The 56,173-nt window shown below is 38.5% G+C and carries 65 protein-coding genes and 1 riboswitch (2 of these 66 running past the window's edge); of the genes, 55 read left to right on the plus strand and 10 right to left on the minus strand.

Going from position 1 to position 56,173, the window contains the following annotated elements:
• From rnz to msrA, 3 genes are all read left to right on the plus strand, one after another.
• Positions 1-348, plus strand: partial view of a ribonuclease Z gene (gene rnz / locus NQZ71_RS08855; protein WP_317011737.1) — the final stretch only. The gene continues 576 nt to the left of window position 1, outside the view; only the last 348 of its 924 coding nucleotides appear in the window; its start codon lies off the left edge, out of view; its stop codon occupies positions 346-348.
• A 23-nt stretch (positions 349-371) separates the two neighbouring features.
• Complete coding sequence (locus tag NQZ71_RS08860; RefSeq protein ID WP_317011680.1) at positions 372-1,163, plus strand: SDR family NAD(P)-dependent oxidoreductase; 792 nt, start codon at positions 372-374, stop codon at positions 1,161-1,163.
• A 218-nt stretch (positions 1,164-1,381) separates the two neighbouring features.
• Positions 1,382-1,897: a peptide-methionine (S)-S-oxide reductase MsrA gene (gene msrA / locus NQZ71_RS08865; RefSeq protein ID WP_275005832.1), complete on the plus strand. Its 516-nt coding sequence runs from the start codon at positions 1,382-1,384 to the stop codon at positions 1,895-1,897.
• 445 nt (positions 1,898-2,342) lie between these two features.
• Here msrA and NQZ71_RS08870 read toward each other — a convergent pair whose 3' ends face one another.
• Entirely contained in the window at positions 2,343-3,251 is a 909-nt protein-coding gene (locus tag NQZ71_RS08870; RefSeq protein ID WP_144452723.1) for an alpha/beta hydrolase, read from the minus strand.
• A gap of 364 nt (positions 3,252-3,615) precedes the next feature.
• Between NQZ71_RS08870 and NQZ71_RS08875 the strand changes: the two genes are divergently transcribed.
• On the plus strand, positions 3,616-4,065 hold the full coding sequence (locus tag NQZ71_RS08875; protein ID WP_144452725.1) for an OsmC family protein: 450 nt from the start codon (positions 3,616-3,618) through the stop codon (positions 4,063-4,065).
• 18 nt (positions 4,066-4,083) lie between these two features.
• Positions 4,084-4,332 (plus strand): YqkE family protein, encoded by a 249-nt coding sequence (locus NQZ71_RS08880; protein ID WP_144452727.1) that lies wholly within the window; start codon positions 4,084-4,086, stop codon positions 4,330-4,332.
• Between the two features lie 31 nt (positions 4,333-4,363).
• Here NQZ71_RS08880 and NQZ71_RS08885 read toward each other — a convergent pair whose 3' ends face one another.
• Both NQZ71_RS08885 and mciZ read right to left on the minus strand, forming a co-directional pair.
• Entirely contained in the window at positions 4,364-5,275 is a 912-nt protein-coding gene (locus tag NQZ71_RS08885; protein ID WP_317011681.1) for an aldo/keto reductase, read from the minus strand.
• A gap of 75 nt (positions 5,276-5,350) precedes the next feature.
• Complete coding sequence (gene mciZ / locus NQZ71_RS08890; protein WP_144452731.1) at positions 5,351-5,503, minus strand: Z-ring formation inhibitor MciZ; 153 nt, start codon at positions 5,501-5,503, stop codon at positions 5,351-5,353.
• Positions 5,504-5,598: 95 nt separating this feature from the next.
• On the opposite strand from mciZ, the gene NQZ71_RS08895 reads away from it, so the two are divergent.
• From NQZ71_RS08895 to NQZ71_RS08945, 11 genes are all read left to right on the plus strand, one after another.
• Positions 5,599-6,141 carry an NUDIX hydrolase gene (locus NQZ71_RS08895; protein ID WP_144452733.1) on the plus strand — a complete coding sequence of 181 codons (543 nt, stop codon included), beginning with the start codon at positions 5,599-5,601 and terminating at the stop codon, positions 6,139-6,141.
• Positions 6,142-6,151: 10 nt separating this feature from the next.
• Complete coding sequence (locus NQZ71_RS08900) at positions 6,152-7,327, plus strand: TIGR00375 family protein (protein ID WP_275005823.1); 1,176 nt, start codon at positions 6,152-6,154, stop codon at positions 7,325-7,327.
• Positions 7,328-7,567: 240 nt separating this feature from the next.
• On the plus strand, positions 7,568-8,233 hold the full coding sequence (gene spoIIM / locus NQZ71_RS08905; RefSeq protein ID WP_144452737.1) for a stage II sporulation protein M: 666 nt from the start codon (positions 7,568-7,570) through the stop codon (positions 8,231-8,233).
• A gap of 127 nt (positions 8,234-8,360) precedes the next feature.
• Positions 8,361-8,810: a ferric iron uptake transcriptional regulator gene (gene fur / locus NQZ71_RS08910; RefSeq protein WP_127737555.1), complete on the plus strand. Its 450-nt coding sequence runs from the start codon at positions 8,361-8,363 to the stop codon at positions 8,808-8,810.
• A 132-nt stretch (positions 8,811-8,942) separates the two neighbouring features.
• Positions 8,943-9,170 (plus strand): YqzK family protein, encoded by a 228-nt coding sequence (locus tag NQZ71_RS08915; protein WP_144452739.1) that lies wholly within the window; start codon positions 8,943-8,945, stop codon positions 9,168-9,170.
• Positions 9,171-9,176: 6 nt separating this feature from the next.
• Positions 9,177-10,067 (plus strand): site-specific tyrosine recombinase XerD, encoded by an 891-nt coding sequence (gene xerD, locus NQZ71_RS08920; RefSeq protein WP_317011683.1) that lies wholly within the window; start codon positions 9,177-9,179, stop codon positions 10,065-10,067.
• Positions 10,068-10,233: 166 nt separating this feature from the next.
• Complete coding sequence (gene deoB / locus NQZ71_RS08925) at positions 10,234-11,418, plus strand: phosphopentomutase (RefSeq protein ID WP_317011684.1); 1,185 nt, start codon at positions 10,234-10,236, stop codon at positions 11,416-11,418.
• A gap of 12 nt (positions 11,419-11,430) precedes the next feature.
• Positions 11,431-12,252 (plus strand): purine-nucleoside phosphorylase, encoded by an 822-nt coding sequence (locus NQZ71_RS08930; RefSeq protein ID WP_144452745.1) that lies wholly within the window; start codon positions 11,431-11,433, stop codon positions 12,250-12,252.
• A 26-nt stretch (positions 12,253-12,278) separates the two neighbouring features.
• Entirely contained in the window at positions 12,279-13,583 is a 1,305-nt protein-coding gene (locus tag NQZ71_RS08935; RefSeq protein WP_317011738.1) for a pyrimidine-nucleoside phosphorylase, read from the plus strand.
• A gap of 110 nt (positions 13,584-13,693) precedes the next feature.
• Entirely contained in the window at positions 13,694-14,038 is a 345-nt protein-coding gene (locus NQZ71_RS08940; RefSeq protein WP_317011739.1) for a DUF6176 family protein, read from the plus strand.
• Between the two features lie 124 nt (positions 14,039-14,162).
• Positions 14,163-15,578, plus strand: a complete 1,416-nt coding sequence (locus NQZ71_RS08945; protein ID WP_317011685.1) for an amidohydrolase — start codon at positions 14,163-14,165, stop codon at positions 15,576-15,578.
• Positions 15,579-15,623: 45 nt separating this feature from the next.
• Here NQZ71_RS08945 and map read toward each other — a convergent pair whose 3' ends face one another.
• Positions 15,624-16,370, minus strand: a complete 747-nt coding sequence (map, locus tag NQZ71_RS08950) for a type I methionyl aminopeptidase (protein WP_144452749.1) — start codon at positions 16,368-16,370, stop codon at positions 15,624-15,626.
• Between the two features lie 225 nt (positions 16,371-16,595).
• On the opposite strand from map, the gene NQZ71_RS08955 reads away from it, so the two are divergent.
• The 9 genes from NQZ71_RS08955 to lysA all read left to right on the plus strand — a co-directional run bounded on the left by NQZ71_RS08955 (position 16,596) and on the right by lysA (position 24,185).
• Complete coding sequence (locus NQZ71_RS08955) at positions 16,596-17,759, plus strand: D-alanyl-D-alanine carboxypeptidase family protein (protein WP_260054798.1); 1,164 nt, start codon at positions 16,596-16,598, stop codon at positions 17,757-17,759.
• A 117-nt stretch (positions 17,760-17,876) separates the two neighbouring features.
• A complete protein-coding gene (gene spoIIAA / locus NQZ71_RS08960) occupies positions 17,877-18,227 on the plus strand; it encodes an anti-sigma F factor antagonist (RefSeq protein WP_127737562.1) in 351 nt (116 codons plus the stop codon).
• Positions 18,228-18,668 (plus strand): anti-sigma F factor, encoded by a 441-nt coding sequence (gene spoIIAB / locus NQZ71_RS08965; RefSeq protein ID WP_144452753.1) that lies wholly within the window; start codon positions 18,228-18,230, stop codon positions 18,666-18,668.
• A 12-nt stretch (positions 18,669-18,680) separates the two neighbouring features.
• Positions 18,681-19,436, plus strand: a complete 756-nt coding sequence (gene sigF / locus NQZ71_RS08970) for an RNA polymerase sporulation sigma factor SigF (RefSeq protein WP_127737564.1) — start codon at positions 18,681-18,683, stop codon at positions 19,434-19,436.
• A gap of 117 nt (positions 19,437-19,553) precedes the next feature.
• The gene (locus NQZ71_RS08975) at positions 19,554-20,174 is read left to right on the plus strand and encodes a stage V sporulation protein AA (RefSeq protein ID WP_144452755.1); all 621 of its coding nucleotides are present in this window, start codon (positions 19,554-19,556) and stop codon (positions 20,172-20,174) included.
• Positions 20,164-20,583 carry a stage V sporulation protein AB gene (locus NQZ71_RS08980; RefSeq protein ID WP_127737566.1) on the plus strand — a complete coding sequence of 140 codons (420 nt, stop codon included), beginning with the start codon at positions 20,164-20,166 and terminating at the stop codon, positions 20,581-20,583. The genes NQZ71_RS08975 and NQZ71_RS08980 overlap by 11 nt, the downstream gene beginning before the upstream one ends.
• A gap of 35 nt (positions 20,584-20,618) precedes the next feature.
• Positions 20,619-21,191, plus strand: coding sequence for a stage V sporulation protein SpoVABEA (locus tag NQZ71_RS08985; protein ID WP_144452757.1), 573 nt, complete (start codon positions 20,619-20,621; stop codon positions 21,189-21,191).
• A gap of 40 nt (positions 21,192-21,231) precedes the next feature.
• The gene (locus tag NQZ71_RS08990) at positions 21,232-22,683 is read left to right on the plus strand and encodes a spore germination protein (RefSeq protein ID WP_275006759.1); all 1,452 of its coding nucleotides are present in this window, start codon (positions 21,232-21,234) and stop codon (positions 22,681-22,683) included.
• A 176-nt stretch (positions 22,684-22,859) separates the two neighbouring features.
• Positions 22,860-24,185 carry a diaminopimelate decarboxylase gene (gene lysA / locus NQZ71_RS08995; protein ID WP_144452759.1) on the plus strand — a complete coding sequence of 442 codons (1,326 nt, stop codon included), beginning with the start codon at positions 22,860-22,862 and terminating at the stop codon, positions 24,183-24,185.
• A gap of 39 nt (positions 24,186-24,224) precedes the next feature.
• On the opposite strand, the gene NQZ71_RS09000 is transcribed toward lysA, so the two are convergent.
• Positions 24,225-25,091 carry a DUF1002 domain-containing protein gene (locus NQZ71_RS09000; protein ID WP_317011687.1) on the minus strand — a complete coding sequence of 289 codons (867 nt, stop codon included), beginning with the start codon at positions 25,089-25,091 and terminating at the stop codon, positions 24,225-24,227.
• A gap of 447 nt (positions 25,092-25,538) precedes the next feature.
• Between NQZ71_RS09000 and NQZ71_RS09005 the strand changes: the two genes are divergently transcribed.
• On the plus strand, positions 25,539-25,907 hold the full coding sequence (locus NQZ71_RS09005; RefSeq protein ID WP_127737571.1) for a GNAT family N-acetyltransferase: 369 nt from the start codon (positions 25,539-25,541) through the stop codon (positions 25,905-25,907).
• 49 nt (positions 25,908-25,956) lie between these two features.
• Here the strand turns inward: NQZ71_RS09005 and NQZ71_RS09010 are convergent, their stop codons facing one another.
• Positions 25,957-26,478 (minus strand): DUF309 domain-containing protein, encoded by a 522-nt coding sequence (locus NQZ71_RS09010; protein WP_317011688.1) that lies wholly within the window; start codon positions 26,476-26,478, stop codon positions 25,957-25,959.
• Positions 26,479-26,670: 192 nt separating this feature from the next.
• On the opposite strand from NQZ71_RS09010, the gene NQZ71_RS09015 reads away from it, so the two are divergent.
• The 13 genes from NQZ71_RS09015 to NQZ71_RS09075 all read left to right on the plus strand — a co-directional run bounded on the left by NQZ71_RS09015 (position 26,671) and on the right by NQZ71_RS09075 (position 39,271).
• Positions 26,671-27,432, plus strand: a complete 762-nt coding sequence (locus tag NQZ71_RS09015) for a segregation/condensation protein A (RefSeq protein WP_311201006.1) — start codon at positions 26,671-26,673, stop codon at positions 27,430-27,432.
• On the plus strand, positions 27,432-28,010 hold the full coding sequence (gene scpB, locus NQZ71_RS09020) for an SMC-Scp complex subunit ScpB (protein WP_182103042.1): 579 nt from the start codon (positions 27,432-27,434) through the stop codon (positions 28,008-28,010). The genes NQZ71_RS09015 and scpB overlap by 1 nt, the downstream gene beginning before the upstream one ends.
• Positions 28,011-28,163: 153 nt before the next feature.
• Positions 28,164-29,057, plus strand: a complete 894-nt coding sequence (locus NQZ71_RS09025; protein ID WP_260054802.1) for a superoxide dismutase — start codon at positions 28,164-28,166, stop codon at positions 29,055-29,057.
• A 153-nt stretch (positions 29,058-29,210) separates the two neighbouring features.
• Positions 29,211-30,353: a D-alanyl-D-alanine carboxypeptidase family protein gene (locus NQZ71_RS09030; RefSeq protein ID WP_317011689.1), complete on the plus strand. Its 1,143-nt coding sequence runs from the start codon at positions 29,211-29,213 to the stop codon at positions 30,351-30,353.
• Complete coding sequence (locus NQZ71_RS09035; RefSeq protein WP_144452770.1) at positions 30,346-30,933, plus strand: nucleoside recognition domain-containing protein; 588 nt, start codon at positions 30,346-30,348, stop codon at positions 30,931-30,933. Before NQZ71_RS09030 ends, NQZ71_RS09035 begins: the two co-directional genes overlap by 8 nt.
• 7 nt (positions 30,934-30,940) lie before the next feature.
• The gene (locus tag NQZ71_RS09040) at positions 30,941-31,474 is read left to right on the plus strand and encodes a spore maturation protein (protein WP_127737919.1); all 534 of its coding nucleotides are present in this window, start codon (positions 30,941-30,943) and stop codon (positions 31,472-31,474) included.
• A gap of 171 nt (positions 31,475-31,645) precedes the next feature.
• Positions 31,646-32,371 carry a 23S rRNA pseudouridine(2605) synthase RluB gene (gene rluB, locus NQZ71_RS09045; protein ID WP_275005799.1) on the plus strand — a complete coding sequence of 242 codons (726 nt, stop codon included), beginning with the start codon at positions 31,646-31,648 and terminating at the stop codon, positions 32,369-32,371.
• Positions 32,372-32,601: 230 nt separating this feature from the next.
• Positions 32,602-33,318: a response regulator transcription factor gene (locus NQZ71_RS09050; protein WP_144452773.1), complete on the plus strand. Its 717-nt coding sequence runs from the start codon at positions 32,602-32,604 to the stop codon at positions 33,316-33,318.
• Positions 33,315-35,081: an ATP-binding protein gene (locus NQZ71_RS09055; RefSeq protein WP_144452775.1), complete on the plus strand. Its 1,767-nt coding sequence runs from the start codon at positions 33,315-33,317 to the stop codon at positions 35,079-35,081. Before NQZ71_RS09050 ends, NQZ71_RS09055 begins: the two co-directional genes overlap by 4 nt.
• Before the next feature lie 206 nt (positions 35,082-35,287).
• Positions 35,288-35,836, plus strand: a complete 549-nt coding sequence (sigX, locus tag NQZ71_RS09060) for an RNA polymerase sigma factor SigX (RefSeq protein WP_127737581.1) — start codon at positions 35,288-35,290, stop codon at positions 35,834-35,836.
• Positions 35,811-37,007, plus strand: a complete 1,197-nt coding sequence (locus NQZ71_RS09065) for a hypothetical protein (RefSeq protein ID WP_260054805.1) — start codon at positions 35,811-35,813, stop codon at positions 37,005-37,007. Before sigX ends, NQZ71_RS09065 begins: the two co-directional genes overlap by 26 nt.
• 329 nt (positions 37,008-37,336) lie before the next feature.
• Positions 37,337-38,230 (plus strand): M23 family metallopeptidase, encoded by an 894-nt coding sequence (locus tag NQZ71_RS09070; protein WP_275005792.1) that lies wholly within the window; start codon positions 37,337-37,339, stop codon positions 38,228-38,230.
• A gap of 152 nt (positions 38,231-38,382) precedes the next feature.
• Positions 38,383-38,515: riboswitch (FMN riboswitch) on the plus strand.
• Between the two features lie 165 nt (positions 38,516-38,680).
• On the plus strand, positions 38,681-39,271 hold the full coding sequence (locus NQZ71_RS09075) for an ECF transporter S component (protein WP_144452780.1): 591 nt from the start codon (positions 38,681-38,683) through the stop codon (positions 39,269-39,271).
• A gap of 43 nt (positions 39,272-39,314) precedes the next feature.
• Here NQZ71_RS09075 and NQZ71_RS09080 read toward each other — a convergent pair whose 3' ends face one another.
• Positions 39,315-39,563: a ferredoxin gene (locus NQZ71_RS09080; protein WP_127737585.1), complete on the minus strand. Its 249-nt coding sequence runs from the start codon at positions 39,561-39,563 to the stop codon at positions 39,315-39,317.
• A gap of 282 nt (positions 39,564-39,845) precedes the next feature.
• Between NQZ71_RS09080 and NQZ71_RS09085 the strand changes: the two genes are divergently transcribed.
• From NQZ71_RS09085 to NQZ71_RS09105, 5 genes are read left to right on the plus strand one after another with little or no spacing between them, the layout of a single operon-like run.
• Positions 39,846-40,901, plus strand: a complete 1,056-nt coding sequence (locus NQZ71_RS09085) for a YpbB family protein (protein WP_317011691.1) — start codon at positions 39,846-39,848, stop codon at positions 40,899-40,901.
• Positions 40,898-42,409: a RecQ family ATP-dependent DNA helicase gene (locus tag NQZ71_RS09090; RefSeq protein WP_275005786.1), complete on the plus strand. Its 1,512-nt coding sequence runs from the start codon at positions 40,898-40,900 to the stop codon at positions 42,407-42,409. The genes NQZ71_RS09085 and NQZ71_RS09090 overlap by 4 nt, the downstream gene beginning before the upstream one ends.
• The gene (locus NQZ71_RS09095; RefSeq protein ID WP_275005784.1) at positions 42,402-42,977 is read left to right on the plus strand and encodes a CPBP family intramembrane glutamic endopeptidase; all 576 of its coding nucleotides are present in this window, start codon (positions 42,402-42,404) and stop codon (positions 42,975-42,977) included. The genes NQZ71_RS09090 and NQZ71_RS09095 overlap by 8 nt, the downstream gene beginning before the upstream one ends.
• Before the next feature lie 43 nt (positions 42,978-43,020).
• Positions 43,021-43,863 carry a LysM peptidoglycan-binding domain-containing protein gene (locus NQZ71_RS09100; RefSeq protein ID WP_275005782.1) on the plus strand — a complete coding sequence of 281 codons (843 nt, stop codon included), beginning with the start codon at positions 43,021-43,023 and terminating at the stop codon, positions 43,861-43,863.
• A gap of 54 nt (positions 43,864-43,917) precedes the next feature.
• The gene (locus NQZ71_RS09105; protein WP_275005779.1) at positions 43,918-44,376 is read left to right on the plus strand and encodes a YpbF family protein; all 459 of its coding nucleotides are present in this window, start codon (positions 43,918-43,920) and stop codon (positions 44,374-44,376) included.
• A 38-nt stretch (positions 44,377-44,414) separates the two neighbouring features.
• Here the strand turns inward: NQZ71_RS09105 and NQZ71_RS09110 are convergent, their stop codons facing one another.
• The 3 genes from NQZ71_RS09110 to NQZ71_RS09120 are packed head-to-tail and all read right to left on the minus strand — an operon-like array spanning position 44,415 to position 45,493.
• On the minus strand, positions 44,415-44,984 hold the full coding sequence (locus NQZ71_RS09110) for a manganese catalase family protein (RefSeq protein WP_144452791.1): 570 nt from the start codon (positions 44,982-44,984) through the stop codon (positions 44,415-44,417).
• Between the two features lie 24 nt (positions 44,985-45,008).
• Complete coding sequence (locus tag NQZ71_RS09115) at positions 45,009-45,269, minus strand: spore coat protein CotJB (RefSeq protein WP_275005776.1); 261 nt, start codon at positions 45,267-45,269, stop codon at positions 45,009-45,011.
• Positions 45,269-45,493 (minus strand): spore coat associated protein CotJA, encoded by a 225-nt coding sequence (locus tag NQZ71_RS09120; protein WP_144452795.1) that lies wholly within the window; start codon positions 45,491-45,493, stop codon positions 45,269-45,271. Before NQZ71_RS09120 ends, NQZ71_RS09115 begins: the two co-directional genes overlap by 1 nt.
• Before the next feature lie 142 nt (positions 45,494-45,635).
• Here NQZ71_RS09120 and NQZ71_RS09125 point away from each other — a divergent pair, with 142 nt between their 5' ends.
• The 11 genes from NQZ71_RS09125 to rpsA all read left to right on the plus strand — a co-directional run.
• A complete protein-coding gene (locus NQZ71_RS09125) occupies positions 45,636-46,436 on the plus strand; it encodes a metallophosphoesterase (RefSeq protein ID WP_260054811.1) in 801 nt (266 codons plus the stop codon).
• 82 nt (positions 46,437-46,518) lie between these two features.
• A complete protein-coding gene (locus NQZ71_RS09130; RefSeq protein WP_127737594.1) occupies positions 46,519-47,103 on the plus strand; it encodes a genetic competence negative regulator in 585 nt (194 codons plus the stop codon).
• 623 nt (positions 47,104-47,726) lie between these two features.
• Positions 47,727-49,004: a Glu/Leu/Phe/Val family dehydrogenase gene (locus tag NQZ71_RS09135; protein WP_144452797.1), complete on the plus strand. Its 1,278-nt coding sequence runs from the start codon at positions 47,727-47,729 to the stop codon at positions 49,002-49,004.
• A 138-nt stretch (positions 49,005-49,142) separates the two neighbouring features.
• Positions 49,143-50,105, plus strand: a complete 963-nt coding sequence (locus NQZ71_RS09140) for a YpdA family putative bacillithiol disulfide reductase (protein ID WP_317011692.1) — start codon at positions 49,143-49,145, stop codon at positions 50,103-50,105.
• 35 nt (positions 50,106-50,140) lie between these two features.
• The gene (gene prsW / locus NQZ71_RS09145; RefSeq protein ID WP_144452800.1) at positions 50,141-50,821 is read left to right on the plus strand and encodes a glutamic-type intramembrane protease PrsW; all 681 of its coding nucleotides are present in this window, start codon (positions 50,141-50,143) and stop codon (positions 50,819-50,821) included.
• Between the two features lie 143 nt (positions 50,822-50,964).
• Positions 50,965-52,008: a spore cortex-lytic enzyme gene (gene sleB / locus NQZ71_RS09150; protein ID WP_317011693.1), complete on the plus strand. Its 1,044-nt coding sequence runs from the start codon at positions 50,965-50,967 to the stop codon at positions 52,006-52,008.
• Between the two features lie 16 nt (positions 52,009-52,024).
• A complete protein-coding gene (gene ypeB, locus NQZ71_RS09155; protein ID WP_275005766.1) occupies positions 52,025-53,371 on the plus strand; it encodes a germination protein YpeB in 1,347 nt (448 codons plus the stop codon).
• Positions 53,372-53,519: 148 nt separating this feature from the next.
• Positions 53,520-54,182 carry a flagellar brake protein gene (locus NQZ71_RS09160; protein ID WP_317011694.1) on the plus strand — a complete coding sequence of 221 codons (663 nt, stop codon included), beginning with the start codon at positions 53,520-53,522 and terminating at the stop codon, positions 54,180-54,182.
• Between the two features lie 68 nt (positions 54,183-54,250).
• On the plus strand, positions 54,251-54,433 hold the full coding sequence (locus tag NQZ71_RS09165; protein WP_144452808.1) for a DUF5359 family protein: 183 nt from the start codon (positions 54,251-54,253) through the stop codon (positions 54,431-54,433).
• A gap of 206 nt (positions 54,434-54,639) precedes the next feature.
• The gene (cmk, locus tag NQZ71_RS09170; protein WP_144452810.1) at positions 54,640-55,317 is read left to right on the plus strand and encodes a (d)CMP kinase; all 678 of its coding nucleotides are present in this window, start codon (positions 54,640-54,642) and stop codon (positions 55,315-55,317) included.
• 179 nt (positions 55,318-55,496) lie between these two features.
• A protein-coding gene (gene rpsA / locus NQZ71_RS09175) for a 30S ribosomal protein S1 (RefSeq protein ID WP_144452812.1) crosses the window boundary here: on the plus strand, positions 55,497-56,173 show its 5' portion. 466 nt of this gene lie beyond the right edge of the window; only the first 677 of its 1,143 coding nucleotides appear in the window; its start codon is at positions 55,497-55,499; its stop codon lies off the right edge, out of view.

Consider the following 56,173-nt stretch of genomic DNA (forward strand, 5'->3'; position numbering starts at 1 on the left):
GGGAAGGACTTTGTTGGGCCTAGTATAAAAGGTAGAATAGTTACTATTCTCGGTGATACTAGAAGCTGTTGTGCTGCTGTAGAGCTGGCAAAGGCTGCAGATGTTTTAGTGCATGAAGCTACATTTTCAGAAAAGGAAGCGGCCATAGCGGGCGAGTATTACCATTCAACAGCAGGACAAGCCGCTTCGAATGCGAAGGAAGCAGGCGCAAAATTCTTGATTCTTACACATATCAGTGCGAGATACGATACAGTAGAAACTTTGCTAGAGGAGGCACAAGCAATCTTTCCGGCTTCATCTGTAGCGGAGGACTTTAAAGAGTATGAGATTCCAGCTTATAAAGAATAGCAAGTAAATGAAGAGGTGAAGCGATGAGAGACTTACAAGGCAAGAATATTATTATTACAGGTGCGTCCTCCGGAATCGGAGAAAGGCTGGCTGAGAATGCAGCAAGGCTCGGTGCTAGACCAATACTTATTGCAAGATCAGAAGACAAGCTGAAGGAAATTGCGGCGAGAATACAGAAAGAGACAGCAGCAGAGCCCCTTTATTTTGTGTTGGATGTAAGTGATTTGACGATGGTTCATGAGGTTTTTACAGAAATATATAAAAAGGTAGGCTTTGTCGATATTCTCGTTAACAATGCTGGCTTTGGCATTTTTGAGTATTTGCATGAAACAAATATGCAGGACATGGAAAGGATGTTTGCAGTAAATGTGCTCGGTCTTATTTCGTGTACAAAAGAGGTTTTACCATCTATGCTGCAGGAAAACAAAGGGCATATTATTAATATTGCTTCACAAGCCGGCAAGCTTGCGACAGCAAAATCGTCTGGTTATTCTGCAACAAAGCATGCTGTTTTAGGCTTTACGAATAGTCTCCGGATGGAGGTAGCGAAAACTGCTATAAATGTAAGTGCTGTTAATCCAGGGCCGATTGATACGAACTTCTTTGAAGTAGCAGATAAGTCCGGCAACTATGTAAAGAATGTGCAGAAATTTATGCTTACAACAGAATACGTTGCGGACCGTATTACGGCACTGCTTTTAAAGCCAAAAAGAGAGCTGAACCTGCCAGGGTGGATGAATGCAGGCAGTATCCTGTACAGTTTATTTCCGCGCATAGCAGATCGGGTGATGGGCGGTATGCTTGATAAAAAATAATTCCTCTTATTTAAAATGGGGGGAGTCTGTTTATAATCATAGACTGTATCTTATAATTTCATACAGGTCTGGTTGAAGTAATATCCATTTGCACAGCAGTTCTTTTTTAGTGTTAAATGGTAGTATCCTACTAGATTTTATTATATACTAGTTTCAATATCTGTAAGGGAAAAGCTTCTATAATAGAAGCATTATTGGGATAGAAAGAGGGCGACAACATGGAAAAAGCGACATTTGCAGGCGGATGCTTTTGGTGTATGGTAACACCTTTTGATGAGCTTCCTGGAATTGGCGGTATTGTGTCAGGTTATACGGGAGGACATATCGAAAATCCTACATATGAGCAAGTAAAAACAGGAACTACTGGACATGCGGAAGTGGTGGAAATCACCTTTGATCCAGAGTTATTTCCCTACGAAAGACTGCTAGAGCTGTATTGGCAGCAAATTGATCCAACAGACAGCGGCGGGCAATTTCATGATAGAGGCTCTCAATATCGTACGGCGATTTATTATCATAATGAAAAGCAAAAACAGCTGGCAGAGGAGTCAAAAAAGGCAATTGAAGATAGTGGCCGCTTCAAAAAGCCGATTGTTACCGAAATTGAGCCTGCTGTAACTTTTTATCCTGCTGAGGAATATCACCAAGACTATCATAAGAAAAACAAGCAGCATTATAAAGAGGACAGAGAAAAGTCTGGCAGAGATGAATATATAAACGAACATTGGAAGTGAGAAAAAAGAGGCTGGGACATAAGTAAGTGAATCCGCATAAAAACCGAACTACTTAATCAACCAATGATTAAATAGTTCGGCTTTTTTGTGTTTTTTAGTTTTAATACACTTATTAGAAAACTTAGTGGAATGGAGCGGAGGTCACTCGACTCCTGCGAGAAATAGAGGAAAGGCTTAGACCCCGCAGGCGAAGACGAGGAGGCTCAGCTTCCTCCCCGCGGAAAGCGCGAGGACGAGCGCGCAATGAAACGAACCAATTTTAAACCCATATCTATTTAGTCACGTGCTTCTTTTTTCAAATTTAGATGTAATTTTATTATTCGTGTTTAGAAAGGTTATCTTTTGTTTTGTCCCAGCCTCTTTTTCGTTCCAATATTAAAATTCTGTTTGCAAAAGTTTCAGAGCTTTAACCAATTTTAAGCACTCTCTATAAAGCATCTGCCTATTATTTCATTACGTACTCCTGCAAAAAGTCATCAATTACTTGCTCGTATTCTTGCTTATTTTCATTATAGCTTTGAGCATGGAATCCATTTAATGCAAGAAATAGCTTCTTCGGTCCCTTTTTCTTTTCGAACAGCTTTTGTGTCATTTCAGGCAATATAAAGGTGTCCTTTTCACTATGGATAAATAGCATCGGCTTCTCAATTTTATCAATTACAGCAATTGGGGAGACTTGGCGGATGGAATATCGCTGTCTTGCCCGCAGGACCAAATCAGCAATTGGCAAGAACAGATTACCCGGCACCTTCATTTCTGCTTTGACTAAATGGTTCAATTGTTCACCAAAGTCGGAGAAGGGACAATCAGCAATATAGAAATCAGCTCCATCCTCGACCATGCCAGCATATAAAATCATTGTAGCAGCACCCATTGATTCCCCGTGAATTCCTAATAGTATATCTTCGCCTTTATCAGCCTTTAACCAATCAACAACCGCCTTTAAGTCAAATTTCTCGAAATGACCAAAGCTTGTTGTTTTACCGCCAGACTCGCCATGTCTGCGATGGTCATAAATAATGACATTAAATCCTCTTTCTAAAAACATGTTCATATATTTGATGGAATTTAGTTTATTTTCAGTTACTCCATGAGCAATAATAATATAGCGCTTATTAGGATATGGCTCTGTAGCAATTGCTTTTAACATATAGCCATAAGGAGACGGAATACTTATTTCCCTTTTTTTTAGTGTCTCTAATGTCACAGGATCAAGCCTTCCGGCGGCCTTTTCTCTGTTAAAGATAAATTCGTCCTCTTTTTTCTTCATATACATCAACCTATTTGTGCAGTAAACACCGATGGATGTAAAAAATATCAAGAATGAAAAGAAATAGCGAAAAAATTTTTTCACATTCATTCCCCCGAACAAAATAATTTCATTTCAAAAAACTACTATGAGTTTACCATTATTTTCTAAAGAAACAAAGCAGGCTATAGTAGTAAATACAACCTTTTTAGGCTACCGATACATATACAAAAATAAGGATACCCGTAATTTGGCAGATTTAATCAGAAGAGCATTTACATATGGAGCTGGTGAAAGATATACTCACTGAAAAATAGCAAGAATAGTAACAGTATACGGCTTGTTCCATTACGTGACACACCGTTTTTCCCGAAAATAGAGCCTGTTAGTGGACAGAAGCGCGGAAATGAACGGGAACTAAAAAATATGGTATGATACAAGCAAGTGCAAACAGAAAGGTTGATAATTAATGGCAGAGCATCATTTTCATTTAAAGGCAAACTGGCCAGGGCTTCGCAATGATATCGGTACAATCGAAAGCGGGAACTTAAAAACGCAAATTTCTATCCCGCAGGAAATGGATGGGCCAGGTGTCGGGACAAATCCGGATGAAATGCTTTTAGGTGCGGCAGCAACCTGTTTCATTATCACATTGGCTGCTATGATGGAAAGAAGCAATTTGAACAAAAAAAGCTTAAACCTAGAATCGGAAGCAATTGTAGATGTGACAAACGGTGTCTTTACATATAAGGAGATAATCCATCGTCCAACAATTATATTGAACGATGAAGCGACACAAAAAGACGTGACGCTTGCAGCAAGGCTTGCTGAGAAAGCGGAGGCATCCTGCATGATTACAAGAGCAATTAAAGGCAATGTTAAAGTTAGCCTTGATGAGACGATACGAATTGGTGAATAAATAGTAGGGGAGATTTACATGAAGAAGAAACAAAACAGACAGGCGAAAAAAGAAACTAGCGACAAGCCAGTAACACTAGGAGATATGCTAAATGAGCAGCTCGCAAAGCAATTAAAGGATAAGAAGCAAGAACTTAAGGCCGAAGAGGAAGAAAGACTAAAAGCAGAAGAAGCAAGAAAAAAAGAAGAACGCCGCCAAAAAGAAAAAAACAAAAGCTTTGAAGAGCTTCTGAACGATACACCGATGAACTGGAAAGAATTCAAATAAAAGCAGCAGGATGACCCTGCTGCTTTTATTATTATCTATGATCTTTATAAATGGATGCCTTTGAAGCCTCCTGAATGATTTTTAGTTCATCTGGAGTAAGTGCAGCACTGTTAACAGCTTTAGCATTCTCTTGCAGCTGCAAGACACTGCTTGCTCCAGCAATAACAGAGGCAACAGCAGGATTAGAAAGATTATATTGTACTGCCGCTTCCAGTAAGGAATGATTGTGAGCTAATTTTTCCTTTAATAACTCTAATGTTGAGCGAAGTTCTTCTTCCGTATATTCCATATAGCCTTTTGAAGAAAGCTTTCTCGCAAAATTGTCACTAAGCAACCCTTTTGCGACAGGTCCCCGTGCAACAACACTGATGCCATTTTCATGAAGCAGCGGCAATGCTTCTTCCTCTGGACGCCTGTCCAATACACTGTATTGCATCATAACAGATACAATATTAGAACGCTTTACATATTCCCTGATGACATTTGGACGAATGGAGGAAATGCCGTAATAACGAATATAACCTTCTTCTTTCAATTCCTCAAACGCTTCAATTGTTTCATCAATAGGGTCTTCCAGTGTCCCGCCATGGAGCTGATATAAATCAATGTAATCAGTGCCAAGACGCTTGAGGCTGTTTTTGGCAGCTTCCTTTATGTGGGATTTGCTGGCATCCCAAGTCCAGCCTTCCTCACCTTCCTGCCATTTATTCCCTGCTTTACTGGCAATGATGATATCCTCACGATTTTGCTTAAAGAATTTGCCGAGTAATTGCTCATTTTGTCCGAGGTCATACAAATCAGCTGTGTCAAAATAATTAATGCCAGCTTCTATTGCTGCCTCCAGCACAGGGAAAGCTGTTTTTTCGTCTGTTCCTAAGCTCATGCATCCAAGACCAAGTGCAGAAATATATAAATCAGATTGTCCTAAACGGTTCTTTTTCATCAAAAACACCTCTCTCATGTTAAGCTTGCCTCTTTATTTTATCGAAAAGAAGGAGCAGAAGACAAAGGATGTGCCCTATTTTTTGGCTTCTTTTTTTCTTTGCGGTGTATCTGCATCTATCCAGTCTTTTACAAACTTATAGTCTTTTTGATAATTTTTAAGCATATGACGCACTTGCCAAGCCTTGCCTGTCAGAATAATTGCGTTTTGTTGTTTATAAATCTTCAAGGATTGCCTCCGTTTCCTTCCCTTTTGGAAGGGGAAATAAGTATAATGAAATATATGAAAACTGGTTTAGAAAATAGAACAGGAGTGAAACACAGATGGAAAATTTAGAAGAAAAAACAATCAGCACAAAGGAAATCTTTAAAGGAAGAATTATTTCTCTGCAAGTCGATGAGGTGCTGCTTCCGAATGGGAACACATCGACACGGGAAATCATTAAGCATCCTGGTGCGGTAGCTGTTATTGCCATAACAGAGGATGATAAGCTTGTTGTAGTGGAACAATACAGAAAAGCCTTTGAAAAAGCGATTATTGAGATTCCGGCAGGTAAGCTGGAAAAGGACGAGGATCCTGCCGTTTGTGCAAGCAGGGAGCTTGAGGAAGAAACTGGCTATGGCTGTAAGAACTTGGAGCATATTACCTCCTTTTATACATCACCAGGCTTTGCAGATGAACTGGTTCATATCTACTTAGCAAAAGGACTTTATAAAAAGGAAGATGCAGCAGGACTTGACGAGGATGAGTTTGTGAATCTTATGGAAATCTCATTAGAAGAAGCGCTTGTTTTAATAAAGGAGCAAAAAATTCTTGATGCTAAAACAATGTATGCTGTTCAATACTGGCAGCTCCTTGGAAAATAAGGTGATAGGGATGAAACACATATTTACAGACCTGCATATTCATATTGGCAGAACAGCAAGCGGTAAAGCCGTAAAAATAACCGGATCTCGGAACTTAACCTTTTTGAACATCATTGAGTATGCGAGTTTTCAAAAGGGGCTTGATATGATTGGGATTATTGATTGTCATTCGCCAGAAGTATTAATGGAAATGGATACATACATAGCAGAAGGCAGAATGACTCAAAAGAGTGGCGGCGGTCTGGAAATGGATGGTATCACGATTATTCCTGGTTCTGAGTTAGAAATATATGATGATGCATGTAGTGGACCGATTCATGTGCTCTGCTATTTGCCGACATTGAATGCAATGAAGGAATTTTCCTTATGGCTGTCTGGTAAAATGAAGAATATTCAATTAAGTTCACAACGTATATATGTGACAGGAATCGAGCTGCAGCGAAAGGTAAAGGAGCTTTGTGGCCTGTTTATTCCTGCTCATATCTTCACGCCGTTTAAAAGTATGTATGGAAGCGGTGTGAAGCAATCTCTTTCAGAGGTTTTCGATCCGTCACTCATTGATGCAGTCGAACTTGGCTTAAGCTCAAATACAGAAATGGCCGACAATATAAAGGAGCTTCATGCTTATCCTTATGTAACAAATTCAGATGCCCATTCACTTGCGAAACTCGGCCGTGAATATCAAATATTGGAGCTGAAGGAAGCATCCTTTCAAGAGCTGGAAAAGGCATTAAAGGGGATGGATGGCAGGAGAATTGTGGCGAATTATGGGATGGACCCGTTGTTAGGCAAATACCATGAAACAGTTTGCTTGAAATGTCATAAGCCACTAGGAGAAGAAGAAGCTGCTTGTAGCAGCTGTGGTCATAAAATCGTAAAAAAAGGAGTTGCTGCAAGGATTCAGGAGCTTTCAACAAAAAGTACGAAACCAGCGCGGCCACCCTATATTCACCAAGTACCACTTGAATTCATCCCAGGTTTAGGAAACAAAACACTAGAGAAGCTGCTTTCCTATTTCTCAACAGAAATGCAAATCATACATGCTGCACCATATGAAAAGCTGGCCGAAATAGTCCCAGCCAAAATAGCAGACTATATCCAAGCAGCAAGAGAAGGCAGCCTGTCCCTCACAGTAGGAGGCGGAGGCCGTTACGGAAGTGTTTATATAAAGGAAGAAAATAAATAAACAGAAAACAGTATGTAAAGTCTAATTCAACACCAAACTATTTGATCATTATTGATTAATAGTTTGGTTTTTTTGTGGTTCCAGTTTAGAAAGTATGATCTCATCCTCTCCCATTTAGCACAAAAACTGAATTTTATATGCTAAATATAATTTGGTAGAAAAATACTAGAGTTACTAGTCATATGCTGCGCTCTTGTTTCATAGAATGAAATAACAGATTGGCACAGAGGAGAGATAGCAATGAAAAAAAATAAGTACCAGAACATTCTAGCAAATCATTTTCGAGAACATTCCTCCATCTATTTATTTATTGCAGTGTTGTTTTTAATGGGTGTCATATTCGGTGCAATTGTGGTTAACAGCCTGACATTAAGCCAAAAAGAAGACCTTTTCTATTATTTGTCACAATTTTTCAGCCAAATTTCTAACGGCAAGGTTGCAGACAGCAAAGACTTGTTTATTCAGAGCTTTTCTCATAACAGTAAATTCATTGGCTTAATGTGGCTTTTAGGCATTTCGATTATTGGGTTGCCTGTTATTCTCATTTTATTATTTATAAAAGGAATGGTTGTCGGGTTTACAGTCGGATTTTTAGTAAATCAAATGGGCTGGAATGGCTTTTTACTTTCTTTTGTTTCTGTATTGCCGCAAAATATCATTATCATTCCTGTGTTCATCATATCTGCAACATTGGCTGTTTCATTCTCTTTCAAGATGATCAGACAGCAATTTATGAAAAAAATGGGAGAACCAATGCTTCCGTTATTCGGGCGATACATGGTATTGTTGGTTGGGGCAATTGTTTCTTTAGTGATAGCTGCAGGTGTAGAAGCGTATATTTCTCCTGGCTTAATGAAATCCATTGTTAATATGGTCAGCTCCTTTATAGGCGGCTTTAGTTTATAAAGTAATAGATTATAATGATTTTAAACAACAAATAATTATTGATTCTTATTTATAATAATTTTTATTAGGATTCTAATCCTTCTTCTGTTATAATGATATGGACAGTGGCTAGGGAGGGACTTTCGGAATGGAAAGTAGAATAGATAGAATAAAAAAGCTGTTGCATTCTTCGAGCTATAAATTGACTCCTCAGAGAGAAGCAACAGTGAGGGTTTTGCTAGAGAATGAAGAAGACCACTTAAGTGCAGAAGATGTTTACCTCCTTGTAAAAGAAAAATCGCCCGAAATTGGATTAGCGACAGTTTACCGGACATTAGAACTTCTGACTGAGCTGAAAATCGTTGATAAAATAAATTTCGGTGATGGTGTTTCTAGATATGATTTACGACAAGAAGGTGCAGCTCACTTTCATCATCATTTAGTATGCATAGAATGTGGTGCTGTTGACGAGATTCAAGAGGATTTATTAGGAGATGTTGAAAAAGTAGTTGAACGTGACTGGAATTTTAAAATAAAAGATCACCGTTTGACCTTTCATGGAATATGTCATCGCTGCAATGAAAAAAGTGCAGATTAAAAAAAGAATGAGAAACCTTTTTCATATGGAGAAGGTTTTTTGATTTGTTTCATAGAATAGGCTCTATTATAGGTATATTTTCTTCCTAAACTGGCATAGCTTTTAATAAGAAACTAGTTTGGAGGAAAATCTATGCTGCAATGGTCTAAAGTTGTCTTTCGGACAGCAAAGGTATTTTTGCTTTTTGTTGGATGTACGATTCTTTTTTATTATGCACTTATATGGTTTAATGAAGAATATCAGGATTTTCATCGCTATGATGAACCGTCTGGAGCTGCTGTGAAAGTGAGCGGTGATGGGGAGGCTGACGAGTTTTCCTGGAAAGAACGAATATTTCTTTTTTTCTTAAATGGGGAGTAATGATAAATGGAACAACAGCTAAAGGACCTTATGCATTATTTATTAGTGGAAAAGGGTTTGGCGAAAAATACACTAGTTTCTTATGAAAGGGATTTGAAATCCTATTGCAAGTATATAAGGGACATAGAACAAATTGGCCTAACTGATATTCAACGCGCACATATCGTTCGATTTTTGGGGTTTTTGAAGGATAAAGGGAAGTCTTCCAAAACAATCGCCAGACATATAGCTTCCATCCGAGCATTTCATCAGTTTCTTTTCCGTGACAGGGTGACAGAAGAGGATCCAACTGTACATATTGAAACCCCGCAAGGAGAGCGGTCATTGCCTAAGGTGCTATCCATGCAAGAGGTGGAGGCGTTGCTTGAATTTCCTAAAAAGCTTGATCACTTCGGAAAAAGGGACAAGGCAATGCTTGAGCTTTTGTATGCGACAGGAATTCGTGTAAGTGAATTGATTCAATTGAACATGGACGATGTTCATTTAATGATGGGATTTGTACGCTGTATCGGCAAAGGGAATAAAGAGAGAATTATTCCGATTGGCGGTGCTGCAACAAAAGCGATAACCGTTTATCTGGAAGAAGGAAGAGCAGATTTTTCAAACAAAAAAGAAAAATCAGATGCGCTCTTTCTAAACCATCATGGCAGAAGACTTTCTCGGCAAGGATTCTGGAAAATCCTTAAACGTCTTGGAAAAGAAGCAGATATCAAAAAGGAAATCACTCCACATACGTTAAGGCATTCATTTGCTACCCATCTATTGGAGAATGGGGCAGATTTGCGGGCGGTTCAAGAGATGCTCGGACATGCTGATATCTCAACAACACAAATTTATACACATGTTACAAAAACTAGATTAAAAGATGTTTACAGCCAATATCATCCAAGAGCATAGGGTCAGCCCTTTCACCACCTATACATTCGTATGGTGAAAGGCTGGCCCTAAAATAATTATAGGAAATAGATGTCAGACTTCTGACAATGTGCTATAATTTTTTTGGTTAAAGATACATACTAAAGGGTAAAATAGGATGATTAATTTTATATTAGGAGGTAAAAAAATGTCCAAATATCCATTTAAAAGGGTATTCCTGATTGTGATGGATTCAGTCGGAATTGGTGAAGCACCAGATGCTGAAAAATTTGGCGATTTAGGTGCACATACCCTTGGTCATATAGCAGAAAAAATGAATGGCCTACATATGCCGAATATGGGAAAATTAGGCTTGAGCAATATTGAGGCAATTAAAGGAATTGATAAGGCTGACAAGCCTTTAGCACATTATACAAAAATGCAAGAGGCATCAAACGGGAAGGATACAATGACAGGCCACTGGGAAATCATGGGCTTGCGTATTGATACACCGTTCCGTGTTTTTCCAGAAGGATTTCCGGATGAGCTTCTGCAAGAACTAGAAACAAAAACAGGCCGTAAAATTATTGGCAACAAGCCTGCAAGTGGCACTGAGATCCTCGATGAGCTTGGAGAAGAGCATATGAAATCAGGCGATTTAATCGTCTATACATCTGCTGATTCGGTTCTGCAGATTGCTGCACATGAAGAGGTAGTACCATTAAAAGAGCTTTATGAAATTTGTGAACTCGCAAGAGAGTTGACTCTTGATGAGAAATACATGGTCGGCAGAATTATTGCAAGACCATTTTTGGGTGAGCCAGGCAATTTCAAAAGGACTGCAAACCGTCATGACTATGCACTTAAGCCGTTCGATAGAACAGTGATGAACGAGTTAAAGGACAATGGGCTGGACAGTATTGCTATCGGAAAAATCTCGGATATATATGATGGGGAGGGTGTAACCCAATCACTACGGACAGTATCCAATATGGACGGAATGGATAAGCTTCTAGAAACATTACATATGGACTTTACAGGCGTAAGCTTCTTAAATCTTGTTGATTTTGATGCCCTTTATGGACATAGACGTGACCCAATCGGTTATGGAAAGGCATTAGAGGAATATGATGCAAGGCTGACAGAGGTATTGCCACTCTTAAATGAAGATGATTTGCTTATTATTACGGCAGACCATGGCAATGACCCCGTTGCTCCTGGCACAGACCACACAAGAGAATATGTGCCTTTGTTAGTATATAATAAGAGCATCAGTGCTTCCCGTGAGCTTCCATTAAGAGAAACATTTGCGGATATTGGTGCAACAATAGCAGATAATTTCCAAGTTACTTTACCTAAGCACGGCAAAAGTTTCTTGAAGGAATTAATATAAGGAGCAGTGAACATGAATTATACAAAAATTAAACAATCAGCAGACTTTTTAAAAGAAAAATATGCAGCAGTACCGAAGCTTGGGCTTATTTTAGGGTCAGGACTTGGTGTTTTGGCAGAAGAAATTGAAAATGCTGTCAAAATTCCTTATGAGCAAATTCCTGAATTCCCAGTATCTACAGTGGAAGGCCATGCTGGCCAGCTTGTATTTGGAACAATAGGCGGTGTTGAAGTTGTCGCAATGCAAGGAAGATTCCATTATTATGAAGGCTATACTTTCGAAAAGGTGACATTCCCTATTCGCGTGATGAAAGAACTAGGTGTTGAAAACCTTATCGTTACAAATGCGGCAGGTGGTGTGAATGAGGCATTTGCTCCTGGGGACTTAATGTTGATTTCTGATCATATAAACAATATGGGAACAAACCCGTTAATCGGACCAAATGATTCTGCATTAGGTGTAAGATTCCCAGATATGTCTGAAGCATACTGCAAGAATTTACGAGCAGCAGCAAAAGATATCGCTGCCAATATTGGCTTAAAGGTGCAAGAGGGTGTTTATGTCGGTAATACAGGTCCTTCCTATGAAACGCCTGCAGAGGTTAGAATGCTAAGAGTTTTAGGTGGAGATGCTGTTGGTATGTCAACGGTTCCAGAAGTAATTGTAGCAAGACATGCTGGACTTAAAGTACTTGGAATTTCCTGCATCTCAAACATGGCAGCAGGCATTCTTGATCAGCCTCTTAACCATGAAGAAGTAATTGAAACAACGGAAAAGGTAAAAGCAGACTTCCTTAAATATGTTAAAGAATTAGTCAAAGAAATCGGCAAATAGTAGATAAGGGGATTCTCACTATGAAAATGCGAATGGTTGATTTAATTGAGAAAAAACGTGATGGACGCGAATTGACGGAAGAGGAAATTTCTTTCATTATTAATGGCTATACGGATGGTACAATACCTGATTATCAAATCAGTGCATTCACAATGGCAGTGTTTTTCCAAGGCATGACAGAAAAGGAACGAGCCGATTTAACAATGGCAATGGTACATTCTGGCGATGTTATCGACCTGTCAGCAATTGAAGGAATCAAAGTTGACAAGCATTCTACAGGCGGTGTTGGCGACACGACTACACTTGTTCTTGGTCCATTAGTGGCAGCTGTCGGCGTTCCAGTCGCAAAAATGAGTGGACGCGGACTTGGTCACACTGGCGGAACAATCGATAAACTAGAAGCTGTTAAAGGCTTCCATGTTGAAATCGATAAAGAGGAATTTATTAAACTAGTAAATAAAAATAAGGTTGCTGTAATTGGTCAAAGCGGCAACTTAACTCCTGCAGACAAGAAATTGTACGCTTTAAGGGATGTTACGGCAACGGTAAACAGTATCCCTCTTATTGCAAGCAGTATTATGAGCAAAAAAATCGCTGCAGGTGCTGATGCGATTTGTCTTGATGTAAAAACGGGTGCAGGAGCATTCATGAAGTCATTGGATGATTCAAGGGAGCTTGCAGAAGCGATGGTGCGAATCGGTAATAATGTCGGCCGTAAAACGATGGCGATTATTTCAGACATGAGCCAGCCTCTTGGATATGCAATTGGGAATGCGCTAGAAGTAAAGGAAGCAATTGATACATTAAAAGGTCAAGGGCCAAAAGATTTATCAGAGCTGTGTCTTACTCTTGGATCTCAAATGGTGTATTTGGCAGAAAAGGCTGATAGTATTGAAGCAGCAAGAGAATTGTTGGAAGAAGCAATCAAGAGTGGCAAGGCTTTGGAAACATTCAAGCTCTTCTTGGAATCTCAAGGCGGCGATGCAAGTGTTGTTGATCATCCTGAGCGTCTCCCGCAGGCCCCGTTCAAGCTGGAGCTTCCTGCGAAAGAGTCAGGCTACGTGGCAGAAATCACTGCTGACAGCATTGGGACAGCAGCAATGATTCTCGGTGCCGGCAGAGCGACGAAGGAATCGGAAATTGATTTATCTGTTGGATTGGTACTTAACAAAAAGATCGGTGACAAGGTGGAGGCAGGCGAATCACTTGTAACCATTTACAGTAATACAGAAAATATTGATGATGTGAAGCAGAGATTGTATGAACATATTAAAGTCATAGACAAAAAAGTCGATGCTCCAGAATTGATTTATGAAGTAATTACTGGCTGATTTTGTGAAACAAGAAGGTCGAGGAAAACTCGATCTTCTTTTTTGTAAACTAATTAGACAATAATCTAATTGCTTTGTTATAATATTGCTAAAAGCGAGGGGTGTGAATGATGAACATTGAACTGACGAGAGTAAAGGTGAAAAACGGGAAATCTTCTAAAGTTGATGAATGGCTAGAGCTTCTCAATAAAGAAATGGATAAAGTGCTTCTTACATTAGAAGCTGAAAAAATGTATGTGGAAACCATTTTTCGGGAGTTTACAGAGAGTGGTGAATTCCTTTATTGGTATTCCATCCAAGGTGATGGGGGAGCATCTCTCCATGAATCAGACTTTGAAATCGATAAACTTCATATCGCCTATTGGGAGGAATGTATTGACGAAGACTATGAACCAGTTCATATGAAGAAGAAAGTATCGATGATTCAAGATAAAGTACTGGCAGCTCTTCAATAAAAAATTATTTTCAGTCAGATTTCCTAACTAATTTGTAGCACGAAAGATGAGGATAAGGTATGCTTTTAAAATACAGAATATTCATACTCTTCATGTGACTAATATATTTTTTAGGAGGCTAATTATGGGTAAAACAGATGTAACGGACTGGCTTAATGAGCACGAACAATTCTTTACAGAGATGGCAAAGGATATTTGGGAACATCCACAGGTAGCATATGAGGAGACATATGCTGCAGAAAAGCAAATGACAGCACTTCAAAATGCCGGCTTTTCGATTAAAGAAAATGCGGGAGGATCAATTACCGCGTTTGTGGCAGAGTATGGGACTGGTAAGCCTCTTATTGGTATTTTGGGAGAATATGATGCATTGCCAGGCCTTTCTCAAAAGGTTTCACCTATTCGTGCTGAAATCGTCGAAAAAGGTCCAGGCCATGGCTGTGGTCACAATCTTTTAGGAACAGCAGGCGTCGCAGCAGTGATGGCGTTAAAGGACAAAATGGCTGCTGAAAATCTTGCAGGTACAATCCGCTACTATGGCTGTCCTGCCGAAGAAGTGCTGTCAGGAAAGACTTTCATGGCTAGAAGCGGTTTGTTTAATGACCTGGATTGTGCCTTAACCTGGCATCCTGGTACAGCTAATATGACTTCTAACTTCAGCATGCAGGCGATGGTTTCTATTAAGTTTCACTTTACAGGCATTGCTGCACATGCTGCTGGCGCACCTCATGCGGGAAGAAGCGCATTGGATGCCGTCGAAATAATGAATATTGGATCTAATTATTTACGTGAACATATATTAGATGGTTCAAGAATTCATTATGTTATCACAAATGGAGGGCTTGCTCCGAATATTGTTCCAGATACAAGCACTGTTTGGTATTATATCCGTGCTGCTACAAAGGAGCAGGTCGATGAGCTGCTTGAAAGGGTAAAGAAGTGTGCAGATGGAGCTGCTTTGATGACAGAAACAGCTGTAAGCTCAGAAATACTAGCCTTTGCCTATGAAACATTGCCAAATGACAGATTAAATGATGTGATGAAAGCGAATATGGAGGAAAACCCGATCTACTTTACTGAAGAAGAAAAGCAGTTTGCTAAGGAGATTATTGCTTCCATTGATCCGAAAATTGTAGAAGGTTCCCAAAAAAGAATCGCTGCCTATACAGATGAACTTCTTCCAACTGTAAGTATTAACGATCCGAAAATGAAGGGAGTATCTGTCGGCGGGTCAACAGACGTTGGCGATGTCAGCTGGATTACACCTGTTGGCCAAGTGACAACAACTTGTGCACCAGTTGGTGTTCAAGCACACTCCTGGCAAGCAACTGCTTCCTATGGAAGTTCCATCGGTTTTAAAGGCATGCATTTGGCCGCCAAAACAATGGCGTTAACGCTGTATGATTTGTTGCAGGATCAAACGATAATAAAGGAAGCTAAAGAAGAGTTTGCAAACTTTGCAGCAGCCAAACCGTATGTACCTGGAATCCCCGCAAATGTTATGCCTCCGAATCAAGTGAAAGAGCTTGTACATGAATGACTAATAAAAGGGAAGCACTGTAATAAGTGCTTCCCTTTTGTTTGTTTATTGCTTTGTTAATATGACTGGTCCATCAGCAGTAATGGCTAAAGTATGTTCATACTGTGCAGATAGACTGCCGTCTACAGTTCGTGCTGTCCATCCGTCTAAATCGACCTTTGCATGATACATGCCTGTATTAAGCATTGGCTCAATCGTAATAACCATACCCTCTTTTAATCTTCTTCCTAAATTTGGCGGACCATAATGAGGAACTTGCGGTTCTTCATGCATATTTCTCCCAATCGCATGACCGACAAAATCACGTACGACAGAATAGCCCTTTGATTCAGCATAGCTTTGAACAGCATGAGAAATATCTCCGACTCTGTTGCCGACAACCGCTTGCTCAATCCCTTTATATAATGCCTCTTCCGTTGTTTTCAACAAATTTTGCGCTTCATCTGAAATGGTTCCAACAGCATATGACCATGCAGAATCAGCCAGCCATCCATCTAAATTAACGACCATATCTATTGTTACAATATCCCCGTTTTTCAAAGAGGTTTTGTTTGGAAAGCCATGGCAAATAACATCATTTACCGAAGCACATGTCGCAAAAGGATAGCCATGATAGCCCTTCTGCTCAGGAGTTGCCCCTCTTTTTGTAATATATTCTTCTGCAAATCTATCAATCTCAAGTGTAGTAACGCCAGGTTTTATCAATTTACGGATTTCCTTATGGCAATCAGCAAGGATTTCCCCAGCTTTTTTCATCTTTTCGATTTGCTCCTTCGTTTTTATATGGATCAACGTTTCTCCTCCTTTATTTTAAAAAAACAGCCAGTAATTTATTGCTTATTTCAAGAGCCGAACTAATAATTCAACAGTTTAAAAATAGCTCAAATGCCTTGTTGTGTCAAGGAAGCCTCATCCATGTCAAATAGTGCATTTATTTAGAAAAAATATAATAAATGTCTGTATAAAAAAACAACGATTGGAAAAAATGGGACAGTATATAGAATGGAGGGTCATGAGATGAAACGCATCGCAACAATCTTTTTAAGCATGTTACTATTTGCTTCTGTGCTTGCACCAAGCACACTTGCTGCAGAAAAAAGCAGTGAACTGGTGGACAATGTAAAATCAGCTATCCTGATTGACAGAGATACGGGTACAGTGCTTTATGAGAAAAACAGCAATGAAGAGCTTCCGCCTGCAAGCATGACAAAAATAATGACGATGTTATTAATTATGGAAGCACTTGATCAAGGTAAACTCAAGATTGACGAGAAGATTAGAACAAGTGAACATGCTGCATCAATGGGCGGATCACAAATCTTCCTTGAGCCCGGTGAAGAAATGACAACAGAGGAAATGCTTAAAGGTATAGCAATTGGTTCTGGTAATGATGCAGCAGTTGCAGTAGCAGAGCGACTTGCTGGATCTGAGGAAGCTTTTGTAGAAATGATGAACAAAAAAGCAACTAGTTTAGGATTGAAGAATACTGCATTCAAGAATGTTACAGGCCTTCCTGTTGATGACCATTTCAGTACAGCACATGATATGGCCATTATGGCAAAGGAATTATTGAAATATGAAGATATCACGAAATTCACAGGTACATATGAAGCTTACCTTAGGGAAAATTCAGATAAGAAATTTTGGCTTGTGAATACAAACCGTCTTGTTAAATTTTATCCAGGTGTGGATGGCCTGAAAACGGGCTTTACAAAGGAAGCGAAATACTGCTTAACAGCAACTGCTGAAAAGAATGGAATGCGTGTAATTGCTGTTGTTTTTGGTGCGCCAACTTCAAAAGAGCGTAATGCACAGGTAACGAAAATGCTTGACTATGCATTTAGTCAGTATGAGACACACCCCGTTTACAAGCGCAATGAAATGATCGGCAAGGTAAAGGTTAGTAAAGGGGAACAAAAACAAGCTGCGGCAGTTACAAGTGAACCAATCTCCCTGTTAACGAAAAAAGGAGAAAAGGTGGATGACGTGGAGAAAAAAATAACGATGTCTAAAAACCTTAAGGCTCCGATATTAAAAGGTCAGGAAATTGGTAAGGTTCAGTTCATCAAGGATGGGAAGGTAATTGTAGAAAGTCCGCTTGTTTCTCAAACAGAAATTAAGGAAGCGGGCTGGTGGACGCTCTTTAAACGAACTGCAGGAATGTTCACAAAAACAGAATAAAAAATGTCATCATTCCTGTTTTTTTAGCGAATCAACACTAGTTTTGTCTTGCTTGAAGGAAATGAAGGATTCAAGGTAGAATTGACTCACTAAACCAAATAGAGGAGGCTATGGATAGTGAGTCTTAATATTGAGCTGGAAACAAAAAACAATGTTCTTTGTATTCGTTTAGCAGGGGAATTAGATCATCACTACGCGGAAGAGCTACGCACAAAAGCGACAGAAGCGATAGAGAGCAAAAATATTCGCCATATTGTTTTAAACTTAGAGCATTTATCATTTATGGATAGTTCAGGCTTAGGAGTTATCTTAGGCAGATATAAACAAATAAAGCAGTTAGGCGGAGAAATGGTGATTTGTGCAATCTCCCCGAGTGTACAAAGGTTGTTTGATATGTCTGGCATGTTTAAAATAATGAAGCTGGAAACAAATGAACAATTTGCACTTGAAAGATTGGGGGTTGCATAAATGAGAAATGAAATGCATTTGCAATTCAGCGCACAAAGCCAAAATGAATCCTTTGCAAGGGTAACTGTCGCTGCTTTTATTACACAGCTTGATCCGACAATGGATGAACTGACGGAAATTAAAACGGTTGTTTCTGAAGCAGTCACAAACTGTATTATACATGGATATGAAAATGATCCTGATGGAATAGTTTATATTTCTGTCATAATGGAGGATTCCTTCATTGATTTGACTATCCGTGATGATGGTAAAGGAATTATGGATGTGGAAGAAGCAAGACAGCCGTTATTTACGACAAAGCCTGAATTAGAAAGATCCGGAATGGGATTCACCATCATGGAAAATTTTATGGACGAAATTGACGTGCATTCTAGCCCAGAAAATGGAACTGAGATCCGCCTGCGTAAGCATTTAATAAAGAGCAAAATGCTAAGCAATTAAGGAGAATCGCTTATGGATGTGGAGGTAAAAAAGGAGAAAGAAACGTATTTAAAAGACCATGAAGTGAAGGAGCTTATTAAAAGAAGCCAAGATGGCGATCAGTCAGCTAGAGATACAATAGTCCAGAAAAATATGCGCCTTGTATGGTCCGTCGTGCAAAGATTTTTGAACAGAGGTTATGATCCTGATGACCTGTTTCAAATCGGCAGTATCGGGTTGCTTAAATCGGTCGATAAATTCGATTTAAGCTATGATGTGAAATTCTCGACGTATGCAGTACCGATGATTATCGGCGAAATTCAACGCTTTATTCGTGATGACGGCACAGTGAAGGTGAGCCGCTCCTTAAAGGAATTGAGCAATAAAATCAGGAAAGCAAAAGATGAGCTCTCCAAACAGTATGGACGGACACCGACTGTCGGAGAGATCTCAGAGCATCTTGATATTCCGCCAGAAGATATAGTGTTAGCGCAAGAGGCTGCAAGAACACCTTCTTCTATTCATGAAACAGTATATGAAAACGATGGCGATCCTATAACCCTTCTTGACCAGATTGATGATGGCAATGAGGGGAAATGGTTCGATAAAATCGCCTTGCAAGAAGCGATTAGGGAGCTTGATGAACGAGAAAGGCTAATTGTGTACCTCCGATATTATAAAGACCAGACACAATCGGAGGTTGCGACAAGGCTGGGAATTTCACAAGTACAAGTATCGCGGCTTGAGAAAAAGATATTACTACAAATGAAAGAGCAGATGGATATTTAAATCCATCTGCTTTTTTTTATGGAATTATTACCAATTATCTTCCCACTAATAAATTACCACTTTCATGCAAATACTACCATCATCACAAAAACATTAGATGTTAGGATGTGAACATGAATGGCTGAGACGGTTTATATTCGGATGAGAAATCGTATCGAAAAAAGATTGAATGAGGATGTGCTGCTGCAAGATTTAGCACAAGTGATTGCTGCTGATGCTCTAATGGAACAATTGGAAGCAATGGTCATTTACCGTATTTCAGAGGGTGACCGAAATATCATTGTCATTGACAGCACAAGAATTATAAAAGCAATCCGCAGCATCAACCAAGACTTGGAGATACAGATTATCGGCCCTGCACAAACCATCATTGAAGTCATCCTCAAAAAAAAAGAAGCATCAATACCGCTTTTTTTGCTAGTTTGGCTGCTTCTTTTTATTGGATCTGCTCTGACTATTATGAACTTTCATGAAGATGTTAGTATGCAAGCAGTTCATCAAAAGCTGTATAAAATCATTACAGGAAAAGAGGTAGAAAAGCCTCTTATATTTCAAATTCCCTATAGCTTAGGTTTAGGCTTGGGGATGATTATCTTCTTTAATCATGTATTTAAAAAGCGTTTTAACGAAGAGCCAAGCCCCCTGGAAGTAGAGGTTTTCTCCTATCAGCAAGCTTTGGATCAATATGTGATCATGCATGAGAATAAAGAAAGCATGAAAAAACTAGATGATCATTAAGATACTTGTTGTGCTTTTTATCGGGGCGGCTTGGGGTATTACAGTCGGAGCTGGTTATGTTGCCTTTTTGACCGTATTTGGCATCATACCGAGACTCACCCAACTAACAAAAACAGGCAGTAAGATTCACTCCTATGAGTGGTCAGTTGTCTGTGGTGCAGTTTGCGGTACGTTTTTATTTTTAAGAGAACCTTCCTTTTCCATTTCGTCCTTTATCCTAATTGTGATGGGTCTTGCAGGAGGCATTTATATTGGCATGATAGCTGCTGCTCTAACAGAAGTATTGAATGTTTTTCCGCTTTTAGCAAAAAGGGTGGGCATGGATGATCGGCTTCTCGTTTTGATGATGGCGCTGGTTTTTGGCAAAATCTTCGGCTCTCTGTTTCATTGGATGTATTTTGCACCGTAGGACAAGCAAGATGCTAAAAAGAAAGGAAAATGCAGATGGGTACAAAAAGAAAAGTCATTTTGATAACAGATGGAGACGAATATGCCAGAAGAGCTGTGGAAATGGTGGCAAAGGAAGTTGGGGGCCGCTGTATATCCATGTCATTTGGCAATCCATCAAGCCATAGCGGTCCTGAAATTTTGAGCTTAATAAAAAAAGCAAAACAAGATCCTGTATTAGTAATGTTTGATGACAGCGGTTATGTTGGAGAAGGGGCCGGTGAGACAGCGTTAAAATACATAGCGGCACATAAGGATGTTGAGGTGCTTGGGGTAATCGCTGTTGCGAGCAGGACAAGAAGAGAAGAATGGACAAGAATTGATGTAGCAATTGACCAAGATGGCAACCTAACTCCATACGGGGTTGATAAGCTAGGTATTCCAGAATATGAGATAGGAAGAATGAGCGGTGATACAGTTTACAGCCTTGATAGTCTTCATTTGCCATTGGTTGTTGGTATCGGCGATATAGGCAAGATGGGAAAACGTGATTCCTATGAAAAAGGTGCACCTATTACACGAAAAGCAGTGGAATATATTTTAGAAAGAAGTGGTTTTTATGAGCAATGAAACAAAGGGTAAGGAAACAAAGAGCGATGAAACAAAAGAAATGACGACCATTTATAAAAAGCTAACAGATGTTGAGAAGTACATGCAGGATCGGGTTGGTTTAGGCGTAAGCTTTGATCTTGGAGTAAGGAAAATCTCTGTACTCCACCATGAAGTAAATGTTTACTATGTTAACGGGTTAGTTGATAGTGTGATTATTTCCAATCTTTTAGAACAGCTGTTGTTTTTAAATGATGAGGAACGGGTTCAGCAATCAGAAGATTTCTTCAAAATTATTGAAAATCAGCTTGTTCATCATCAAGTGAAGCCGCTTGAAAAAATGGACGAACTTGTGGATCAGGTGTTATCAGGACTTATTGTCGCAGTAATGGAAGGCTATAATCAAGGACTTGCCATTGATGTGCGGAGCTATCCTGGCAGAACCCCGCAAGAACCAGATACAGAAAAAGTAATCAGAGGCTCAAGGGATGGCTTTGTTGAAAATATTATTATCAATACAGCTATCACAAGAAGAAGAATCCGTGATGAGCGGCTGAGGTTTGAAATCTTGAAGGTCGGCGAACGCTCAAAAACAGATGTGGCGATAGGCTATATTAGGGACATTGCTGACCCTGACCTTGTAGACATTATTAAAAAGGAATTAGAGAATATTGACGTTGATGGTATATCAATGGCAGATAAGACAATTGAGGAATTTTTGCTAAAGCAAGGCTATAATCCATATCCGCTCGTGCGATACACAGAAAGAGCTGACGTTACTGCCAATCATTTGCTTGAGGGGCATGTAGTTATTTACGTGGATACATCACCGAGTGTTATTATTACACCAGCTACCTTTTTTCATCATCTGCAGCATGCTGAAGAATATAGACAAGCTCCGATGGTTGGGACATTTGTACGCTGGGTCCGTTTTATTGGTGTCTTAGCATCCTTGTTTTTTTTGCCAATGTGGTTTCTTGTCACACTTGAGCCATCACTGCTGCCGGAGAACCTGGCTTTTATTGGACCGACTGAACGCACCCATTTACCAATAATTGTTCAGCTGTTTATTGCTGACTTTGGTTTGGAATTCTTACGGATAGCAGCCATTCATACGCCAACACCACTTTCGACCGCAATGGGCTTAGTTGCGGCAGTTATGATTGGGCAAATTGCCATCGATGTCGGTTTGTTCGTGCCAGAAGTCATATTGTACGTATCTGTTGCTGCAATTGGCAATTTCGCAACCCCGAGCTATGAGTTGGGTATTGCTAATAAGCTGGTGCGATTTATGCTGTTGATTTTAGTTGCGATATTCCATACGCCAGGCTTCGTTGTCGGCTGTACATTGTATGTTTTGTTTTTAGCAAGCTTGCGTACATTGAATGTTCCGTATTTATGGCCATTCATCCCGTTTTATCCGAAGGCATTTTCTAATATCCTAATTCGCAGAACGGTTCCAGGAAGTAAATTGAGACCGAGCCATGCTCACGTACAAGATCGGAACAAATAAAATCCAATAAAAAGAGGATTGAGAATTGGGTATATTTATGATACATTTGTTTAATCAAGTAGGCTGTTAAATAAATTGGACGGTAAAGCAGACAGTTCGAAAGATGAACTGTCTGCTTGTTTCTTATTTTCATCTTAGCCTTTAGTATCTATCTTAGGGAGAATCGAGGGGGATATATGCATTATTATGGAACTTCTAGTGTGAACGAAGCTGGGCATTTGGAGATTGGCGGCGTTGATACAGTAAAAATAGTCGAAGAATTCGGAACACCAGTATATGTATATGATGTTGCGCTTATTAGAGAAAGAGCGAGAGGGTTTAAGGATACATTTGCAAAACGCGGAATCCCTGCGCAAGTTGCTTATGCAAGTAAAGCATTTTCAACAATTGCGATGGTTCAGCTTGCCAATGAAGAGGGGCTGTCTCTTGATGTAGTATCCGGCGGAGAGCTTTATACGGCAATTGCCGCAGGATTCCCTATGGAGAGAATTCACTTCCACGGCAATAATAAAAGCAAAGAAGAGCTATTGATGGCAATAGAGCATAATATTGGCTGTATCGTAGTAGATAATTTTTATGAGCTGACACTATTGCAAGAGCTTTGCGAACAGAAAAACAGCAAGATGGCGATTCTACTTCGTGTAACACCTGGAATTGAAGCACATACACATGACTACATCCTGACAGGACAAGAGGATTCTAAATTTGGATTTGGTCTGCAAAATGGACAAGCAGAGGAAGCCTTGCTTAAAGCAATGGATTCTCCAAATCTAGAGCTGTTAGGGCTGCATTGTCATATCGGCTCGCAAATCTTTGAAACAACAGGTTTTGTTCTTGCTGCCAAAAAGATAATCGATACGCTTCATCAATGGAAACAGGCCCATGGCTATGAAACGAAGGTTCTCAACCTTGGTGGAGGATTCGGTATCAGATACACAAATGAAGATCAGCCTATTCAGCCATCAGAATATGTCGAAGAGATTATTACAGAAGTTGAGAAGAATATGAAGCAGTTCGGCATGAATATGCCTGAAATTTGGATTGAACCTGGCCGTTCTCTTGTTGGAGATGCTGGGACAACTCTTTATAAAATCGGATCTAGAAAAGAAGTTCCGGACGTTCGCCAATATTTAGCAATTGATGGCGGCATGACAGATAATATTAGACCTGCACTTTATGATGCTAAATATGAAGCTGTGTTAGCGAATAAACCTTTGATGGAAGCGGAAGAAACCGTGTCAATTGCAGGTAAATGCTGTGAGTCCGGAGATATGCTTATTTGGAACCTGCCATTGCCAAAAGCAAATGATCAAGATATTTTAGCAGTGTTTTGTACAGGAGCATACGGATATTCGATGGCGAATAATTATAATCGCATCCCAAAACCTCCAGTAGTGTTTGTTGAAAATAAAGAAGCTGTCCTTGTTGTTAAAAGAGAGACTTATGAGGACATCGTGCGTCTCGATTTGCCACTTAAGGAAAAAGCATCGTTGAAAAAATAAAATAAAAGGAAGTGCTTTTTAGCACTTCCTTTATTTGTATTAAGTGAAAAACGATTTAATAGCATCTACAATACTTGCGAAAAATTCCTTCACTTTTGCAAGAAATCCTTGCCCTTCCTCGCTTTCAATAAAAGCATTGAATTTATCCTTTGCGTCCTGCAGCTGATCACCAACTTGATTCCAATTGATATCCAAATCTTTTAGTTTATTGAAGAAATCCATTAATGTCTGTTTTTGGGCATCTGTTAAAGTAATGTTTAAGTCGTTTGCAGCATCATCAATAATTTTTTGAAGCTCTGCATCAGTTGACGGCTTGTTTTCGGCTATCTTTTCTTTGATTTTTGCCATTAAGGCGGAAGCTTTATCTGTACCGATTTCCTCCCCAAGATTAGCAGTTTCCACCATTTCCTCGTTGGCAGCCTGCTTTACTTCTTCAGGTATTTTAGTGTCTGTGGATACCTCGTATGCTTTAATAATTCCAGTGAGTGCTGCTGTTCCTGAAACCTGTATTGGTGCTGTCACATAAATGTCTGCATCTTTAACACCAGCTGTAATAAGTGCATTGATGTACATTTCATCTGTAACCCAATTAATGTTTTTTGTTTTTACATTTATTCCGCTTCCAGCATCTGCAATTGTTATCGCAGAGGAAGAAATAGCTTTTGTGCCAATTAATCGTTTCGATATGTAGCTTCCTAAATATTTATGTTCTTCTTCATTTGTCACAGTAATGATTTCTGCATCATCAGGGGCCTTCATTTCGGTTAACAGCAATTTTTTCTGTTCCTCTGTCAGGTTTGCTCCTAACGTAATAATCATATCGCCTGTAGCTGCATCTGCAAATGCGCGAATAGGGAGCAGAAGCAAAAGTGATAAGACTAGCACAGCCCATTTTTTTCTGTTCATCTGTGTTCCTCCTAATGTAGTTCTATGCATATAGACGTGCCGATCAATAAAAAAGTTTCCTTATCCCCTTAAAAACGCCTATTTGGTGAGATTTTCCTTAGCTATTATAATCGAAAAGATGTGAAATAAAAATAGTAGCTGAATCAATTGTTTTAGCATACTATTATAGTGAGAGATGCTATATGGAATATTTCCAATCAATAGGGAAAAGGACACAGAATTTCTAATGTTACTTTATCCTTATAATATTTTCATTGAAGATTATCCATAATTTATGTATGATAGTATCTATAACAGGTTTCGCCAAAGTAAGCTAAATTATGCTATATGGCGATTTTTTCATACTAGTTCCGGTTTCTTCATATTTAGAATAGAATATTGTTTGGAAACAATCCATTATGGGAAAACTTACAGGTAAATATGCTTTAATAATAATGAGGGATACAAATGATTATTCGTTATAAAAAATCTTTTGAGAAAATTGCAATGGGCCTGCTCTCTTTTATGCCAGCTGAAAAAGACTTAAAGGTGCTCCAGCAAACGATTAAACAATACGAGGCTAATGAAAATTGGCAGCTTTTTTTATGGAAGGAAGAAGAGGACATTATCGGTCTGATCGGTATCATTTTTGAGGATGAGACGAGTATCAGCATTCAGCATATATCCGTTAATCCTTCGCATAGGCATCAAGGTGTTGGAAAAGCAATGGTGCAAGCAATTAAGTCACAATATACCAACAAAAAAATAGAAGCAAACGAATTGACTGTAGGATTTCTTTCTAAATGTATGAATATGGAAGAAAATCTTAATTCGTAATAAATAAGCCCCTAACCAGAAAAGTGGTTAGGGGTTTTTTGCTGTTAAACTAATCAATGCGGTTTTTCCGCTCCTCGATGGCAGCGGTTCTTTCATTTATTACTTCTGTTCTGTCTCGTGTCAAATGACGATGGATTATATCATCCAATGGAATGCGAGAGGACTGCCACTCCATTCCAACAGATTGACACCATTTCACACATTCCAGCTCTAAGGTTTTAGCATTGATTGGCAGACTGAAAGGAATGTAGGCTAGTTGATTCCTAATATCTAGCTGTCTTTGATCCATTCTTTCGAGCAATAATGCCTTATCAAGTCCGAAGTCATTCCAGTTCCAGTCACCGTGCCGAAACATGCTGGTTGCTTTCTCTAATGTTTTACCGGCACCACGAAAGTTTCCCCGACGATGGTGATAGCAGGATACAGCTAAAAGGATAAAGGCAACCCAAATAGAGTCTTTATTGCCAGGGTCAACCTCCTTCCAATATTCCTCTAGAATTTCGTGGCACTCAAAAAAATCCTGATCTCCATGGAAATGCCCCAAATACTCAATATATTCATGTGGATACACCAACACTTGCTCCTTTCCAAACGAAATAGCTAATAATTATTATACTGTGTCTAAAGGAAGACATAAAAGTCTTCTAATCCGCTTATTTAATCACTTGGTATAATTTATTATTGGATAACTTTGTCGAATCATCTATACTTATACTAGCATAGGAAAGACTTAGATGTTATTTTATTAGGATTTTGGTGAGATATAATGCAATATAATGTAAAAATTGATAGCTTTGAAGGTCCGTTGGACTTGTTACTGCATTTAATAAATAAATTAGAAATTGACATATACGATATAAACGTCGCAGAAATTACAGAGCAATATTTAGAATATATTCATGCAATGTCTGTGCTTCAGCTTGATATTGCCAGTGAATTTTTAGTTATGGCCGCAACGCTCCTAGCCATAAAAAGTAAAATGTTGCTGCCTAAATATGATGAAGAGCTGATTGATAATGATCTTGTTTACGAGCATGAGGAAGACACAAGAGAGGACTTAATCGAAAGGCTTGTAGAATATCGCAAATATAAGGAAGCAGCCGGTGACTTGAAGGAAATGGAGCTGGAAAGAGGCTTGATTTTCACAAAACCTCCTAGTGATTTGTCCGATTATGCCCAAGGTGCAGAAGAATCAGCAAAAAGTGAACTTGATGTTTCTTTATACGATATGCTGGCAGCCTTTCAAAAGCTGATGCGCAGGAAAAAACTGCAAGCGCCACTAGCAACGAAAATAACGAGACAGGAAATTCCGATAGAAAGCAGAATGGAGGAAATCCTTCATTTCATTAAAAGCAAACGAGGCAGAATCCATTTTGAAGAGCTTTTTCCTGTACATGATAAAACCCATATTGTTGTGACTTTTCTTGCGGTGTTGGAACTGATGAAGCGTCAGACGTTATTCGTTGAACAAGAACATAATTTTGCAGATATATTTGTGGTTGGAAAGGAAGAGGAAGGATTTTGATGGTTACAAATTGGAAAGGTATTATTGAAAGTCTGTTATTTGCTGCAGGGGATGAAGGTCTTACAGTCAAGCAGCTGGCACATGTCCTGAATGTAGAGCAATTTGAAGCAGAACAGATAACAAGGGAATTAATGGAGGATTACGGAAAGGATCAAGATAGGGGCATTTCAATTGTAGAAATAGCAGGCACATTCCAGCTTGCTACAAAAAAGGAACACTCTGTGTATTTGAAAAAGCTCGTTGAATCTCCCCATGCGTCCACCCTATCACAGGCTGCTTTAGAAACACTTGCGATTATTGCTTATAAACAGCCGATAACAAGAGCGGAAATAGAAGAAATTCGCGGTGTAAAAACAGAAAGACCATTGCATACACTTTCCGCTAAAGCGCTGATTAAAGAAGTAGGCAGAGCAGAAGGAGCAGGTAGAGCCATATTGTATGGCACGACGAAGGAGTTTTTAGATCACTTTGGTCTCAAGGACCTAGATGAACTTCCAGTACTTGCAGAAAAAGAAGAGGAATTCAAGCAAGAAGAAGCTGATTTATTTTTTGAGTCATTCCAGCAATTGGAGGATTAGCGGTTAGACTGTATTAGGAGGCTATGCTTCTAATACAGTCTTTTTTTTTGCATAGCAGATTTGATTGTTTTTTCATATTTTAAACATGTTCCCTCTCTCTCTTTCATATTGTGTATAAACTGACTATAGAGTGAAAAGGGGTTTTTTTAACCAATGAGCAGCTACAATGAATATGTAAAAGATGTGTTAGTCTGGAATAAGGAATTGAAGGACTTTTTAGAAACAGAGAATATCCAAAGAAGTGATGAAATTTGGAAAAGCCTTGATAAGTTTACATCCTTAATGGAAACAGTCCAGCGCAAGCCGATAGATACAGAAGAATTGATCAAAATCCAGCATAAAGCAGAAGAGCTGCAGGATGAAATGGAAGGCTACTTTAAACAAAGACAGCAATTAGGGACAATATTTGTCAATGAGCCGACTGTACCTGCAGGCGGTCACAGATTGCCTTCTCTCCCATATGCTTATAATGCGCTAGAGCCTTACATAGACGAGGAGATTATGAGGCTTCATCATACAAAACATCACCAATCCTATGTGGATGGGTTGAATAAAGCGGAAAATATGCTCGTCCAAGCAAGGAAAGACCGGAAGTTTGAGCTTGTGAAGCATTGGTCCAGAGAGCTTGCTTTCCACGGATCTGGACATTATTTGCATACAATATTTTGGAATAATATGAGTCCGAATGGGGGCGGAGAGCCAAAGGGAATGCTGCTTGAAGCGATTAAAGACTATTTTGGCAGCTATGATGCTTTCAAGCAGCATTTTACGGAAGCTGCAAAAGCAGTTGAAGGTGTTGGCTGGGCGATTTTAGTGTGGTCACCGCGTGCGCGTCATTTGGAAATACTTCAATCTGAAAGGCATATGCTGCTGACACAATGGGATACGATTCCCTTGCTTGCCCTTGATGTATGGGAGCATGCGTATTATTTGCAGTATAAAAATAATCGTGCAGATTATATCAGTAATTGGTGGAAAATCGTCAATTGGAAGGATGTAGAGGAAAGATTCCTTAAAGCAAGTGATTTAAAATGGCGACCGTACTAATTTTAGCCATAAGCAGGTGAACACCTAGTGTTTGCCTGCTTTTTTTTTGAAGCAGACTGCATGTCATACTGTTAAAGTTTATTCATTTTGTCATAAGCCCGCTTGTCCTGCATAAGTATGTACAAACCATATAAGGAGACGAGGTAGTGTTATATGAAATCAAAGAATCTAATCCTATCTTGCATCGCTGTATTGCTATTGCTGACGCTTCCGCAAAACGCAAGTGCAAAAATCTATGTCAGTGCTAACAGTGCCATCTTGATGGAGCAGGAATCAGGACGAGTTATTTACGAAAAGGATGCGCACACTCAAAGAAGAATTGCCAGCATAACCAAAATCATGACAGCCATTCTTGCCATTGAGTCGGGAAAAATGAATGATATGGTGACAATAAGTGAGAATGCGGTCAGAACGGAAGGCTCTTCCATTTATTTAAAGGCGGGCGATAAAATTCCGCTTGAAGATTTGGTATATGGGTTAATGCTGCGCTCTGGAAATGATGCAGCAACAGCAATCGCCGAATATGTGGGCGGAAGTTTAGATGGATTCGTTTATTTAATGAAGCAAAAAGCAGAAGAAATTGGCATGAAGGATACAAACTTCGAAAACCCGCATGGATTGGATGATCATGAAAACCATTATTCCACAGCATATGACATGGCATTGTTAACAAGGTATGCAATGGAAAATGACATGTACAAAAAAATAGCGGGAACGGAAAAATACCGTTCAGAAAATCCTGATGGGGACTGGGACCGTGTTTGGAAAAATAAAAACAAGCTGCTTACAGGTCTTTATGAGTACACAACCGGAGGGAAAACAGGCTTCACAAAATTAGCGAAAAGAACGCTCGTATCAACAGCTGAAAAGGATGGGGTAGAGCTGATTGCCGTTACCTTAAATGATCCTGATGACTGGGATGACCATATCAATATGTATGAATCAGCATTTAAGAATTATAAAATGGCATTAGTGTTAGAAAAGGGCAAGGTGAAAACGAAAGACTCCTTTTATAAGAACAAGCTTTATGTTAAAGAGGATATAGCATATCCAATCACTGCTAAAGAAGAAGAGGGGCTCGAAGTTAAATACAAGCTGTCAAAGGTTAAAGGTGATTGGAAAAAGCAGGAGCAAAATGTACCTGATATTGTTGGGAATGCGGAAATTTATTTAGATGGCAAGCTAGTTGATAGTACTGCTATTTATTATGAACATGCCAAAGTGAAAAAAAATAGCTTTTTTGATCATTTTAAAAGTATGTTTCTAGCAGTTATGGGAGTAGAGAAGGATGGTTAATATCATCTGGGTGCTGCTTACTGTGATTGGAATTGTGTTTGCAATTTTTAATGGCACAATTGACGAAGTGAATAAAGCGGTGTTTTCTGGTGCGAAAGAAGCGGTCACTATTTGTATCGGATTGATAAGTGTCCTTGTTTTTTGGCTTGGCATGATGAAGATTGCCGAACAGGCTGGTCTGTTAAAGAAGCTTACCAATTTGTTCCGTCCTTTTGTGACAAAGCTATTCCCCGAGATACCGAAGGATCATCCTGCAATGGGGTATATCCTGTCCAATATGATCGCTAATATTTTTGGCTTAGGCAATGCGGCTACCCCTTTAGGAATTAAGGCGATGGAAGAACTGAAAAAGTTAAATGGCGGCAAAAATAATGCAAGCAACAGCATGATTACTTTTTTGGCGTTGAATACTTCCAGCATTACCTTAATTCCGACGACTGTTATTGCGATTCGCATTAATTATGATGCAGCTTCTCCAACAGATATTGTCGGGCCAACATTAATTGCAACCATCTTTTCAGCAATAAGCGGTATATTAATCGATCGTTATTTTTACTATCGAAGAATGAAAAGGGGATGATTTCATGATGCAAATTATTTCACTTTTATCCGTTTGGATGATTCCTTCTTTAATTTGCTTTATTCTCCTTTATGGGACGTACAAGCGTGTTCCGACATATGAAAGCTTTGTAGAAGGTGGTAAAGAGGGAATTTCAATGGCTTTTTCTATTATTCCCTTTTTAGTAGGGATGCTTGTGGCCATTTCTGTATTTCGGGCGTCAGGAGCATTGGAGTTTTTTATGGGCTTTTTAAAGCCTGCCTTAGATTTTTTTGGAGTACCATCAGAGGTCGCCCCTCTAGCCTTTATTCGTCCTATTTCTGGAAATGCAGCTTTAGGGATGACAAGCGACTTAATAGCCACATATGGTGCTGATTCTTATATTGGCAGATTGGCAGCGACTATCCAAGGAAGTACAGATACAACCTTTTATGTACTGACCGTTTACTTTGGCGCTGTTGGCATAAAAAAAATGGGCGATGCACTTAAAGTAGGCTTACTTGCAGACCTTGTTGGATTTGTTGCAGCAGTCGTCGTAGTGACATTAATGTTTGGAAGATAATTCTCCGATTTTCTCGGAGTTTTTTTTTATTTTCGGCAAAATGATGATATTCTTCCTGGTTTTTATAGAACTTTCCTTTGAAAATGGGCAAACTTATGTCATAATTCATAAGATAACAGAAAAATATAACGTTATTGTCCTGTTTGATGAATTTAATGAGGTGAAACATAGATGGAAAGACTGCAAAAGGTAATTGCTCATGCTGGGATAGCATCACGAAGAAAAGCAGAAGAATTAATACAAAATGGAAGAGTTACTGTAAATGGAAAAGTTGTCAAGGAATTAGGCGTGAAGGTTGGTTCAAATGATAAGATCGAAGTGAACGGGGTTCCTATTGAAAGGGAAGAGCCTGTTTACTTTATACTGTACAAGCCGCGCGGTGTTATTTCGAGTGTGAATGATGATAAAGGCAGAAAGGTTGTAACAGACTACTTTTCTGAAATACCGGCAAGGATATATCCAATTGGCCGTCTTGATTATGACACATCCGGTATTATTTTGCTGACAAATGACGGCGAATTTGCCAACACAATGATGCACCCTAAAGGCGAAGTAGAAAAGGTGTATGTGGCGAAAATCAAAGGCATTCCAATGCGAGAAAAAATTAAGCTATTGGAAAAAGGTGTGATGCTAGAAGACGGTAAAACGGCACCTGCAAAAGCAAAAGTATTATCAGTAGATAAGAAAAAAGGAACATCTATTGTTGAGCTGAAGATTCACGAAGGCAGAAACCGCCAAGTACGTCGGATGTTTGAAGCAATTGGAACACCTGTCTTAAAACTGAAAAGGGAAAGATACTCATTCTTGAATTTGAACGGCTTAACTCCAGGGGATGCTCGAGAACTGACGGCACATGAAGTAAAGCTGCTTCGCACAGAAGCTAATAAAAAGAGATAACAAATAAAATTTCATAAAACGTTCACAGAACAATGTGGATGATTACAATATCTGCAACATTAAAATGATATAATGACTATATAGTTTTTGTTCCTAAATCCCATTGATACATAACCGTCTTTGGGATTTTGTTTATTTTGAAAACAGACTTGCGCATAACAGGAACATGTACATATGATGCTGCATGCTTCCATTAAATAGGATAGAAGTGTTGTTAGGAGGATGTTCAAATGGAGAAGGAAATAAAAATTCTTGTTGTAGACGATGAGGAGAGAATTAGAAGGCTTTTGAAAATGTATCTCGAAAGGGAGGATTTTATTGTAGAGGAAGCAGCTGACGGCGAAACTGCATTAAAAAAAGCTCTTTCTGTTGATTATGATATTATTTTACTCGATTTGATGATGCCCGGTAAGGATGGGATGGAGGTTTGTAAGGAACTGCGTGAGAAAAAAGCGACACCTGTCATAATGCTTACAGCTAAAGGGGAAGAAATTAATAGAGTCCAAGGCTTTGAAGCAGGTACAGATGATTATATCGTTAAACCCTTTAGCCCAAGGGAAGTTATTTTGAGGGTGAAGGCTCTTTTAAGAAGATCATCTCCAGCAGTTTTTGTCCAAAGTGAACCGGTAGCAAAAGACATGATAGTATTTCCGGCATTAACTATTGACAATGATGCCCACCGTGTATTGGCAAATGGCAGGGAGGTCAGCTTGACCCCGAAAGAGTATGAGCTATTGTATTTTCTTGCAAGGTCTCCGGATAAAGTTTATGACAGGGAGCTGCTTTTGAAGGAAGTATGGCATTATGACTTTTTCGGTGATTTGCGAACAGTTGACACCCATGTTAAGCGTTTAAGAGAAAAGCTTAATAAAGTATCAGAGGATGCTGCCCGGATGATTGTTACAGTTTGGGGTGTAGGTTACAAGTTTGAGGTTAGCAATGGATGATGTTTTGGAGAAGTGTTGTATTTAAGCTTTGGTTTACTTTTTTACTGCTGATTACTGTTGTATTAATCATACTTACTGTTATGCTCCTAGAATATTTTGAGCAATATCATATGGAATTATCGAAAAAAGAGCTTACCAGCAATGCAGTTAAAGCGTCAAGCATTCTCGAACAGCATCCCGATATCGGGATGGATATCGTTTGGGAGCTTTTGGATGAATCTGCTGCAGCTGCCATTGTGACAGAAAGTAACACCGCCATTTCTCCTGATAGTGAGTATAGCAAGGAGACACTAGAGTCTGCACTAGCTCGCCAGGATTTAAAGACTGCTATTACGACAAACAAACAGACTATTAAGACGATTAAACTAAAGGATAGCCGGACGAATGATGAAATCGAGGTTACCATCAGCGCCGTCCCAATTTTAAAGGATAATAAACCTGTTGGCGCTGTCTATGTTTTTCAAAATTTGTCTGTCCTTAATGATACAAAAAACTCGACAACAAAATTTATCGTGTTAGCAGCAGTTGTTGCCATCATTCTTACAACCATTTTTGCGTTCTTTTTACTTACAAGGATTACGGCCCCTCTCCGCAAAATGAGAGAGGCTGCGATGGAGCTTGCAAGGGGAAATTTTGAAACAACTGTTCCGATATGGTCTCAGGATGAAATTGGGGAACTGTCCATTGCCTTTAACCAAATGGCAAAACGGCTTAATTTCAATGTGAATGCATTAAGCCAGGAAAAGGAACAGCTTGGCAATATATTAAGTGGCATGGCAGATGGTGTGCTGACCTTTAATAAAAATGGCAGCCTGCTAATAACAAATCCTCCTGCTGAAAGGTTTCTTCAATATTGGCATTATGAACAAGGAAGCAGTGAGCCATTACAAGAGCAAGTTCCAGATGAGGTAAAGGAGCTTTTTCAGATGGCCATCGGGACAGGAGAAGAGCAAATTGCTGAAATGAAGCTTTCTCATAAATCATGGGTTATCATTGTAAGTCCTCTTTATAATCAAGACCAAATAAGAGGGGCGATTGCTGTTATAAGGGATATGACAGAGGAGAGGAAGCTGGACAAGCTGAGAAATGATTTTATCGCAAATGTGTCCCATGAATTGCGAACACCTATCAGCATGCTTCAGGGCTATAGTGAGGCAATTGTAGATAATATTGCTCAGTCGGAGGAAGAAAAACAAGAAATGGCCCAGATTATTTATGATGAATCACTAAGAATGGGCCGCCTTGTCAATGAGCTGCTTGATTTGGCGAGGATGGAGGCAGGGCATCTTGAGCTGATGCTTGAATCAGTTGAAATGACCTCCTTCTTCCATCGAGTTTCCAGGAAATTTAATGCAGTTGCAAAAGAAAAAAATATCGACATGACGATGGATATTCAAGAGGGTATGAAGCCATTTACGATGGATGTTGATAAAATGGAGCAGGTTGTCACAAATATTCTTGATAATTGCATCAGACATACGCAAGAAAACGGAACAGTTACATTAAAAGCAAAGTCGGACGATGTCGGGATTTATTTAGATATACAAGATAGTGGTGTAGGCATTAAAGAAGAGGATCTGCCTTATATATTCGAACGGTTTTATAAAGCAGATAAGGCAAGGACGAGAGGCAGCTCAGGCACTGGGTTAGGTTTAGCTATTGCCAAAAATATTATTGAGGCACATAATGGCCATATTTCTGTGACGAGCAAATATGGGCAAGGAACGACATTTTTTATCTTTTTGCCACGAAATGTTGAATAAATTTAGAGATGTTGCCGATTCTTCTTGATTCACAAGAAACAATTTAACATAATAGAACATAAGGAAGGATGGATTCCTTCCTTTTTGTTTTGAGGAAATTCCTAAAAACAACGGGGAAATACATAAAAAATAATATAAATATAAAAAAAACCGTAACGATTAGAAAATTAATTACGACTAATTTTATAAACGGGGAGGAGAAACTGATGGACTCCGTTTTTGATGAACTATATAAAAAATATCATCATGACGTTTTTCAATTTTTATTTTATATGGTCAGCCATAAAGAAACAGCAGAGGATTTGATGCAGGAAGTTTATATCCGGGTATTAAAATCCTATGATCGTTTTGAAGGGAAAAGTGCAGAAAAGACGTGGCTTTTTAGTATTGCGCGAAATGTAGCTATTGACCATTTCCGCAAGCATAAAAACTGGAAAGACAGAATTATGGAGAAGTTTGATTGGTCAAAGCAGCAAATCAAAGCCGATGATTCGTTGCCAGAGGAATTGGCAATACTGTCTGAAGAAGTCCAACACCTATATAAAGTGTTGAAAGTATGTACACTTGACCAAAAAATGGTCATTATTCTTCGCTATATCCAAGAGCGTTCCATCATTGAAACAGCAGAAACTCTCGGCTGGACAGAGAGCAAGGTGAAAACAACCCAGCATCGTGCTCTGAAAGCATTGAAGAAGCATATGGAGGAATGGAGCAGAGAGGAGGAATACAATGAAAAAAAACAATTGGAGCGATGAGCAGCTGAAAAGCCTCTTAGGACAATTTCCCTCTATTAAGGATGAACGAGATCCAAAAGTCATATATCAAAGAATAGAGGCAGGCAAAACAAAATACAGGCCCCGCCGTCCTTGGCTAATGCCGGCGGTGGCCACCGTGTTTGCCCTTCTGCTTTGCATCGTTATAGGTGAAAGCTTTTTTCGTCCAAATAACAGCAATTATTCTTTAAGTGATTCTTCTAAAATGGAAAAAAGTGAATATATAGCGATTAGCGAAGACAGAGATAATTTAGAAAACTCATCGTCTTATCAGATGAAAGGGCAGGCTGATGAAATACAAAAACAGCAGACGAGTAACCCTTTAATAACGGAAGCTGTCTATCAGGAGGATGTTGGGAACAAGGAGCTGCTCACATACCCAATCCCGGATAAAAATGTCCAGGTAGCAGTACCTGTCAGCATATTAGTGGATAATCCTGAAAACCTTTCGAAATTTGACTTATACAAAAAGTACATGGATGTCATTAATGAAGATACTTGGGGACTTGAAAATTATTATCCTTTCAACGGAAAGGTCGAGTATGACACAGAAAATAAAACCGTCATTATTGACTTCTCGGATGATTTAACCTCACTTGGTTCTTTCGGTTCCGATAACTTCCTGAACTCTATTGTGTATCAGCAGCTAGAATCTATCGGTGCAAAAAAAATGGAGTTCAAACAAAATGGACAAAACGGAGTAGTTGTTGGCAACCGTGAATTAAACGTAATGGATTATCATCCACTTGAAAACAGAGGTTATTTCCTCTTATCTGATTCAAAAGATAATGAAACTGCCCTTTATGTTCCATGGGAAGCGCCATATCATGATATTGAGACGGCGATTAGTAATATGAGCAAGGATATCCCAGAATATGGGCTGTCAGCGTCTATTCCAGAAAATATCTCCTTTGATAAAATTATTAAGAATACAGATGAAAATGAATTAGTGCTACATTTTTCAAATGACAGCAGCCTTGCCGAAGATAAACATACAGTAAGGGCAATTGAAACGATTTTGCTTACAGCGAAGGATTTTGAATTTAAAACGGTTAAATTTGAAAATGCCAAGCTTGAGCAAATAGGAAAATTCACAATGGATGAAGATATTAACGTCCCTGTCGCGGCAAATAAAAGGGAAATAGCTGAATAAATAATTAATTAAAGCTCTGGCAAAATTGCTGGGGCTTTTTTTGTACAGCTGTTAACCAAGCGAAAAAAAGTGCATGGTTTTAGAGAACTTAATCCATACTAACATTTGATTCTTGCCTAATAGAAAGTAGGAAAATACTCGTATGTAAATGGTTGCTACTTTCCGAGCAGGATGACTATGTCAGTTCTAAGACTAAACATGTACTCATATGGTGAAAGAGAAACTTTCGAATTTAATAGTAAATTAGGTAAGCAAATCTTCTTAAATCAACTAAAATGCATAGACGAAAAGTTTGGCATTGACCCGGTTTACGGGAAAAGGAGGATACGATGGGAGACTTTATCAGACGGCTGCTCATAGCTGCAATAATGCTTCTGTTTGTCAGCTTGTTATTTTTAGGCGGCAAAGTTTCAGAGGCACAATCACCTTCACTGTCTGAACGTACAAAAGGATGGACTTGGCCAAGTGAAGGGATGATCTCAGATACCTTTAATACGAGAAATGGCGATCATAAAGGAATTGACATTGCAGGAGACTTAGGAGCTGCTGTTTATGCTGTAGACAAAGGGTTAGTTGTAAAATCCTATTATTCCCAAAGCTATGGAAATGTGATTTTCATAAAGCATGAAAATGGGTTAGAAACAGTGTACGCTCATTTAAATGAACGACTAGTTGTGGAAAAACAAAAAGTAGAAATGGGAGATATAATCGGAAAAATGGGCAATACAGGAAGGTCATCTGGAGTCCATTTGCACTTTGAAATACATGAGAAAGAATGGACGGTAACAAAGGAGAATGCCATTAATCCAATACTTGCATTAGGAGATGCCGAAGTAGGACAGACAGTCGAGGCCGCAGCAAAACCAGCAAGGCAGGAAGCTGCTGAAGCCAAAAGAAAACAAGCGGAAAAGGAAATGACGACAAAAGCAGAAAATGAGAAGAAAAACGAAGCGGAAGAAAAAGAAAAGGCCACAGAAATCGAAAAGGCAAAACCAGAAACACTGGAAATTACTGTAGAAGAACCGGTTGAATATGATCCAGAGTTGGGGCAAGTTCCATATAAAAAAGCAATATACTACATAAAAGAAAATGAAATAAGCAAAATTCTTGGAGAGCTTCCTGCGCTTCAAGCTCCTAAAAGCATAAGTATTCAGCAGTTCAATGAGGAGCAGCAGGGACAGGAAAGGAATATTGGTGCACCTTTTACTACCTACTATGAGTAAGTATATACATAAAATTTTTGCATATATTAATCGATTAACTCTGTATGTTAAGCTTGTTTTTTTGTCTTTGTAAACTTATAGCAATATGTTGTAAGCATTGTTCTTTTCAAAGTAGTATTTCTTATGTATAATGAAGAAGTAAAAAAATATTGATCTATCTTCGGGGCAGGGTGAAATTCCCGACCGGCGGTGAGGAACATAGTTCTAAGTCCGCGAGCTTATTCGTTAGGCTGATTTGGTGAAAATCCAAAACCGACAGTAAAGTCTGGATGGGAGAAGATGGAGGTTCTGCAATCAATCGTTCGAAAATCAATAGTTAGAACGTTTGTTAAGTGTGCCTTTAAATGCTCCCTCAAGCTTAGATTGCTTGAGGTTTTTATTTGGCATGGATTAACAAAATTGCTGAATCTCTCTTCTTAGGCTGATGGATCCTAAAGGGAGAGAGTAGAAATGAATAGAAAAAAGATGAATGTAAGAAAGTTTGTATTAATTGGGATGATGAGCAGCCTTTCATTTGTGCTTATGCTTGTCCAATTCCCGCTACCGGTATTTCCGACCTTTTTAAAACTGGATTTCAGTGATTTACCGGCATTGATTACGGCATTGATTCTCGGTCCGGTTGCTGGGATATTAGTGGAATTAATTAAAAACATTCTAGATTATTTTGTAATGAGCAGTGAAACAGGGATTCCTGTAGGCCATATAGCGAATTTTATTGCTGGTACTGCCTTTATCCTTCCTGCATACTTTATTTATAATAAATTCAAATCAAAACAGGGCATGGTTGTGGGATTAATCTCAAGCATACTTGTAATGAGTGTTGCGCTGAGTGTATTCAATTATTTTGTACTGCTTCCTGTTTATATGAAGCTAATGGCAATTGACCCAATGTCCTCTGCTGAAATGCGCGGATATATAATCTCACTTATTTTGCCATTTAACTTGGTAAAAGGCATTATTGTATCAGGGTTATTTATGATCATATATGCGAAAATGAAAGTGTGGATCACCAAACAGGCACAATACCGAAGAGTTGCATAAATAAAAAAAAGCAAAAAGAGAAAAAATCTCTTTTTGCTTTTTTTTATTCGTATTTTAATGCGTCGCCTTCGAACGGTTCGTCAGCTACTTTAATGGAATCTGTAGGGCAGCCTTCAAATGCATCAAGCATATCGTCAAGTAACACTTCAGGAACCTCTACTGTACCTTCGTTATCATCAAGCATCACGAATGCCAAACCTTCATCATCATAATCATAGATATCAGGAGCTGCAGCTCCACATGCACCACAAGCAATGCATGTATCTTTATCAACAATCGTATATTTTGCCATGAGTCGTAAAAACCTCCAGTATTCTTTGTTAAGTAATATGCATTTATAAAAAACGCTACATCTTTACTATCCATTCCTTATTGTAAAACTGAATGTATAACTTTTCAATAAAAAAGACCAATATAAAGGAATAAAGTATTGTATTTATACAAATCCTCAGGGAACCTCCTGCATATTGTTTCCAAGTTTACCTCTCAGTGTTGTTTTCATGGTAAAATAAAAGCAAGAAAGTACATAATTCGACATGGACCATCGATTTATTTTTAAAAGGAGTTTACGTATATGACCTTTATCGAGGTAATCGTGTTATATTGTTTACAAAGAATAAAGGGAGAGAGAACCATCTATTCTGTTCTTCACATCCTAAACGGCAAAAAATCAGCCCAAACAATTCAGGATATACATATATTTAAGCTAAAAGCCATATTTCAAACATTTCCGAATTTGTCCAGAGCAAATTTCGACAGCATTATCCTCTCTTTGAATAAAAAAGCATGGATACATGCTGGTGAGTCAGCGCAAAGCTTTGTTATCCATCCTAAAAAAGAGGAATCTTTAAAGGAATTACTTATAGAATACCCTATTCCCGCCCATTTAAATGGCTGGAAATATCATCGAATCACTGTTGGATTCTGGGAGCGGCTTTCGCTCTCTATCCAAGTTGCGTCTCATTTAGCAAAAGGCAATAATCGGTATATGCCAGTTCAACGAAATATTGCTGTGCAAGCTTGGATGAAGCAAACATTGCAGGATTTTTCTACTGAAAGGAAAAAGCTGAATGAACATCTTTTTCAAGAATTGGCAGCATGCTTGGAAGATGAGGACATTTATCCCGAATATCTTATATGCAGGCTGACAGGAGCAGACCATATTGGGCTGACGCCAGAACAAGCCGCAGCAGATTTTGGGATAGACTTAAGCTATTATGATATGTGTTTTTTATCATTGCTGCATTTTATGCTCCAAAAGATTTTAGCTCAAGAAGACAAGTTTCCAATTTTGCGAAAAATGATACTAGATGATGTTTCAGATTTTATCCTGACAAATTCAACAAAAGCCACCTATAAATTGATTCTTAAAGGCTATAGTCTTGAGGAAATCAGTAACATTCGCCGTTTGAAAATGAGTACGATAGAAGATCATATCGCAGAACTTGTTTTGAATATTCCTGATTTTTCCATATGGGAGTATGTAAGTAAAAGCAAAGTCGAAGAAATTACAAAAATTGCGAGAGACATTGCATCTAAGTCTTTAAAACAAATTAAACAACAGCTTCCAGATGCGACATATTTTGAAATAAGGATTGTCCTTGCTAAATTAGGAGGTGGCATGAAGTGAATTTAGAAAGTAAGCTATATGAATTTTTTTCTTTAACTTCCTTTAGGCCAGGACAAAAGGAAGCGATAACCGCCCTTTTAGAAAATAAGCATACATTAGCAATGCTTCCGACAGGTACTGGTAAATCATTGGTTTATCAGTTGCCAGGAAAATTACTGAAGGGAACTGTCATCGTTATTTCTCCTTTACTTTCATTGATGCAGGATCAAGTAGAGCAAATGAAAATGAACGGAGAAAAAAGCGTTGTTGCTATTAATTCCTTTCTGACATGGCAAGAGCGAAATGAAGTATTTAAGCAAATACGCCAATATAAATTTGTTTTTATTTCCCCAGAAATGATTAGTTCTGAATTTATATTGAATATATTGAAAAAACTGGAAATAGGCTTATTTGTTATAGATGAAGCACATTGTATTTCACAGTGGGGATATGATTTTAGGCCTGAATATCAAAACTTAGGTAATGTGCGTAATCAATTGGGTAATCCATTAACATTGGCACTAACGGCAACTGCAACTCCCAGTATTAGGGATGATATTAAGACAAGCTTATCATTAGTAGATGTGAAGGAAGTAATTTACAGTGTTGATAGGCCCAATATCGCCTTAAAAGCGGAAATGCTTGCTGGAGGATTAGAGAAAAAGAAAAGGCTTGAGGAACTAACAGACGATTTGCAAGGTCCGGGCATTATTTATTTTTCAAGTAAAAAGCTGGCAGAGCAAATGGCTGCAGAATTGAAGCGGAAAAGTGGCAAGCGAATTAACGCCTATCATGGCGGTATGTCACAAGAAGACAGAATACTGATTCAGCAGCAGTTTTTAAATGGTCAGCTTGATATTGTTTGTGCAACAAGCGCCTTCGGTATGGGGATAAATAAGGACAATATCCGCTTTGTCATCCATTATCATTTTCCGACACAGGTCGAATCGTTTTTGCAGGAGATTGGCAGAGCTGGAAGGGATCGGAAGGAAAGCATCTCCATTCTTTTATACGTGCCTGGTGATGAAATGCTTGCATACCAGCTTATTGAAACAGAGCTGCCAAATGACCTGCAGTTAGAGCAATTTAAAAGGTCTCTTCTGCAATACTCCACATACGATGAATGGTCCAAAAAAGAACTAACCTTGATGTTGGGGCAATTTTCAGAAACACAATGGAGAATACTTGCGGCGAATGTCCAGCTAGAAGGGAAATTGGTCAAGGAGATTGTCGATAAGCTTGAAGATTTTGCCCATTATTGTGCAAGCAGGCTTGCGATAAAAAAACAAAGTATTCAACATATGTTATCATGGGTCCATTTAAAGTCATGCCGACGCACCTTTTTTACAGGGTATTTCGAGGAGGCTGAAATTAGAATGAACCCTGTATGCTGTGACAATTGCGGATTCAGTATAGCTAGCTTCTATTCAAAGGAAAAAACAAACAATGAAAGAATCGATGAGGTGGACAGCTGGAAAAAGCAGCTTGCCTTTATCTTAAATATGAAAAGTGGACCTGCTTATGAATAAGGAAAAATACTTTAATGTATTGAATCAGTTGACAGACAAAGAGCTTGTTAAGCACTTATATATTACTCAAATTATTTTAATTATCCTTTCAGTAGGATTAGGCATATTTGTATTTCATATGGAAGATTTTGGTTCCTTACTATTGTTCAAATGGACATATGTATTAGCAGGACTTAGTGTAGGTGCGGCAGTCGTTCTCATGGATATGATATTTATGAAGTATATTCCTGGTAAATATCATGATGATGGTGGGTTAAATAAACGGATATTTCGTCAAAGACACCCTGTGCATATCGCCGTAATTGCGGCGGTTGTTAGTGTAAGTGAGGAAATTTTATTTCGAGGCGTTATCCAAACCAATCTCGGATTATTAGCAGCAAGTATAATATTTGCAGTTGTTCACTATCGTTATTTATTTAATTGGTTTCTTTTTATAAACATTATTTTTATAAGTTTAATTATCGGTTGTGTATATTTATGGACAGGAAGTCTTTTAGCAACGATTATTATGCATTTTACGATTGATTTTTCCCTTGGCCTGCTGATCAGATACAAGGTTTTTGAGTAGATTCTTATATAAAAAGAAATATGTTTAGAAAGAAGGGATGTTCATGACAAGAGAAGATCCTTATAGAGTGCAGGCAGATCGGCAAAAACAGCGGATAACTCGAGTAGAGAAACAAGAGGTAATTCCAAGCGAAAACAAAGAAAAAGAAGAACTGCCGCCTCGCAGGTCGTTACATCATAAAAAGAAAAAAAAGAAAAAGAAAAATCAAAAGTCAACAGCTATCACTGTTCTAGCTTTTTCGTTTATTGCCCTTCCGGTTATTTTACTCGGAATTCATGAAATAATGACTCGTCATGCTGGGGATACAACTGTTCCTGTTAGCGGCTCATCGACACAGTTTGAGCAAATAGGTGTCGAACAAAAGGAAAAAAAATCAGCGACAGACGAAGATAAAGATAAAATAGATGACGCTGATGAAAAAAGCTCAAAGCAAGCGGCTGATACAGAGGATCAACAGTCGACTGACAAAGAGCAAAAAGCTGAGAAGGAAGCAGAGCAAAAAGCAAAAGCAGAAGCAGAGAAGGAAGCAGAGCAAAAGGCTAAAGCAGAAGCAGAGCAAAAGGCTAAAGCAGAAGCTGAGAAGAAGGCAGCGGAAGAAGCCGAGAAAAAAGCACAAGCAGAGGCTGAGAGAAAAGCAGCAGAAGAAGCCAAGCAAAAGGCACAAGCTGAAGCTGAGAGAAAGGCAGCAGAAGAGGCCGAGAAAAAAGCACAAGCTGAAGCTGAGACAACGTATATATACCATACAGTTGCTTCGAATGAAACATTATACCGGATTGCGATGAATTATTATAATTCTAAGTCAGGGGTCGATATCATTAAACAGGCAAACCAATTAGCAAGTGATAATGTTATGGTAGGACAGGTGTTGAAAATTCCTCAGCAATAATGCTTCTAACTAGTCCTTTCCCTTCATATAGTTTAAGGGAAGGAGGCTTGTAACATGGAAGTATCTATTATGAAGCTTGACAGCAATACGGATGAAACAACAAGAGAAATGCTGCAAAAGCTTGTGGAGAAAAAAAGGAAATTTGATATGCTCAAAACAAGACATTTGTTTGTTATGTGGCTGACGATAATAGTAGGATTTTTTTATGCATACTGGCTTTATAAGCATATTGCCGTCCCGTTTTCTCATTCCTTTGCGATAATGTTTTCGATATTTATTGCGAAAACATTCAATCTATATGCGCTTTGTTTAATTGTCGGATCGTTTGGCTTTATGAATGTTCTTAAACAAAAAAAGGACAAGGCAGAGAAGGAATATAACGAATTGCGCTGTGAAATTATTGATAAAGCGAAAGACCTCTGGAAGAAGGAAGAGGAATGGAAAAGTCGCCATCATGTTTTTTATATGATGAAAAAAGAATATGATATAAACCTTTTTCATGAAACGAAATAAAAAAGAGACTAAACAAGCATTAGTCTCTTTTTACGCATTCAAAAAACCTTTTTTCTGTCCCTGTCATCCTTAATAATTTCAACAGCTTCTCTAAAGCGCTGTGAATGAATAATTTCCCGCTCCCGCAAAAAGCGGAGGCTGTCATTTAAATCTGGATCATCGCTCATATTAATAATCCATTGATACGTTGCACGAGCCTTTTCTTCTGCTGCAATATCCTCATATAAATCGGCAATCGGATCACCTTTTGCTTGTATATATGTAGCAGTCCAAGGATTGCCTGAAGCATCATGGTAAAATAACGCCTTTTCATGAGAAATATAATGACCGTCAAGTCCTGCTGCTTTTAATTGGTCTGTAGTAGCATCTTTTGTGAGCTTATAAATCATTGTTGCAATCATTTCCAAATGGGCAAACTCCTCTGTACCAATGTCTGTTAAAAGACCAATTACTTTATCAGGTATTGTGTACCGCTGATTCAAATAGCGAAGTGCTGCCGCTAGCTCTCCATCTGCTCCCCCGTATTGTTCAATTAAAAATTTTGCAAGCATTGGATTACAGGTGCTTACCTTAACAGGATACTGCAGTTTTTTTTCGTATAGCCACATAAATTAAGCGCCCCCTAAGTCATATTATACTTGCCAAGGCCACGGTCCCTCGTCCCAATCCCAAGGGGTGTTAGAAAAGCTGTTTCCAAACTGGAGCAGAGGCCCATAATTGCCTTCGTATAATTTTTTGAATTTTTCTCTTTCCTTTGCATAGTGGTTGAACTGATTAATGGCATCTTGATCGTTAGGATGTGTGTCTAGGTAAAGTGTTAATTCTACCAATACGAAATCGACAGCTTGAAGCTGTTCGAGCAGCTGGTAGTATTCTTTCGGCAGCTGTTTCATTAAGTGTCACCTGCTTTTTTTTCAAGTGGACCGTAATAAGGATCATAAAATGCCTTCCATAATGTTCCTGCTCTCAATGCTTCCATCGGTGAAAATTGTGGCAGATGTGGTGGTTGAAAGCCCATATATAAATTGGGCGGTGTGGAATATTCTTTTGTTTTTATTGGCGGGCAAGGATCATTTGGGCTTATATAGGGGTGGTGTTTTTTGTAAAATTGACTCATGACAAAAAAGCCCTCCTTTTTTATTATCTTTAAAATAATATGAAGAAAATGCTAAATCATGCTTTCGATTTGTTGGTAAAAAGAAGATGTGCATTATACAATAACAAAAGGATAAGATGAAAAAGTGTAAAGGGGGGATTGGATGCTGGCAATTATTAATGTTATAGTGGCAGTCATCCTGATAATCCTTGCAGGAATTGCATTAGTAATTAAGATGCATAAGAATGCATTGGAGGATCACATTAAATACGAAATGTTTTACTTTCCTAATTTTCCAAGGTCTTTCAAGGAAATTTCGTTATTTTTTATTTCGGATATACATAGAAGAGAAGTTTCTTCGTCCATTGTAGAAGAGGCTAAGGGGATTGCAAAGTTTGTTATTATTGGCGGAGATTTGCTGGAAAAAGGGGTGAGCTTTGATACTGTCCGCAAAAATCTTCGTAAGCTGAAGGAAATAGGTCCCCTTTATTTTGTGTGGGGAAATAATGATTACGAAGCAGATGTAGACGAATTAAAGGAGCTGTTTAGAAGTGAGGATGTAACAGTCCTTGATAATAGATCTGTTTCTTTTTCATCTAATAAAGGGGAAAAATGGCATTTAGCAGGGACAGAGGATCGTTCCTTAGAATTAGATGACCTTGACTCAGCCCTTCAAGGTATAAAAAAATCAGAATTTAAGATTTTAATTAGCCATAATCCGAAAGTGATGGAAGACCTGAATGATGACCACCGAGTAACATTGGTGCTTAGCGGTCATACACATGGGGGTCAAATACGAATTTTTGGCTTTGGACCATATGAAATTGGTGCTACTAAAGTAATTGGAAATACGACTATCCTTGTCAGCAATGGGTATGGAACTACTTCGATACCATTAAGACTTGGTGCGAAGCCAGAAACCCACATCATTAAAATTCAGCATACAAAAGATAAACGAATCTAAATGATGCAGACAAATCACCGTTTTCCTGCTTTTTTCATACGTTACAGTAAGAGTTTTTTCAGATAGAGCAGGAGGCATTGTCATGCGCTTAGAACGATTGAATCATAACAGAATTAAGATCTACCTGACATTTGATGATCTGTATGAACGTGGACTGACGAAAGATGATATATGGAAAGACTCGATAAAATGGCAATATTTTTTTCATGAAATGCTCGAAGAAGCCAATGATATGTTTGACCTTGAAATACATGGTTCTGTCGCAGTCGAGATTTTTTCCATGAAGGCACAAGGAATGGTTATGATCTTAACAATGAACGAGGAAGAGTCCCAAGACGAGGAGCTACTGGCAGAAGGTTTTTTGGAAATGCAGGTTACTGTTGAAGAGACTGTTGACATATTATATGAGTTTACCGAGCTGGAAAATGCCATTCAAGCAGCAAAGGTTCTGCAAAACGCCTGTTTCTCTGGGGGGACATTGTTTAGTATCGAAAATAAATACTATCTTTATTTTCCTGACATTGCAGCAGCAAAGGAAGCACAAGCAGCAGCAATCCTCGGTGAATTTGGTGAAGCAAGCATTAAAAGCATCTATATTATAGAAGAATATGGACGTACTATATTAAAAAACGATGCGATTGAAATGTTGAATCAATATTTCAAATGAATTATATCGTTAGTAGAGAAATTTATATATTCTTAAAATTTCTTTTTTTACTCTTTCTTGGCCGCTTTTCGCCTTGGAAGAGTTTTTTTTATAGAAAAAGAACGAAAATGCTCAAAAAATGTCCTGCAAAAAAAATGAAAACAGTTAACTTCATCGTTGGTAAATTCGAGGAAAAATGATAAGATAATGATAAAGAATTATATCTTAATTCTTTATAGCTGTGTCAAGCAAATCTCTTTAAGAACAAGAAAATAGAATGTGCCATAAAAAGTGTGGAAGATAGGGACAAAGTTGTATCTTTTTGAATATATTATAAAGGAGAGCATACTATAAAACATCTATCCATAGTGGCAAAGGCATTTTGTACAATTGACTCTGTTGTACATGCATAGATTTACCGTATTTGCGGTTAACATATACTTTATGCAATAAGACAGAGACAATCATTTTATAAAAAATAGCAGCAGTAATTTTCTCTAAAAAATGCTCCAAAAAAGTACATACTATATTAAGCATGTATTTGTATGTAGACGAATAGTAATGCTAGTCTTTAATGAGAAATTTGACCGTTAAAAAATGATAAATTTAAATTAACTTTGCAGTTTTTTAGGAGGATTCATTAAATGGTAGCCAAAAAGTCTAATGAAAAGAAGATTGTTGAAGAGCAACACGATGTTTTAAAATCAACACAAACGATCATTCATAAGGCATTGAATAAGCTAGGTTATTCTGATGAGGTGTATGAACTACTGAAGGAACCGATTCGCATGATGACAGTGAAGATACCTGTAAGGATGGACGATGGCAGTGTAAAGATATTCACTGGCTACCGGGCACAGCATAATGATGCAGTTGGCCCAACAAAGGGGGGAATTAGATTTCACCCGCAAGTTACAGAAACAGAGGTGAAAGCCCTTTCTATCTGGATGAGTTTGAAATGTGGTATTGTTGACCTTCCATATGGTGGCGGTAAAGGCGGGATTGTCTGTGATCCACGAGACATGTCCTTCCGTGAACTAGAAAGACTTAGCAGAGGTTATGTAAGAGCAATTAGTCAAATAGTTGGACCAACAAAAGACATTCCAGCACCTGATGTTTTTACAAATTCACAAATAATGGCTTGGATGATGGACGAGTATAGCAGGATTGATGAATTTAACTCCCCTGGCTTTATTACAGGAAAACCACTCGTTTTAGGCGGTTCACATGGAAGAGAAACAGCAACCGCTAAAGGGGTAACCATCTGTATACGTGAAGCGGCTAAGAGAAAGGGCATTGATATTGTGGGTGCAAGAGTTGTTGTCCAGGGCTTTGGGAATGCTGGTAGCTTCTTGGCAAAATTCATGCATGATGCTGGGGCAAAAGTAATTGGTATTTCGGATGCATACGGTGCATTACATGATCCGAATGGATTGGATATTGATTATCTTCTTGACAGAAGGGACAGTTTTGGAACAGTAACTAATTTATTTAATAATACCATTACAAACCAAGAGCTGTTGGAGTTGGATTGTGATATTTTAGTTCCTGCTGCAATTGAAAATCAAATTACCGAAAAAAATGCTCATAATATAAAAGCAAGTATTGTTGTAGAGGCAGCAAATGGACCAACAACTTTAGAAGCAACAACGATTTTAACAGAAAAAGGTATCCTTCTTGTGCCAGATGTCTTGGCGTCAGCTGGCGGTGTAACTGTATCTTATTTCGAATGGGTGCAAAACAACCAAGGTTTTTACTGGACAGAGGAAGAAGTGGAAGAAAAGCTTGAAAAAGTAATGAGCAAGTCTTTTGAGAATATTTATGACACGGCTCAAATCCGCAGGGTGGATATGAGATTGGCCGCTTATATGGTCGGGGTAAGGAAAATGGCGGAAGCATCAAGATTCCGTGGTTGGATTTAAGTTAGGATAACAAACTATTGTATAATAACCAAAAATCTCCTATGCTATAAATAGGAGATTTTTTTATTAAAAGCATACTACATAAAAGTATGATAAATATGCGTATATAAGCTGTAAAGAATGTAAGGAGAGGTTAACATGAAAGAAGAACAAGCGATTATTATCGGTGCAGGACCTTGTGGATTGGCTGCTGCAATCGCTTTAGAACAAGTAAACATCAAACCCCTTATTATTGAGAAGGGGAATGTAGTTAATGCAATCCATGGGTATCCAACACACCAGACTTTTTTCAGCACAAGTGAGAAGCTTGAAATCGGCGGAATTGCTTTTCTGACAGAACAGTATAAACCAAACCGTAACCAAGCACTTGTTTACTATAGGGAAGTAGTGAAACGAAAAAATTTGAGGATAAATGCCTACGAAGAAGTTATCAATGTAAAGAAGGAAGCCGATTACTTTACGATAAAAACCTCAAAGGATGAATATCGCGCAAATTATGTAATCGTTGCGACTGGTTATTATGATCATCCTAATTATATGAATGTTCCTGGTGAAGATTTGCCAAAGGTCAGCCATTATTTTAAGGAAGCACACCCATATTTTAATCATGATGTTACTGTTATCGGTGGAAAAAACTCAAGTGTTGATGCTGCGATTGAATTAGTGAAGGCTGGATCGAGGGTAACGGTTTTGTATCGCGGCACAGAATACTCAAGCAGTATTAAGCCATGGATTTTGCCTGAGTTTGAAGCACTTGTAAGAAATGATGTCATTAAAATGGAGTTTGCTGCAGAGGTCGTGGAAATTAACGAAAAAACTTTAGTATATACGAAGCATGGAGACACATGTGAAATTGCCAATGATTTTGTTTTTGCCATGACTGGGTATCACCCGGATCATCAATTTATTAAGCTGATGGGTGTTGAAATGGAGGCAGAAACGGGCAGACCAGTTTTTAATCCAGAAACAATGGAAACGAATGTTGAGGGGATTTTTATTGCTGGCGTTATTGCTGCAGGCAATAATGCAAATGAAATATTCATCGAAAACGGCAAGTTCCACGGAGATCAAATAGCCAAAGCGATAGCGAACAGAGCGTAACCGCCTATTGCTAACAAGGGAGAGGAAAAGAGCGAATGTTAGCCATACTATCCGCTGGTATAGCGCCAGGGCTGGCACTTTTAAGTTATTTTTATTTAAAGGATCAATATGAATCAGAACCAATCGGATTAGTTTTAAGGGCATTTATAACAGGGGCGTTGCTGGTTTTTCCGATAATGTTTATCCAATACGTTCTTCGGGTCGAGGAAGCTGTGCCTTCCCATTTGTTAAACTCCTTTATCACAACAAGTTTGTTAGAGGAGTTTTTCAAATGGTTTATCTTGTTTTTTACAGCCTATCAGCATATAGAATTTGATGAGCCATATGACGGTATTATTTATGGTGTATCTATCTCGTTAGGCTTTGCGACAGTCGAAAATATTCTTTACCTTGTAGCTAATGGTGTGGAATATGCTTTAGGAAGAGCATTACTTCCTGTATCAAGTCATGCTCTTTTCGGTGTTATCATGGGGTATTATATTGGAAAAGGGAAATTTACGATGCCAAAAGGCAAGTGGATTTTCTATTCGTTGGTCATTCCCTTTATTCTCCATGGTATTTATGATTACATCCTAACAATGCAAAAGAACTGGCTTTTGTTTATCACTCCATTTATGCTGTTTTTATGGTGGCTTGGCTTACGAAAAGTCAAAATCGCTAGAGAACTGAGTAGAGAACATGTGAACAAATATATGAATGCAAATTATAAAATTTAAGAACCATCACAATTGTGTATGGAGAAAAATCGGTAAAAAAGAAAATGAATTCTGTTCATTTTCTTTTTTTTTGCATAAAAAACCAATCGCTACAAAAAATAGAGTCAATGACAAATAGTATTTACATCTGGGGGTAAACACGCATGAATAAAAAGTTCTTAACGAAAATTTCTGCCGTAATTTCCGCCTGTATCATTCTAGCACCGTTAGCGGATGTGGAGCATAAAGCGGAAGCATTCACAAATCAAGTGGTTCAGCAAGGTGCTGTTGGAGATGATGTCATCGAACTGCAAGCAAGGCTCCAATATATAGGATTTTATAATGGCAAAATTGATGGAGTCTTCGGCTGGAAAACATATTGGGCATTAAGAAATTTCCAATATGAATTTGGGTTGCCGATTGACGGAATGGCAGGCTGGCAAACGAAACTAAAACTAGCAAAAGCATCAAAGTATAATGAACAATTTGTTAAAGAACAAATTAACAGTGGGAAGAAATTCAGCCATTATGGCGGAGTGGATTTGAATAAACAAAAAACACCTAAAAACACGAACAATAAGGCTGCCGGCAATGCGAATAAAGGAAATGCAGCACCTAGTAAAAATTCTAACGCTAACGCAAACAAGGCTCCGAGCAGCAACAATCAAAAATCCGCAAATCAGCCGAAAACGAACAATGCTGGAGCAAATAAAGCAACCACTAATAATAATACAACAACAAAAAACACAACTAACAATAATGCAAAAACAACTCCAACGAAATCTGCCCAAAATAATGGCGGCGAGGTTGTGAAGAAGCAAACACCGACAGCGGCGAATGTACCTAACGGATTCTCTCAAAATGATATTCAGCTGATGGCAAATGCCGTTTACGGTGAATCAAGAGGTGAACCTTATATTGGTCAAGTAGCAGTAGCTTCCGTCATTTTAAACCGTGTAAGCAGTGCTTCCTTCCCAAATACAGTGTCAGGGGTTATTTTTGAACCGAGGGCATTTACAGCAGTTGCAGATGGACAAATTTGGCTCACACCAAATGAAACGGCAAAAAAAGCAGTGCTTGACGCAATCAATGGATGGGACCCTACAGGAAATGCTATTTACTATTTTAATCCAGATACAGCAACAAGTGGCTGGATTTGGTCAAGGCCGCAAATCAAGCAAATAGGCAAGCACATATTCTGTAAATAAAAGGGGTGAACGTTAAATGCTTAGAGGGATTATGATAGGCGTATTGACAATCGGGGTTGCTGGTGCAGCTTTTTGGGGCTATCAAGAGCATAAAGAAAAAAACGCGGTGTTAATGAATGCGGAAAACAGTTATCAACGAGCTTTTCATGATTTATCGTATCAAATAGACCTTTTGCATGATCAAATTGGTACAACACTTGCCATGAATTCACAGGAATCACTTTCACCGGCATTAGCAGAGGTGTGGAGAATCACGTCAAACGCTCATAGTGATGTTGGCCAGCTTCCGCTCACATTATTGCCATTTAACAAAACAGAGGAGTTTTTGGCGAATATTGGAGACTTCAGCTACCGTACTGCCGTAAGAAATCTTGATGATGATCCACTGACAGATAAGGAATACAAATCACTGAAAAAACTATATGGTGATGCAAAAGATATTCAAGATGAACTGCGCAACGTGCAGCATTTAGTACTTGAAAACAACCTGCGCTGGATGGATGTAGAAATGGCCTTGGCAACAAATAAGCAAGGTGATAATACTATTATTGATGGATTAAAGACAGTGGAAGAAAAAGTCGATGGTTATCAGGAAACTACCTTTGGAGTTACTAATGTTAATATGGAGAAAAAGGACGAAAACTTCAGTAATTTGGAAGGAAAGACGATAACGAAAAAGGAAGCACAGAAAATTGCGGAGAATTATGCAGATTTTAAAGGCGACTTGGATGTGAACATCACTGAAAATGGAGAAGGTGCAGGGTACGGCTTCTACAGTGTTGCACTAAAAGAAAAAGACTCAGGAGTAGAAGCAAATATGGATATAACGAAAAAGGGTGGTTACCCTATTTGGTCCATCGTTTCTAGAGAAGTAAATAAACAAAAAATCAGCTTAAATGATGCAAGCAACAAAGCCGTTGGTTTTTTGAAAAAACATGATTTTAAAGATTTGGCATTGTTTGAAAGTATGCAATATGATAATATCGGTGTCTTTACCTTTGTGACAGAGGAAAATGGGGTGAAAATTTACCCTGACAGCATTAAGATAAAGGTCGCGCTTGATAACGGCAATATTGTAGGCTTTGCTGCAGAAGATTACTTAAAACAGCATAAGAAACGGGATATTCCAGATCCTGTTATTTCAAAAGCTGAGGCACAAGATAAAATCAGCAAAAAAGTGAAAATAATGCAGGATGGTTTAGCGGTCATAATTAATGATTTGAATCAAGAAGTGCTTTGCTATGAATTTATCGGGACATTGGATGATGATACGTACCGTATTTATATTAATGCAGAAACAAGCACAGAAGAAAAAGTGGAAAAACTTAAAAACGCTGAACCACTGTATGATGAAGTCGTTTAAACAAAAAGCGGTAGGATAGTACTATTTCCTGCTGCTTTTTGCCTGTCGTTTTTAAGGTGACTATTGATATCCGTCAATTTTCTGCGATAATATAGGTAAAAAGAATTACTATAAACTATTAAATTGCACAAGAAGGCGTGGTACTACAGTGATAAATATTGGAGATACTTTAATTTTAGAACCGGCTCATAGTGAAGCTCCAGAACAATATAAATGCCGTTTAGTCGAGATGAACGACAACGAAATTTTTATTGATTATCCTATTAATTCGAAAACAAAAAAAGCCGTATTCCTGCTTAATGGCACACAGCTGAAGGTCAGCTTCGTAACAAGCCATGGAACAGTTTACATGTTCGATTCAGAAATAATAGGGCGCGAAAAGCAAGGGAATATTCCGATGTTAATACTGCATTATCCTCCGAAAGACCAGTGGATTAAGATCCAAAGGAGAGAGTATGTAAGGGTGGAAACGAGTGTGGATGTTGCGATTACTTCCATTGATAATGAACTAAAACCGTTTGCTACGATTACAACAGACATAAGTGCAGGTGGTGCTGCAATCCTTGTTCCAAAGGATTCTAATATGAAGGCAGAAACAATTGTTGAGCCGTACTTTGTTCTACCGATGCAAAACGGCGAATATTACTACCCGAAAGTACAAGCACATGTCAAAAGTATTTTTCATCATAATGAAACACACAACAAAGCGCCGCTAGAGTTCCTTGAAGTAAGTCCTGCTGATAGACAGCTATTCTTGCGTTTTTGCTTTGACCGTCAACTGTCATTCCGTAAGAAAGGCTTAGAACTCTGAATAAACTGTTCATCATATTCCGATACTAATATTAGGTAAAATAAGCAAATACAAGTGGAGGTATCGGAATGAAGCGTTTTGAACGGTTATTGATTAAGCTAATTGCCATCCAACTGTTTTTTTTGCTAGCGGGACAAGTACTTATATCTGCAAACATACTACCGGGATTACAAACTCTTGCCCAATATGAAGGCGTAACTGAGTCGAATTATACCTCTATACTGGAAACAATCGGACTTAACCAGAAATAATACATGAAAAACCTTTCGATATGGGATTTGAAAGGTTTTTTTAAATCATATGAATCCACAAAAAAATAGTATGGATTTTAATAGGTTTAATCAACAAATAAAAACATAAAATATGATAAAATAAACTTGCGAATAATAATTTGTTCTAAGTAAATTCAATAATTCACGTTGAATACGAAGAATGGATAAGGTTTCTAGGAGGAAATATGGATAAGAAAATCAGCATTGCAATAGATGGACCGGCAGCAGCCGGAAAAAGCACTGTAGCGAAAATTGTGGCAGAACAGCTCGGTTATATATATATCGATACTGGGGCGATGTACAGAGCACTAACCCTTAAGGCTATAAACAATGAAATAAGCTTAGAGGATGAGGCAGCATTGGTAGATATGCTTTCAAGTACATCAATTGAGCTGTTTCCCGGCGAAAAAGGGCAAAAAATCTTCTTGGACAGTATGGATGTCACAGAAGATATTCGCAGAAGCAATGTAACTAACTCGGTGTCTATTGCTGCTAAGCATAAAGAAGTGCGTGAAGAAATGGTTCGCAGACAACAGGGGTTTGCAATTGGCGGCGGCGTGGTAATGGATGGTAGAGACATTGGAACACATGTTATACCTACAGCAGAAGTGAAGGTATTTTTGCTTGCTTCTGTCGAAGAGAGAGCAGTTAGACGCCACAATGAGAATTTGAATAAAGGCTTTGAATCAGATTTAGAGCAGTTGAAATCAGAAATAGCTGCAAGAGATAAGCTGGATTCTGAACGTGAAGTTGCTCCACTTAAAAAAGCAGATGATGCCATTGAAATTGACACTACTTCTTTGTCCATTGAGGATGTTGTAGGTAAAATTATGGGATTAACAGAGGACAAAATCACTAACTGATGTCCTCTGATTACCTGATAATGCACGCTAGTGTTTCTTACTTGACAAATAATCACATTTATAAGAAGTTAGATAGAAGAAATAAATTTTTATTATTCTATTAATTTTTTATGAAAGCTATATGGGATAAGCAACCTGCTGCATAAAATTCCAATAGAAAAGTTGAAGGAGGAGTACATATGTCTGAAGAATTAAATGATATTGTCGTTCATAATTACACAGTTGGAGACCGAGTTTCCGGTAAGGTTACAAAGGTTGAAGAGAAGCAAGTTATTGTCGCGATTACTGACAGCAAACTGGATGGAATCATTCCAATCAGCGAATTATCAAGCCTTCATATTGAAAAGGCTGAAGATGTTGTATCAGAAGGTGAAGAGCTTGACCTTCAAGTAATTAAAGTAGAAGAGGATGCTCTTGTTCTGTCAAAAAGAAAAGTAGATGCAGAAAAAGCTTGGGAAAGCTTAGAAGAGAGATTTAATTCTGGCGAAATCTTTGATGCAGAAGTGAAGGATGTCGTTAAGGGCGGTCTTGTTGTTGATTTAGGCGTACGCGGTTTTGTCCCTGCTTCCCTTGTGGAAGCTCATTATGTGGAAGACTTTTCTGACTACAAAGGCAAAACCATCTCCTTTAAAATTGTCGAATTGGAAAAGGATAAAAATCGTTTGATTCTTTCTCATAAGGCTGTTATTGAAGAGCAAAAGAGCAAACAAAAACAAAATGTGCTTGAATCATTGCAGGAAGGGCAAACACTTCAAGGCGTTGTTCAAAGAATAACTGATTTTGGTGCGTTTGTTGATTTAGGTGGAATTGACGGGTTGGTTCACATCTCTCAACTTTCACATGAGCATATCACAAA

Source organism: Niallia taxi, assembly GCF_032818155.1.
Lineage (GTDB): Bacteria > Bacillota > Bacilli > Bacillales > Cytobacillaceae > Niallia > Niallia taxi_A.

Excerpts from the sequence above, each read along its gene's own strand:
- NQZ71_RS08860 (WP_317011680.1), top strand. The coding sequence starts at position 372 with ATGAGAGACTTACAAGGCAAGAATATTATTATTACAGGTGCGTCCTCC.
- msrA (WP_275005832.1), top strand. The coding sequence starts at position 1,382 with ATGGAAAAAGCGACATTTGCAGGCGGATGCTTTTGGTGTATGGTAACA.
- NQZ71_RS08875 (WP_144452725.1), top strand. The coding sequence starts at position 3,616 with ATGGCAGAGCATCATTTTCATTTAAAGGCAAACTGGCCAGGGCTTCGC.
- NQZ71_RS08880 (WP_144452727.1), top strand. The coding sequence starts at position 4,084 with ATGAAGAAGAAACAAAACAGACAGGCGAAAAAAGAAACTAGCGACAAG.
- NQZ71_RS08885 (WP_317011681.1), bottom strand. The coding sequence starts at position 5,275 with ATGAAAAAGAACCGTTTAGGACAATCTGATTTATATATTTCTGCACTT.
- NQZ71_RS08895 (WP_144452733.1), top strand. The coding sequence starts at position 5,599 with ATGGAAAATTTAGAAGAAAAAACAATCAGCACAAAGGAAATCTTTAAA.
- NQZ71_RS08900 (WP_275005823.1), top strand. The coding sequence starts at position 6,152 with ATGAAACACATATTTACAGACCTGCATATTCATATTGGCAGAACAGCA.
- spoIIM (WP_144452737.1), top strand. The coding sequence starts at position 7,568 with ATGAAAAAAAATAAGTACCAGAACATTCTAGCAAATCATTTTCGAGAA.
- fur (WP_127737555.1), top strand. The coding sequence starts at position 8,361 with ATGGAAAGTAGAATAGATAGAATAAAAAAGCTGTTGCATTCTTCGAGC.
- NQZ71_RS08915 (WP_144452739.1), top strand. The coding sequence starts at position 8,943 with ATGCTGCAATGGTCTAAAGTTGTCTTTCGGACAGCAAAGGTATTTTTG.
- xerD (WP_317011683.1), top strand. The coding sequence starts at position 9,177 with ATGGAACAACAGCTAAAGGACCTTATGCATTATTTATTAGTGGAAAAG.
- deoB (WP_317011684.1), top strand. The coding sequence starts at position 10,234 with ATGTCCAAATATCCATTTAAAAGGGTATTCCTGATTGTGATGGATTCA.
- NQZ71_RS08930 (WP_144452745.1), top strand. The coding sequence starts at position 11,431 with ATGAATTATACAAAAATTAAACAATCAGCAGACTTTTTAAAAGAAAAA.
- NQZ71_RS08935 (WP_317011738.1), top strand. The coding sequence starts at position 12,279 with ATGCGAATGGTTGATTTAATTGAGAAAAAACGTGATGGACGCGAATTG.
- NQZ71_RS08940 (WP_317011739.1), top strand. The coding sequence starts at position 13,694 with ATGAACATTGAACTGACGAGAGTAAAGGTGAAAAACGGGAAATCTTCT.
- NQZ71_RS08945 (WP_317011685.1), top strand. The coding sequence starts at position 14,163 with ATGGGTAAAACAGATGTAACGGACTGGCTTAATGAGCACGAACAATTC.
- NQZ71_RS08955 (WP_260054798.1), top strand. The coding sequence starts at position 16,596 with ATGAAACGCATCGCAACAATCTTTTTAAGCATGTTACTATTTGCTTCT.
- spoIIAB (WP_144452753.1), top strand. The coding sequence starts at position 18,228 with ATGAGAAATGAAATGCATTTGCAATTCAGCGCACAAAGCCAAAATGAA.
- sigF (WP_127737564.1), top strand. The coding sequence starts at position 18,681 with ATGGATGTGGAGGTAAAAAAGGAGAAAGAAACGTATTTAAAAGACCAT.
- NQZ71_RS08975 (WP_144452755.1), top strand. The coding sequence starts at position 19,554 with ATGGCTGAGACGGTTTATATTCGGATGAGAAATCGTATCGAAAAAAGA.
- NQZ71_RS08980 (WP_127737566.1), top strand. The coding sequence starts at position 20,164 with ATGATCATTAAGATACTTGTTGTGCTTTTTATCGGGGCGGCTTGGGGT.
- NQZ71_RS08985 (WP_144452757.1), top strand. The coding sequence starts at position 20,619 with ATGGGTACAAAAAGAAAAGTCATTTTGATAACAGATGGAGACGAATAT.
- NQZ71_RS08990 (WP_275006759.1), top strand. The coding sequence starts at position 21,232 with ATGACGACCATTTATAAAAAGCTAACAGATGTTGAGAAGTACATGCAG.
- lysA (WP_144452759.1), top strand. The coding sequence starts at position 22,860 with ATGCATTATTATGGAACTTCTAGTGTGAACGAAGCTGGGCATTTGGAG.
- NQZ71_RS09000 (WP_317011687.1), bottom strand. The coding sequence starts at position 25,091 with ATGAACAGAAAAAAATGGGCTGTGCTAGTCTTATCACTTTTGCTTCTG.
- NQZ71_RS09005 (WP_127737571.1), top strand. The coding sequence starts at position 25,539 with ATGATTATTCGTTATAAAAAATCTTTTGAGAAAATTGCAATGGGCCTG.
- scpB (WP_182103042.1), top strand. The coding sequence starts at position 27,432 with ATGGTTACAAATTGGAAAGGTATTATTGAAAGTCTGTTATTTGCTGCA.
- NQZ71_RS09025 (WP_260054802.1), top strand. The coding sequence starts at position 28,164 with ATGAGCAGCTACAATGAATATGTAAAAGATGTGTTAGTCTGGAATAAG.
- NQZ71_RS09030 (WP_317011689.1), top strand. The coding sequence starts at position 29,211 with ATGAAATCAAAGAATCTAATCCTATCTTGCATCGCTGTATTGCTATTG.
- NQZ71_RS09035 (WP_144452770.1), top strand. The coding sequence starts at position 30,346 with ATGGTTAATATCATCTGGGTGCTGCTTACTGTGATTGGAATTGTGTTT.
- NQZ71_RS09040 (WP_127737919.1), top strand. The coding sequence starts at position 30,941 with ATGCAAATTATTTCACTTTTATCCGTTTGGATGATTCCTTCTTTAATT.
- rluB (WP_275005799.1), top strand. The coding sequence starts at position 31,646 with ATGGAAAGACTGCAAAAGGTAATTGCTCATGCTGGGATAGCATCACGA.
- NQZ71_RS09050 (WP_144452773.1), top strand. The coding sequence starts at position 32,602 with ATGGAGAAGGAAATAAAAATTCTTGTTGTAGACGATGAGGAGAGAATT.
- NQZ71_RS09055 (WP_144452775.1), top strand. The coding sequence starts at position 33,315 with ATGATGTTTTGGAGAAGTGTTGTATTTAAGCTTTGGTTTACTTTTTTA.
- sigX (WP_127737581.1), top strand. The coding sequence starts at position 35,288 with ATGGACTCCGTTTTTGATGAACTATATAAAAAATATCATCATGACGTT.
- NQZ71_RS09065 (WP_260054805.1), top strand. The coding sequence starts at position 35,811 with ATGAAAAAAAACAATTGGAGCGATGAGCAGCTGAAAAGCCTCTTAGGA.
- NQZ71_RS09070 (WP_275005792.1), top strand. The coding sequence starts at position 37,337 with ATGGGAGACTTTATCAGACGGCTGCTCATAGCTGCAATAATGCTTCTG.
- NQZ71_RS09075 (WP_144452780.1), top strand. The coding sequence starts at position 38,681 with ATGAATAGAAAAAAGATGAATGTAAGAAAGTTTGTATTAATTGGGATG.
- NQZ71_RS09080 (WP_127737585.1), bottom strand. The coding sequence starts at position 39,563 with ATGGCAAAATATACGATTGTTGATAAAGATACATGCATTGCTTGTGGT.
- NQZ71_RS09085 (WP_317011691.1), top strand. The coding sequence starts at position 39,846 with ATGACCTTTATCGAGGTAATCGTGTTATATTGTTTACAAAGAATAAAG.
- NQZ71_RS09095 (WP_275005784.1), top strand. The coding sequence starts at position 42,402 with ATGAATAAGGAAAAATACTTTAATGTATTGAATCAGTTGACAGACAAA.
- NQZ71_RS09100 (WP_275005782.1), top strand. The coding sequence starts at position 43,021 with ATGACAAGAGAAGATCCTTATAGAGTGCAGGCAGATCGGCAAAAACAG.
- NQZ71_RS09105 (WP_275005779.1), top strand. The coding sequence starts at position 43,918 with ATGGAAGTATCTATTATGAAGCTTGACAGCAATACGGATGAAACAACA.
- NQZ71_RS09110 (WP_144452791.1), bottom strand. The coding sequence starts at position 44,984 with ATGTGGCTATACGAAAAAAAACTGCAGTATCCTGTTAAGGTAAGCACC.
- NQZ71_RS09115 (WP_275005776.1), bottom strand. The coding sequence starts at position 45,269 with ATGAAACAGCTGCCGAAAGAATACTACCAGCTGCTCGAACAGCTTCAA.
- NQZ71_RS09120 (WP_144452795.1), bottom strand. The coding sequence starts at position 45,493 with ATGAGTCAATTTTACAAAAAACACCACCCCTATATAAGCCCAAATGAT.
- NQZ71_RS09125 (WP_260054811.1), top strand. The coding sequence starts at position 45,636 with ATGCTGGCAATTATTAATGTTATAGTGGCAGTCATCCTGATAATCCTT.
- NQZ71_RS09130 (WP_127737594.1), top strand. The coding sequence starts at position 46,519 with ATGCGCTTAGAACGATTGAATCATAACAGAATTAAGATCTACCTGACA.
- NQZ71_RS09135 (WP_144452797.1), top strand. The coding sequence starts at position 47,727 with ATGGTAGCCAAAAAGTCTAATGAAAAGAAGATTGTTGAAGAGCAACAC.
- NQZ71_RS09140 (WP_317011692.1), top strand. The coding sequence starts at position 49,143 with ATGAAAGAAGAACAAGCGATTATTATCGGTGCAGGACCTTGTGGATTG.
- prsW (WP_144452800.1), top strand. The coding sequence starts at position 50,141 with ATGTTAGCCATACTATCCGCTGGTATAGCGCCAGGGCTGGCACTTTTA.
- sleB (WP_317011693.1), top strand. The coding sequence starts at position 50,965 with ATGAATAAAAAGTTCTTAACGAAAATTTCTGCCGTAATTTCCGCCTGT.
- ypeB (WP_275005766.1), top strand. The coding sequence starts at position 52,025 with ATGCTTAGAGGGATTATGATAGGCGTATTGACAATCGGGGTTGCTGGT.
- NQZ71_RS09165 (WP_144452808.1), top strand. The coding sequence starts at position 54,251 with ATGAAGCGTTTTGAACGGTTATTGATTAAGCTAATTGCCATCCAACTG.
- cmk (WP_144452810.1), top strand. The coding sequence starts at position 54,640 with ATGGATAAGAAAATCAGCATTGCAATAGATGGACCGGCAGCAGCCGGA.